The sequence below is a fragment of the Marinobacter sp. genome (assembly GCF_048266785.1).
Taxonomy (GTDB): domain Bacteria; phylum Pseudomonadota; class Gammaproteobacteria; order Pseudomonadales; family Oleiphilaceae; genus Marinobacter.
The window spans coordinates 283,374-339,405 of sequence record NZ_JBLWYX010000004.1 but is presented as its reverse complement, the minus strand read 5'-3'; the positions used below and the strand labels follow the sequence as shown (position 1 = coordinate 339,405).

The 56,032-nt window shown below is 55.3% G+C and carries 58 protein-coding genes and 1 pseudogene (2 of these 59 only partly in view); 37 read left to right on the top strand and 22 right to left on the bottom strand.

Annotated features, from left to right (window positions below; all coding sequences use genetic code 11):
- The 6 genes from ACN0V1_RS09065 to ACN0V1_RS09040 form a co-directional block, all read right to left on the bottom strand.
- On the bottom strand, positions 1-91 hold the 5' portion of the coding sequence (locus ACN0V1_RS09065) for a NahK/ErcS family hybrid sensor histidine kinase/response regulator (RefSeq protein WP_417544675.1). Its footprint begins 3,446 nt before the window's first position; only the first 91 of its 3,537 coding nucleotides appear in the window; the start codon lies at positions 89-91; its stop codon lies off the left edge, out of view.
- Positions 92-143: 52 nt separating this feature from the next.
- The gene (locus ACN0V1_RS09060; protein ID WP_417544674.1) at positions 144-650 is read right to left on the bottom strand and encodes a hypothetical protein; all 507 of its coding nucleotides are present in this window, start codon (positions 648-650) and stop codon (positions 144-146) included.
- Positions 651-747: 97 nt separating this feature from the next.
- Positions 748-2,514, bottom strand: a complete 1,767-nt coding sequence (locus tag ACN0V1_RS09055; RefSeq protein ID WP_417544673.1) for a sodium:solute symporter family protein — start codon at positions 2,512-2,514, stop codon at positions 748-750.
- Positions 2,515-2,518: 4 nt separating this feature from the next.
- Complete coding sequence (locus tag ACN0V1_RS09050) at positions 2,519-2,782, bottom strand: DUF4212 domain-containing protein (protein ID WP_144780362.1); 264 nt, start codon at positions 2,780-2,782, stop codon at positions 2,519-2,521.
- 211 nt (positions 2,783-2,993) lie between these two features.
- The gene (locus tag ACN0V1_RS09045; protein WP_417544672.1) at positions 2,994-3,701 is read right to left on the bottom strand and encodes a PolC-type DNA polymerase III; all 708 of its coding nucleotides are present in this window, start codon (positions 3,699-3,701) and stop codon (positions 2,994-2,996) included.
- A gap of 17 nt (positions 3,702-3,718) precedes the next feature.
- Positions 3,719-5,635: a putative nucleotidyltransferase substrate binding domain-containing protein gene (locus tag ACN0V1_RS09040; RefSeq protein ID WP_417544671.1), complete on the bottom strand. Its 1,917-nt coding sequence runs from the start codon at positions 5,633-5,635 to the stop codon at positions 3,719-3,721.
- Between the two features lie 183 nt (positions 5,636-5,818).
- Between ACN0V1_RS09040 and smrA the strand changes: the two genes are divergently transcribed.
- The 10 genes and pseudogenes from smrA (at position 5,819) to ACN0V1_RS08990 (ending at position 12,323) form a co-directional block, all read left to right on the top strand.
- Positions 5,819-6,400 carry a DNA endonuclease SmrA gene (gene smrA / locus ACN0V1_RS09035; protein WP_417544670.1) on the top strand — a complete coding sequence of 194 codons (582 nt, stop codon included), beginning with the start codon at positions 5,819-5,821 and terminating at the stop codon, positions 6,398-6,400.
- A gap of 66 nt (positions 6,401-6,466) precedes the next feature.
- The gene (locus ACN0V1_RS09030) at positions 6,467-6,658 is read left to right on the top strand and encodes a membrane lipoprotein lipid attachment site-containing protein (RefSeq protein WP_417544669.1); all 192 of its coding nucleotides are present in this window, start codon (positions 6,467-6,469) and stop codon (positions 6,656-6,658) included.
- Positions 6,659-6,751: 93 nt separating this feature from the next.
- Positions 6,752-7,260 (top strand): annotated as a pseudogene (locus ACN0V1_RS09025) ((2Fe-2S)-binding protein).
- A gap of 1 nt (position 7,261) precedes the next feature.
- Positions 7,262-8,815, top strand: coding sequence for a molybdopterin cofactor-binding domain-containing protein (locus ACN0V1_RS09020; protein WP_417544668.1), 1,554 nt, complete (start codon positions 7,262-7,264; stop codon positions 8,813-8,815).
- Entirely contained in the window at positions 8,806-8,946 is a 141-nt protein-coding gene (locus ACN0V1_RS09015) for a hypothetical protein (RefSeq protein ID WP_417544690.1), read from the top strand. The genes ACN0V1_RS09020 and ACN0V1_RS09015 overlap by 10 nt, the downstream gene beginning before the upstream one ends.
- Entirely contained in the window at positions 8,885-9,352 is a 468-nt protein-coding gene (locus tag ACN0V1_RS09010) for an XdhC family protein (protein WP_417544667.1), read from the top strand. Before ACN0V1_RS09015 ends, ACN0V1_RS09010 begins: the two co-directional genes overlap by 62 nt.
- 3 nt (positions 9,353-9,355) lie before the next feature.
- Positions 9,356-9,982 carry a methylthioribulose 1-phosphate dehydratase gene (locus ACN0V1_RS09005; RefSeq protein ID WP_417544666.1) on the top strand — a complete coding sequence of 209 codons (627 nt, stop codon included), beginning with the start codon at positions 9,356-9,358 and terminating at the stop codon, positions 9,980-9,982.
- Positions 9,979-10,539 (top strand): 1,2-dihydroxy-3-keto-5-methylthiopentene dioxygenase, encoded by a 561-nt coding sequence (locus tag ACN0V1_RS09000; RefSeq protein WP_417544665.1) that lies wholly within the window; start codon positions 9,979-9,981, stop codon positions 10,537-10,539. Before ACN0V1_RS09005 ends, ACN0V1_RS09000 begins: the two co-directional genes overlap by 4 nt.
- The gene (gene mtnC, locus ACN0V1_RS08995) at positions 10,536-11,228 is read left to right on the top strand and encodes an acireductone synthase (protein ID WP_417544664.1); all 693 of its coding nucleotides are present in this window, start codon (positions 10,536-10,538) and stop codon (positions 11,226-11,228) included. Before ACN0V1_RS09000 ends, mtnC begins: the two co-directional genes overlap by 4 nt.
- 39 nt (positions 11,229-11,267) lie before the next feature.
- Entirely contained in the window at positions 11,268-12,323 is a 1,056-nt protein-coding gene (locus ACN0V1_RS08990) for a DUF3080 domain-containing protein (protein ID WP_417544663.1), read from the top strand.
- A gap of 53 nt (positions 12,324-12,376) precedes the next feature.
- Here the strand turns inward: ACN0V1_RS08990 and ACN0V1_RS08985 are convergent, their stop codons facing one another.
- Genes ACN0V1_RS08985 through arsC form a run of 4 tightly spaced genes read right to left on the bottom strand, consistent with a single transcriptional unit; the run spans position 12,377 to position 15,641 of the window.
- A complete protein-coding gene (locus ACN0V1_RS08985) occupies positions 12,377-14,206 on the bottom strand; it encodes a GspE/PulE family protein (RefSeq protein WP_417544662.1) in 1,830 nt (609 codons plus the stop codon).
- A gap of 29 nt (positions 14,207-14,235) precedes the next feature.
- On the bottom strand, positions 14,236-14,595 hold the full coding sequence (locus ACN0V1_RS08980) for a DUF2069 domain-containing protein (protein ID WP_417544661.1): 360 nt from the start codon (positions 14,593-14,595) through the stop codon (positions 14,236-14,238).
- A gap of 56 nt (positions 14,596-14,651) precedes the next feature.
- The gene (gene wrbA / locus ACN0V1_RS08975; protein ID WP_417544660.1) at positions 14,652-15,257 is read right to left on the bottom strand and encodes an NAD(P)H:quinone oxidoreductase; all 606 of its coding nucleotides are present in this window, start codon (positions 15,255-15,257) and stop codon (positions 14,652-14,654) included.
- A 30-nt stretch (positions 15,258-15,287) separates the two neighbouring features.
- The gene (gene arsC, locus ACN0V1_RS08970; RefSeq protein WP_417544659.1) at positions 15,288-15,641 is read right to left on the bottom strand and encodes an arsenate reductase (glutaredoxin); all 354 of its coding nucleotides are present in this window, start codon (positions 15,639-15,641) and stop codon (positions 15,288-15,290) included.
- Between the two features lie 89 nt (positions 15,642-15,730).
- Here arsC and ACN0V1_RS08965 point away from each other — a divergent pair, with 89 nt between their 5' ends.
- The 17 genes from ACN0V1_RS08965 to ACN0V1_RS08885 all read left to right on the top strand — a co-directional run bounded on the left by ACN0V1_RS08965 (position 15,731) and on the right by ACN0V1_RS08885 (position 34,580).
- A complete protein-coding gene (locus ACN0V1_RS08965) occupies positions 15,731-16,183 on the top strand; it encodes a TlpA family protein disulfide reductase (RefSeq protein ID WP_417544689.1) in 453 nt (150 codons plus the stop codon).
- A 57-nt stretch (positions 16,184-16,240) separates the two neighbouring features.
- On the top strand, positions 16,241-19,723 hold the full coding sequence (dnaE, locus tag ACN0V1_RS08960) for a DNA polymerase III subunit alpha (RefSeq protein ID WP_417544658.1): 3,483 nt from the start codon (positions 16,241-16,243) through the stop codon (positions 19,721-19,723).
- 156 nt (positions 19,724-19,879) lie between these two features.
- Positions 19,880-20,833 (top strand): acetyl-CoA carboxylase carboxyl transferase subunit alpha, encoded by a 954-nt coding sequence (gene accA / locus ACN0V1_RS08955; protein WP_417544657.1) that lies wholly within the window; start codon positions 19,880-19,882, stop codon positions 20,831-20,833.
- A complete protein-coding gene (tilS, locus tag ACN0V1_RS08950; RefSeq protein ID WP_417544656.1) occupies positions 20,817-22,145 on the top strand; it encodes a tRNA lysidine(34) synthetase TilS in 1,329 nt (442 codons plus the stop codon). The genes accA and tilS overlap by 17 nt, the downstream gene beginning before the upstream one ends.
- Before the next feature lie 87 nt (positions 22,146-22,232).
- Positions 22,233-23,861 carry a CTP synthase gene (locus ACN0V1_RS08945; RefSeq protein ID WP_417544655.1) on the top strand — a complete coding sequence of 543 codons (1,629 nt, stop codon included), beginning with the start codon at positions 22,233-22,235 and terminating at the stop codon, positions 23,859-23,861.
- A 2-nt stretch (positions 23,862-23,863) separates the two neighbouring features.
- Positions 23,864-24,709: a 3-deoxy-8-phosphooctulonate synthase gene (kdsA, locus tag ACN0V1_RS08940; RefSeq protein WP_417544654.1), complete on the top strand. Its 846-nt coding sequence runs from the start codon at positions 23,864-23,866 to the stop codon at positions 24,707-24,709.
- Between the two features lie 183 nt (positions 24,710-24,892).
- A complete protein-coding gene (gene eno / locus ACN0V1_RS08935; protein ID WP_417544653.1) occupies positions 24,893-26,188 on the top strand; it encodes a phosphopyruvate hydratase in 1,296 nt (431 codons plus the stop codon).
- A gap of 205 nt (positions 26,189-26,393) precedes the next feature.
- Positions 26,394-26,666: a septum formation initiator family protein gene (locus ACN0V1_RS08930; RefSeq protein WP_417544652.1), complete on the top strand. Its 273-nt coding sequence runs from the start codon at positions 26,394-26,396 to the stop codon at positions 26,664-26,666.
- A gap of 150 nt (positions 26,667-26,816) precedes the next feature.
- Positions 26,817-27,518 carry a 2-C-methyl-D-erythritol 4-phosphate cytidylyltransferase gene (gene ispD, locus ACN0V1_RS08925; protein ID WP_417544651.1) on the top strand — a complete coding sequence of 234 codons (702 nt, stop codon included), beginning with the start codon at positions 26,817-26,819 and terminating at the stop codon, positions 27,516-27,518.
- A gap of 27 nt (positions 27,519-27,545) precedes the next feature.
- The gene (ispF, locus tag ACN0V1_RS08920; protein WP_417544650.1) at positions 27,546-28,025 is read left to right on the top strand and encodes a 2-C-methyl-D-erythritol 2,4-cyclodiphosphate synthase; all 480 of its coding nucleotides are present in this window, start codon (positions 27,546-27,548) and stop codon (positions 28,023-28,025) included.
- Positions 28,022-29,116, top strand: a complete 1,095-nt coding sequence (truD, locus tag ACN0V1_RS08915; protein ID WP_417544649.1) for a tRNA pseudouridine(13) synthase TruD — start codon at positions 28,022-28,024, stop codon at positions 29,114-29,116. The genes ispF and truD overlap by 4 nt, the downstream gene beginning before the upstream one ends.
- Before the next feature lie 33 nt (positions 29,117-29,149).
- Entirely contained in the window at positions 29,150-29,920 is a 771-nt protein-coding gene (gene surE, locus ACN0V1_RS08910) for a 5'/3'-nucleotidase SurE (protein WP_417544648.1), read from the top strand.
- Between the two features lie 23 nt (positions 29,921-29,943).
- Positions 29,944-30,573, top strand: coding sequence for a protein-L-isoaspartate(D-aspartate) O-methyltransferase (locus ACN0V1_RS08905; protein ID WP_417544688.1), 630 nt, complete (start codon positions 29,944-29,946; stop codon positions 30,571-30,573).
- 74 nt (positions 30,574-30,647) lie between these two features.
- A complete protein-coding gene (locus ACN0V1_RS08900) occupies positions 30,648-31,544 on the top strand; it encodes a DUF368 domain-containing protein (RefSeq protein WP_417544687.1) in 897 nt (298 codons plus the stop codon).
- Positions 31,545-31,910: 366 nt separating this feature from the next.
- Positions 31,911-32,672 carry a peptidoglycan DD-metalloendopeptidase family protein gene (locus tag ACN0V1_RS08895; RefSeq protein WP_417544686.1) on the top strand — a complete coding sequence of 254 codons (762 nt, stop codon included), beginning with the start codon at positions 31,911-31,913 and terminating at the stop codon, positions 32,670-32,672.
- A gap of 155 nt (positions 32,673-32,827) precedes the next feature.
- Positions 32,828-33,874 (top strand): RNA polymerase sigma factor RpoS, encoded by a 1,047-nt coding sequence (gene rpoS / locus ACN0V1_RS08890; RefSeq protein ID WP_417544647.1) that lies wholly within the window; start codon positions 32,828-32,830, stop codon positions 33,872-33,874.
- A 232-nt stretch (positions 33,875-34,106) separates the two neighbouring features.
- Positions 34,107-34,580, top strand: a complete 474-nt coding sequence (locus ACN0V1_RS08885; protein WP_417544646.1) for a chalcone isomerase family protein — start codon at positions 34,107-34,109, stop codon at positions 34,578-34,580.
- Between the two features lie 67 nt (positions 34,581-34,647).
- Here ACN0V1_RS08885 and nth read toward each other — a convergent pair whose 3' ends face one another.
- Genes nth through metG form a run of 8 tightly spaced genes read right to left on the bottom strand, consistent with a single transcriptional unit; the run spans position 34,648 to position 42,897 of the window.
- Positions 34,648-35,286 (bottom strand): endonuclease III, encoded by a 639-nt coding sequence (nth, locus tag ACN0V1_RS08880; protein WP_417544645.1) that lies wholly within the window; start codon positions 35,284-35,286, stop codon positions 34,648-34,650.
- Between the two features lie 28 nt (positions 35,287-35,314).
- Positions 35,315-36,028 carry an electron transport complex subunit E gene (locus ACN0V1_RS08875; RefSeq protein WP_417544644.1) on the bottom strand — a complete coding sequence of 238 codons (714 nt, stop codon included), beginning with the start codon at positions 36,026-36,028 and terminating at the stop codon, positions 35,315-35,317.
- Between the two features lie 2 nt (positions 36,029-36,030).
- Positions 36,031-36,732, bottom strand: a complete 702-nt coding sequence (rsxG, locus tag ACN0V1_RS08870) for an electron transport complex subunit RsxG (RefSeq protein WP_144780394.1) — start codon at positions 36,730-36,732, stop codon at positions 36,031-36,033.
- 2 nt (positions 36,733-36,734) lie between these two features.
- Complete coding sequence (rsxD, locus tag ACN0V1_RS08865; protein WP_417544643.1) at positions 36,735-37,787, bottom strand: electron transport complex subunit RsxD; 1,053 nt, start codon at positions 37,785-37,787, stop codon at positions 36,735-36,737.
- Between the two features lie 21 nt (positions 37,788-37,808).
- A complete protein-coding gene (gene rsxC / locus ACN0V1_RS08860; protein ID WP_417544642.1) occupies positions 37,809-39,638 on the bottom strand; it encodes an electron transport complex subunit RsxC in 1,830 nt (609 codons plus the stop codon).
- Positions 39,638-40,216: an electron transport complex subunit RsxB gene (gene rsxB, locus ACN0V1_RS08855; RefSeq protein ID WP_417544641.1), complete on the bottom strand. Its 579-nt coding sequence runs from the start codon at positions 40,214-40,216 to the stop codon at positions 39,638-39,640. Before rsxB ends, rsxC begins: the two co-directional genes overlap by 1 nt.
- 15 nt (positions 40,217-40,231) lie before the next feature.
- On the bottom strand, positions 40,232-40,813 hold the full coding sequence (gene rsxA / locus ACN0V1_RS08850; protein ID WP_417544685.1) for an electron transport complex subunit RsxA: 582 nt from the start codon (positions 40,811-40,813) through the stop codon (positions 40,232-40,234).
- A 50-nt stretch (positions 40,814-40,863) separates the two neighbouring features.
- Positions 40,864-42,897 carry a methionine--tRNA ligase gene (gene metG / locus ACN0V1_RS08845; protein WP_417544640.1) on the bottom strand — a complete coding sequence of 678 codons (2,034 nt, stop codon included), beginning with the start codon at positions 42,895-42,897 and terminating at the stop codon, positions 40,864-40,866.
- Between the two features lie 139 nt (positions 42,898-43,036).
- Between metG and apbC the strand changes: the two genes are divergently transcribed.
- From apbC to ACN0V1_RS08825, 4 genes are all read left to right on the top strand, one after another.
- The gene (gene apbC, locus ACN0V1_RS08840; protein WP_417544639.1) at positions 43,037-44,137 is read left to right on the top strand and encodes an iron-sulfur cluster carrier protein ApbC; all 1,101 of its coding nucleotides are present in this window, start codon (positions 43,037-43,039) and stop codon (positions 44,135-44,137) included.
- Between the two features lie 336 nt (positions 44,138-44,473).
- Positions 44,474-45,040 (top strand): dCTP deaminase, encoded by a 567-nt coding sequence (gene dcd, locus ACN0V1_RS08835; protein ID WP_417544638.1) that lies wholly within the window; start codon positions 44,474-44,476, stop codon positions 45,038-45,040.
- On the top strand, positions 45,037-45,636 hold the full coding sequence (locus tag ACN0V1_RS08830; RefSeq protein ID WP_417544637.1) for a YjaG family protein: 600 nt from the start codon (positions 45,037-45,039) through the stop codon (positions 45,634-45,636). Before dcd ends, ACN0V1_RS08830 begins: the two co-directional genes overlap by 4 nt.
- A gap of 29 nt (positions 45,637-45,665) precedes the next feature.
- Positions 45,666-46,943: a valine--pyruvate transaminase gene (locus ACN0V1_RS08825; protein ID WP_417544636.1), complete on the top strand. Its 1,278-nt coding sequence runs from the start codon at positions 45,666-45,668 to the stop codon at positions 46,941-46,943.
- On the opposite strand, the gene ACN0V1_RS08820 is transcribed toward ACN0V1_RS08825, so the two are convergent.
- From ACN0V1_RS08820 to purM, 3 genes are all read right to left on the bottom strand, one after another.
- A complete protein-coding gene (locus ACN0V1_RS08820; RefSeq protein WP_417544635.1) occupies positions 46,940-47,689 on the bottom strand; it encodes a DUF3108 domain-containing protein in 750 nt (249 codons plus the stop codon). The genes ACN0V1_RS08825 and ACN0V1_RS08820 overlap by 4 nt on opposite strands.
- 84 nt (positions 47,690-47,773) lie before the next feature.
- A complete protein-coding gene (gene purN, locus ACN0V1_RS08815; RefSeq protein WP_417544634.1) occupies positions 47,774-48,436 on the bottom strand; it encodes a phosphoribosylglycinamide formyltransferase in 663 nt (220 codons plus the stop codon).
- Positions 48,433-49,497, bottom strand: a complete 1,065-nt coding sequence (gene purM / locus ACN0V1_RS08810) for a phosphoribosylformylglycinamidine cyclo-ligase (protein ID WP_417544633.1) — start codon at positions 49,495-49,497, stop codon at positions 48,433-48,435. Before purM ends, purN begins: the two co-directional genes overlap by 4 nt.
- Before the next feature lie 211 nt (positions 49,498-49,708).
- Here purM and ACN0V1_RS08805 point away from each other — a divergent pair, with 211 nt between their 5' ends.
- The 5 genes from ACN0V1_RS08805 to ACN0V1_RS08785 all read left to right on the top strand — a co-directional run bounded on the left by ACN0V1_RS08805 (position 49,709) and on the right by ACN0V1_RS08785 (position 53,522).
- Positions 49,709-51,028, top strand: coding sequence for a DUF2066 domain-containing protein (locus tag ACN0V1_RS08805; protein WP_417544632.1), 1,320 nt, complete (start codon positions 49,709-49,711; stop codon positions 51,026-51,028).
- Between the two features lie 24 nt (positions 51,029-51,052).
- Positions 51,053-51,613, top strand: a complete 561-nt coding sequence (locus tag ACN0V1_RS08800; protein WP_417544631.1) for a CDP-alcohol phosphatidyltransferase family protein — start codon at positions 51,053-51,055, stop codon at positions 51,611-51,613.
- Positions 51,610-52,308, top strand: a complete 699-nt coding sequence (gene hda / locus ACN0V1_RS08795) for a DnaA regulatory inactivator Hda (protein ID WP_417544630.1) — start codon at positions 51,610-51,612, stop codon at positions 52,306-52,308. The genes ACN0V1_RS08800 and hda overlap by 4 nt, the downstream gene beginning before the upstream one ends.
- A 69-nt stretch (positions 52,309-52,377) precedes the next feature.
- A complete protein-coding gene (locus tag ACN0V1_RS08790; RefSeq protein ID WP_417544629.1) occupies positions 52,378-53,175 on the top strand; it encodes a ParA family protein in 798 nt (265 codons plus the stop codon).
- Positions 53,176-53,186: 11 nt separating this feature from the next.
- Positions 53,187-53,522, top strand: a complete 336-nt coding sequence (locus ACN0V1_RS08785) for a YqcC family protein (protein ID WP_417544628.1) — start codon at positions 53,187-53,189, stop codon at positions 53,520-53,522.
- A 1-nt stretch (position 53,523) separates the two neighbouring features.
- On the opposite strand, the gene nadC is transcribed toward ACN0V1_RS08785, so the two are convergent.
- On the bottom strand, positions 53,524-54,363 hold the full coding sequence (nadC, locus tag ACN0V1_RS08780) for a carboxylating nicotinate-nucleotide diphosphorylase (protein WP_417544627.1): 840 nt from the start codon (positions 54,361-54,363) through the stop codon (positions 53,524-53,526).
- A 234-nt stretch (positions 54,364-54,597) separates the two neighbouring features.
- Here nadC and ACN0V1_RS08775 point away from each other — a divergent pair, with 234 nt between their 5' ends.
- On the top strand, positions 54,598-56,032 hold the 5' portion of the coding sequence (locus tag ACN0V1_RS08775) for a DUF1631 domain-containing protein (protein WP_417544626.1). Its footprint extends 914 nt past the window's final position; the window shows 1,435 of its 2,349 coding nt (coding positions 1-1,435); the start codon lies at positions 54,598-54,600; the stop codon falls past the right edge of the window.

Genomic DNA, 56,032 nt, shown 5'->3' with positions numbered 1-56,032 from the left:
GCCCGGGGTGTTTATCACCTGACCAGGCGATGATAAACAGGATCGAAATGTAGGTGATGGAAATTAAAACCAGCAGCCAGACACTAATCATATTTATACATTTCCGTCAGGTGGGCGATTTACCTGGCGCCGTTACTGAAACATCAGCCGGCGCATACAGCTGAGAACAGTGGGTCGCTTCGGTTCAGAACTTTGAGGTTATCGATCCGGGGTGTTCCATCAGAGCCGATAGGGACGATCTCACGGGTTGTGCAGTTAATAATGTGAACCCTGTGCGAAACTGTGTCTGTCAGCTTCTGTTCAAACCGGTAGAGCGTGAACCGGATGATATTCGGGTTGTCGGTGTCCTGTGCGATGCTGTCCATATCCACCGTGGAAAATGCGGTTACGTATGGCTGAACCAATGACCAGGGACGCCAGAATATACCTCTGCTCTCTGTGCTCACGACCACAGCCTCATCTGGCAGGCGTGACTGCTTATGGTCAAACCAGATGTACTCGCCGTAGATCAGGTAGCCAAGCATACCTGCACCAGCAAATACTGGAATAATCCATTTAGGCGCCATATTGCGAGTAGCGGCGCGGATTGCCAGAGCGATACCGGCAGCGCCCAGTCCACAAAATACGGTGGCGACAAGAGTCCAGAACATAAATGCGTTTCCTTAAAAAAGAACGGGCTTCCTCAAAGAGGAAGCCCGTTCAGTATCAGCCTGTCAACTCAATGAGCGAACCAGGCCGGGTTGTTGCTTAGTGGTCTTGGGCTTGTGCCGCACCGCGAGGGTAACGAACGCTTTCAACCAGTTCCTGAATCTCAACGGGCGGCTCTTCAGTTGCATTGGATACAGCGAAGGCTACCGCAAAGTTGACCAAGGCGCCAATCGCACCGATCGACAGCGGAGAGATGCCGAATACCCAGTTCGCCGGAGTGTCTGCAAGGTTCGCAGTGCCCGGAATAAAGAGCCAGCCCTTGTACACGAAGATGTACGTCAGAGTGAACGCCAAGCCGCACAACATACCTGCAATGGCGCCGGTATTGTTAACACGCTTGGAGAAGATACCCATCATCAGAGTCGGGAACAGTGATGCCGCTGCAATACCGAAGGCCAGAGCAACCACCTGCGCTGCGAACCCCGGAGGATTGGCACCAAGGTATGTCGCCACAACAATTGTAATGGCCATGGAGATACGGGCTGCCAGCAACTCGCCTTTCTCCGTAATACCCGGATTGATTGAACCTTTGATCAAATCGTGGCTGATTGCCGAGGATATAGCCAGCAACAGGCCTGCTGCGGTCGATAGTGCAGCCGCCAGACCACCTGCGGCTATCAGCCCGATAACCCAGCCGGGAAGGTTGGCAATTTCCGGGTTGGCCAGTACCAGGATGTCACGGTTTACGTCCAGCTCATTGCCTTTCCAGCCGCGAGCATCGGCTTCAGCCTGAAAGGATGGAGCATCGTTGTAAAGCTGAATGCGACCGTCTTCGTTCTTGTCAACGAACTTGATCAAACCCGTGACTTCCCACTCCTTAACCCACTGTGGACGATTGTCGTATTCAATCGGCTCAGCAGCGGTGCCATCCGGATAGATGGTTGTCATCAGGTTCAGTCGAGCCATGGACGCAACAGCCGGGGCCGTAAGGTACAGCAGCGCGATGAACACCAGGGCCCAGCCAGCTGACCAGCGAGCGTCAGCAACCTTGGGAACGGTGAAGAAGCGGATGATAACGTGAGGAAGACCAGCGGTACCGATCATCAGCGTCAGAGTAAACAGCACCATATTCAGCTTGTTATCGATGTCCGCAGTGTACTCGTTAAAGCCAACGTCAGTAATTATCTGGTTCAGCTTATCGAGAATCGGCATTCCGGAATCGATGTGCGTGGAGAACAAACCCAGCGCCGGAATCGGGTTGCCGGTCAGTTGCATTGAGATAAACACAGCTGGGATGGTGTAGGCAATGATTAGCACGCAGTACTGGGCAACCTGTGTATAGGTGATACCTTTCATGCCGCCAAGCACGGAGTAGATGAAGATTACGACAGCGGCGATTATCAGGCCTGTTGTTGAATCAACCTCCAGGAAGCGGGAGAAGGCTACACCGGCACCGGCCATCTGGCCGATAACGTAAGTCAAAGATGCAACAATCAGGCAGATAACCGCAACCAGGCGGGCGTTCTTGCTGTAGAAACGGTCACCGATAAACTCCGGAACCGTAAACTTGCCGAATTTACGCAGGTATGGCGCCAGAAGCATGGCCAGCAGAACGTAGCCGCCAGTCCACCCCATAAGGTAGGTTGAGGCTCCATAGCCACTGGCAGCAATAAGACCCGCCATGGAGATAAAGGATGCCGCAGACATCCAGTCAGCACCAATCGCCATACCGTTGGTGATCGGGTGTACGCCGCCGCCGGCAACGTAGAAGTCCTTCGTGCTTCCGGCCCTGGCCCAGATAGCAATGAGAATGTAGATCAGGAAAGACCCGCCCACAAACATGATATTGATTCCAAATTGGCTCATACGCTTATTCCTCGTCCACGCCGAATTGTTTATCGAGCCTGTTCATGCGCCACGCGTAGTGGAAGATCAACCCAATGAACGTAAGAATGGAGCCCTGTTGCGCGAACCAGAAGCCCAGGTCCGTGCCGCCGATGGGAATACCGGCAAGCATGGGGCGCAAAATGATTGCAAAACCGTAAGAAACCAGGGCCCAGACAATCAGGCTCCCGAATATAAGGCGAAGATTCGCCTTCCAGTACTTTTCAGCGTCGTAACTATGCCCTGACATAGGATTACTCCTGTCTTGTTGTTGTTGATCTATCGTGGTGTTTTGGTGAGCTGAGCGAGACAGAGAATTTATTATTCATATTGGTACTTCCCCTACTTGTCCTCTTTTATGACTTTACCTGTCAATCGATTTATAGATATTGGCAAAAAGTCTAATTCTTGGGGATTTGCTGTGACAGGCGTCTGTTTTTCAGGGGTTTCTGATACTTGGACTACATGCGATGTATGTCTTTCAGGCGACGCTGGTACCGCAGTTTGTCGTGCAGTTCCCTGAGGGTTTTAAGGCCGTTTTTGTGAGCTTTGTTCATGGCAATGAGGGTCAGTTCTGCGGTAGCCAGAGCATCTGAAGCTGCGTGGTGTCTTGCGCTGACCTCCAGGCCAAAATGGTCAGCCCAATTATCCAGGCCTTTGCCGTCGGTAAGGGCGTCCGGGAAAAACGCGGGCAAGATGTCTGCTACGTCCATCCAGGTATGGTTTTGGGTGTAGCCAAGCTCAGCCTTCAGGGTTTTTTCCAGAAACTTCTGGTCGAACGCCGAGTGGTAAGCAAGTACCGGGTCGCCATTCATCCACTCCAGAAGAAAAAGCAGGGCATCTTCGGTCTCATGCCCCTGGGTAAGCGCTTCCGTCCCTATACCGTGAATCAGTACCGTTTTGGTGATATCCAGTTCGGGGCGCCGAAGAACCAGGTCAAACTGATCGCTGAGGTCAATTGCGCCGCCGTTGATCGCGACTGCGCCAACAGCTATGACTTCATCCTTGTTCGGATGCAATCCTGTGGTTTCAAGGTCCAGAACAATCAAGCGGCATTCAGACAGCAACTGATCACCCGGGCTTATGGGGTTGGGCATATTCTCTGGCGCCATTTTCCCGGTCAGGCCCGTACGGCGACGTTCAATCCACTGTCTGATCTGTTCCAACATGGGGCGGCAGCCTGGATTCAGAGTTGGTAGGTAACTTCGAGTTTCTGTTGCAGGCGCTGAGCCTGGCGGAACGACTCACGGAGAATGCGCCTGTCCAGCGGGTTCAGGTCGTCCGGATCTATGTAGTTGGTGAGCTCTTCGCCCCGCTCGAGCATTTCCTGGTGTGATCGCATGCGAATGGCCTGAATCAGGCTGTAAGCATCTTTCCACGCTGCAGCATCTTTTGCATCAAAGACGTTTTTTTGGACAAGATCGTCCATCCTCTCAATCGTATTTGCACTTTTCACGCCGTTGGCTAGCGCGAAAACGCGTACTGCCTCAACAAAAGGTGCGAGGCCCTGACGCTTCAGATCGAGGCCGTGTTTCTTGCCTTCGGACACAAAGCGAAAGTTCCGGAACATAGTCAGCGCCGGTTTTCTCTGGAATGCGTTACTAGCCAGCATCTTCTGAAACAGAGCATTCTTGCGAACCCTTGTCGACACCCGGTCCAGAAGTTCGTCCAAGTGCTCCTTGGGTCCGAACACGGCGCGCATATCCAGGAAAATGGAGGAATAGACAAGATTCTGTGGTGTGGATGCGTCAATGAAGCGGATAAACCAGTCATCCCATTCCCGGTCGCTCAGGCACAGCTTGGGGTTACTGGCCATAATGTTTCCCTTGCACAGGGTGAAGCCGCATTCTGCAAGTTCGTCGTTGACTACACGGGCGAATGGCAACAGCTTTTCCCGGACCTGGTCTTCGGTCATGCCTTCCGGCGTCTGGAAAAGTATGCCGTTGTCCTGATCAGTCAGAAGAGTTTGCTCCTGCCGTCCTTCGCTGCCAAACGTCAGCCAGGTGAAGGGGATGCCGGGATCGTTTTTCTTGATGTTCAGCTCAAGTACCCGTCGCACAGTGACGTCATTGAGCGTAGTAATGATTTTTACAACCTGGCCGGAGTCTGCACCGTGAGCCATCATGGCATCAACCAGCCTGGAGACGTCGGTGCGCAGGCTGACCAGAGTTCGTAGATGCGTTGCGGTGCCGATGGTGCGTGCGAGATTAACCAGATCGACTCGCTGCAGAGAAAACAGATCCCGCTCCGACACTATTCCTATCAGGCGGTTGTCTTCATCGACCACGCAAATGTGTGCGAAGTGGTACTCGGCCATCAGCATGGCTGCATCGAAGGCATCCGCCTGTGCTGTCAGGCAGCAGGGATCTTTCGTCATTATCTGTCGAACCGGCGAGTCCAGGGTACAAGCCTCTTCTGCAATCATGGTACGCAGGTCGCGAAGGGTAAAAATACCGGTTGGGTGCCGGCTGTCATCGGTGATGACGATGCTACCAACGTTGTTTTCGTGCATGCGGGCAACGGCTTTACGCACCGGCAGATCCGGAGAGCATACAATGGGATTACGATGAGCGTAGCGTTCGAGGGGCGTGCTCAGGGAAATGCTGGACCCCATGGATGCCATGGCGCCGGTCTGTATGCGCTGGTTAACCTGGTCCAGCAGGCTGCTGACACCGCGCAAGCAGAAATCACGGAATGGCTCGCTTTCGGAAATCAGGGTAACAAAGGTGTTCTGCTCTATGCTGAGGCAGAAGGTATCGCCGGCGGCACGGTGCAGTGTACGGGTGGGGCGTTCGCCTATGATGGCCGCTAGCGGAAAACACTCACCCTGGCTGATCTCAAACGTGGTTTCTGTTTTTTCAGCTTTCTCGTTATGACGCTCACCACGGATCCGTCCCTGCTTAACAACGTAAAACCTGTGAACGATACCGTCTTCAGCAGAGAGAACGACATCGCCGTCTGCATAAAAGCGTAATGTGGCGTGCTCAGCAAAGTGGGCGAGATGGTCGTCGTCCATGTTGGAGAAGGGCGCGTGCGCCTGCAGGAAACCCATGATGGATCGGGTATTCTGGGGGCGAGTAGTGTCCTGATTTGCTGCTGCCATAGCCGGTTCCACTTGGTCGTTATTATTGTCAAATAACAGTGTAGTTCAGGGGTGCGGGTGTTCACTCTACGATTTTGGTCGCACAGTGATAGTCATAACCTCGTACGATACTCCCGGTTTCTTTATGGAGAGCGTGCCGGGTGGTAAAGTTCTTCCATTCAACAGGTTATTGAAAGCACGGCCATGACTACCAAAAATGATCGCCTCAGTTTTCTTGAAGAAATGAAGGATGTCCGGCGCATCCGAAAACCCAATCGCGCCGAGATAACCACACCCCGTGAACTGACGCCTGGCCACCTGGAGCGTCAGCGTGCTGCTGTGGAAAAGCCGCTCAGAGATGCTAACCCGCTCACCTCTGACATTGTCGACCCCTTAACGGCGCACGATATACTGTGCTGGCAACGCGCGGGTATTCAGCATGGGGTTTTTCGCAAATTCAGGTTGGGGCAATACCCTATCGAAGCAAGGCTGGATCTGCATCGCATGACTGTCGAGCAGGCACGCAGGGACGTATTCAGGTTTATTGGTGATTGTGTCCGGTATGGCTTGCGTACAGTCATCATTCTACACGGAAAGGGAGAGCGCAATCCTGACGGGGTGGCTCAGCTCAAGAGTTACCTCGCGAAATGGCTGCCGGAGCTTTCCGAAGTGCTTGCGATTCATTCCGCCCAAAAACACCATGGTGGAACCGGCGCCGTCTATGTCATGGTGCGCAAAAGTGAGCGGGAAAAGCAGCTAAACCGAGAGGCTCAAGAGGGGCGTTAGCGCTTTATAAAGCTGCCCGAAACGACAATATCGAGTTTCAAGTCATTACTTTCTAAGGAGTTTTTCATGAAAAAAACGGTATTAATGGTATTTGCGGTTCTGGTTCTGGCTGGCTGTCAGGATCGGGTAATCTGGGACGATAAAGGCAAAGTGGAAGGTGCGACAGAAAACCGGGAAATATGGGATACCAACGGGAAAATGAAAACCGGTGATCGCAAGATCTGGGAGAACAAAGACGGCGAGAAAGTTGTCAAGTGAGGCGTTCTCAGGAAGCTTGTGTGCAAGTTGAGAAACGGACAAAACAACAAGCCAGGTGAACAGAGCCAGGACGAATAGCGGGGGAGAGCAGGCATGGCATTGAGCCTTACAGTTAACGGCGATCAACACTCGCTGGATATTGAGGGTGACACCCCTCTTTTGTGGGTATTGCGTGACGAACTGGGGCTCAAGGGCACCAAATTTGGTTGTGGTGTTGGCCTCTGTGGCGCCTGTACGGTGCACCTGAATGGGCTGCCGGTACGTTCCTGCTCAACCCGGGTGGAGTCCGTAGCTGGTGGTGACGTGACCACCATCGAGGCCTGGCAAATGGTAATCAGTTGCACGCCCTGCAAGAAGCGTGGATTGCAGAGGGTGTGCCGCAGTGTGGCTACTGTCAGTCTGGGCAGATAATGAGCGCTGCCCACCTCCTGGCAAACAACCCGGCGCCTGCCCGGGACGAGATTGTGGCTGCTATGACTGGCAACCTTTGCCGGTGTGGTACCTACTCGCGAATCATTGCCGCGGTTGAGTCGGTGGCTGGAAGCTCTTCAATGGAAGGTTCTCTGGCATACGATGCAGCGGCCGTCGGGGAGGCAAACTGATATGGCGATGAACCGACGCGACTTTCTCAAAGTAAGTGCTGGTACATCCGGCTCCTTGATGCTGTCCCTATCACTCCCCGGCTGCTCCGGAATGCCAACCGGCTACGCGCGGGAAACCGGTAAGTGGAAGCCGGATGCCTGGCTTGAGATAACGACTAACGACGAGATTCACTATACTCTGGCCCGGGTTGAAATGGGGCAGGGAACCTATACCGGGCTCACCACCCTGATTGCAGAGGAACTGGAGGTTGATCCTGAGGCGATCACCACCAGGTTTGCGCCAGTAGCGCCGGAATACCGCAACCCCTTGTACAAACTGCAGCTCACCGGCGGCAGCACCAGTATTTCCTCCAGCTGGGAGCCACTGCGCACGGCGGGAGCTTCGGCGCGGCAAATGCTCATTTTGGCGGCTGCCAGAGTCTGGCAGGTCGATGCCACTGAGTGCTCCGCGCGCCAGGGCCGGGTGGTTCACCCCAATGGCCTGGATTCCATGCGCTATGGGCAGTTGGTGGAGTTGGCGTCGAAAGAGGTCATACGCGGCGACATCGCACTGAAGCCGGCCAGTGAATGGAAGTACATCGGTAAGCAACGGGGCAGACTTGACGCCCATGCCAAATCTACCGGCACAGCGGTTTACGGCATAGATGTTGAGCTTCCCGGAATGGTTTACGGTGTGGTAAGCCGCCCGCCCCGATACGGTGCGCGGCTCAAGGCTTTTAATGACAGCGAACTAAGAGCCATGCCGGGAGTTCTCGACGTATTTGAAATCGAGCGCGGTGTTGCGATCGTCGCCGACAAGTACTGGCGTGCCCGAAAGGCTCAGGATGCCTTGAAAGCAGAATGGGATGACGAGAACGCTCTGTCGCTTTCCACCGACGAGGTGTTTGCTTCATACAAACGCGCGGCAGATGAAGACTCCGGGGAGTCTGAACGTAGCGAAGGCGATTATGAGACTGCTGTTGGCAAAGCAGAAAAAGTACTTGAGGCGGAATACAGCCAGCCCTATTTAGCCCACTCGACTATGGAGCCCATGAATGCCACGGCCTGGTACCGCAATGACAGTATCGAAGTCTGGGCACCCACACAGGCTCCGGATCTTGGCCGTATTGCGGCAGCTCGGGTAACCGACCTTTCCCCGGATGATGTCACGATCAATACCACCTTTCTCGGTGGCGGGTTTGGTCGTCGCCTGACTCAGGACTATATCGAAGAAGCTGCGGCGGTTGCTTACCGGGTGAAGAAGCCGGTGAAAATGATCTGGTCGCGGGAAGAAGATACGCAACACGACTTATATCGCCCAGCCATGCTGCACCGGATGCAGGCCGGGCTTGATGGCAATCAACCGACCGGTTGGCATCACCAGATCGTCGGACCTCAGCTATTGGACTGGTACGTGCGCAACGCTGCACCCGCTCAGTACCCATGGGCGCCCAAGTTCATGTACGACACCCTGGGTAAAGTTGGCTTGCTTGCTGAAGGCATCGCAACGCCCAGGGACATGTCGGCCATTGAAGGGGCTATAGAGTACCCCTACATGACAGAGCCGTGCGATTAGCCGGCTGGGATACGTCCGTTGCGGAAGGTCGCGGGCGCGGCATAGCGCTGTTCAAGAGCTTTGGAACCTTTGTTGCGCAGGTGGTGGAAGCCGGTTTGGAGAACGGAGCTATTTACCGTTATTCTCTGTGAACCGCGGGAAACGTTTGCATCTGGTTGGGGGCATCAGCACCTGCCACTTGACCGGCGCTTGCCAGACGACCTGATAGCAGAGTCCTTTGGCGACCCCTGGTGCGGCGTGCTGGCACTGGCCCACGATCCGCGAATAGACGACATGGGCTTGCTGGCGGCGCTGCAGTCCCCCGCGTTTTACGTGGGTGCTATGGGCTCAAAACAGACCTCTGAGTCCCGCCGGGAGCGCCTTGCGTCGCTGGGGCTTGATGAAGCTGCGCTGCGGCGGTTACGGGCGCCGATTGGTATTAATCTTCCCAGTAAAACCCCCGCAGAAATTGCCATTTCTGTTGTTGCTGATCTGATTGAGGCCCGGCATCATTTGCGAACAACTCATGAGCAGTGCTCTTTACCTTTGGGAAGATAAACCGTGTTTGATGTAAGCCGATACGCTGTTGCTGCCGAATCCATAGTGGATGCCGGGCGCTTCCTTTACGGGCGTGGCTGGTCGCCGGCCACAAGCAGCAACTATTCCGCCCGTATAGATCACGAGCACATTGCCATTACCGTATCTGGCCGCCACAAGGGTCAGTTGGGAGCAGGTGATGTCATGGTGGTCGATCTCCAAGGTAGGCCGGTGCAGAGTGATTGCCGCGCCTCTGCAGAGACCTTGCTGCACACGGCTCTGTATAAGGTGTTTCCAAATGCCGGAGCAGTCCTGCATACACACTCTGTTAACGCGACCGTGCTGAGCCGGCTTGTGCCTGCGGGGGAACTTCTTACGTTTGAAGGCTACGAACTGCAAAAGGCCTTCGACGGCGTGGAGACCCATGAGTCAGCAGTGACAGTTCCGGTTTTCGAAAACACCCAGGACATTAACGCACTGGCCGATGAAACCCGGGAGTGGTTTCTGAGGCACCCTGAGCAGCCCGGCTATCTGATTCGCGGGCACGGGCTGTACACCTGGGGTAAAACCATGACGGATTGCCTGCGGCACGTGGAAGCTTTTGAATTTCTGTTTGAATGTGAACTTGCAACCATGAGGGTTCGCCCATGACGACTTTGAGTATATTTGACGCACATAATCCGGAAGCTGCTCCGACAGTAACCGATAACTCTGAAGAGATCGGCCAGTTGCTGCGCGGCAAAGGCATCCGTTTTGAGCGCTGGCCAACCCAGGATTTACCGGCTGAGGCAGCTCCGGAGCAGATTCTGGCAGCCTACAGCCGGGAGATTGCAAAGCTGAAGGCCGAGAGCGGTTTTCAAACCGCCGATGTGGTGAGCCTGAATCCGGATAATCCCCAGAAAGAGGCTTTCCGGACGAAGTTTCTGGATGAGCACACCCACAGCGAAGACGAGGTGCGTTTTTTCGTGCGAGGGCGGGGCATATTCTATCTGCACCTTGGCGATCAGGTGTTTGCGGTCCAGTGCCAGAAAAACGATCTGATCAGCGTGCCTGAAGGCACCCGGCACTGGTTTGATATGGGGCCCGAACCGGAGTTTACCTGTATTCGTCTGTTTACCAATCCTGAAGGCTGGGTCGCAGATTATACCGGCGAAGATATTGCCGGGCGCCTGCCACCCTTTGAGGAACTGGAAGGAGCAGCCCTATGATCCGGGTTATTCTTACGGATATTGAAGGCACAACCAGCTCGATCTCCTTTGTGCACGATGTGCTGTTCCCCTACGCCGCTGAGCACTTGCCGGGGTTTATCCGCGAACATTGGGATAAACCGGAAGTGTCGGCACAACTGGATGCGGTGGCAGAAGAGTCCGGAGCAGAACGTGAGGATGCCGAGGCATTGATCGAAACGCTGCAGGGGTGGATTCGCGAAGACCGCAAGGCTACATCGCTCAAAGCGATTCAGGGCATGGTCTGGGAACAGGGGTATCAACAGGGTGAGCTTAAAGGTCATATCTACGAAGATGCCGCCCAGTATCTGCAGCACTGGCATGATCGTGGTCTGCGTTTATACGTTTACTCGTCCGGTTCGGTAAAAGCCCAGAAGCTGATTTTTGGCTTTACTACGGTCGGCGATTTGACACTCTTTTTCTCCGGTTATTTCGATACCAGAATTGGCGGCAAGAAAGAACCGGAAGCCTATCGTAATATTCTCAGTGAACTTGGTGTAGAAGCCAGAACGGTTCTGTTCCTCTCGGATGTTGAGGCTGAACTCGAAGCCGCTGAGGCCGCTGGGATGAAAACCGTCTGGCTGATCCGGGATGGAGAATTACCGGAGACCAAGCGCTTTGCTGCCCGGAATTTCGCCGAAGTGGACGCTGCTCTGCTGCGAAAGCGGTAGCCGTTCGCTAGCCAATGCGGCTGGTGCCAGGAGGTAAACATGTCAGCAATCCGATCTGCCAGACTGCTTGCCTCCGCCCTGGTCGTGTTGCTGCTGGCGGGTTGCAACCCCTTCTCAGATGCCCGCCCGATGATGGATGAATATGTTGAACGGGTTGGCCGAGTGCTGGACGCTGAACCAGTGTTTTCTGAGATTCCCGCTGCACAGACAATGCCGAGACGTCGTAACCGTGTGCTGCCAATGCCTGAGCTGGAATTGGGTATGCTGGATTTTCTGTCACTATACGGTTGTGAGCTGCAATACGTGGTCGGCGAGAAAAACTCCGTTATGGGCAGGGTGATGCAGCCCCTTAATCGCCTGCGCTATGAGGTTCGCTTCATTCACACCGCCGGCGACTGCCTGGAAACGGTCGAGGATGAAGAGCTTCAGGGTGTTTTAAAACAGGCCATTTCCAGTAAGCGCAAAACACTGCCAATTGCCATCTGGAACGCAACCTGGGGTGTCGAGGAAGTGGAAACGTTATTCACGCTCGCCAAGGGCGAGTACCCGGTTGAGGCCAAAGACCCGCTTTCGGATCTTGCCCGGGACGCTCGCCAGTTGAATAAAGCATTGGCGGCGCTTCTGGATCAGAATCTTGATGTGGATCTGGGTTTCTGGGGTGAGGTGCATCAGCGCTGGCAGGCGGAATATCGGGCGGGCCAGTTGATCAACAGCGCCCGGTTGGTGACTGTGCGCCTCGGGGATGCAACGCGTGTTATGCGCCAGCGACTGGATAGCCGTCCCTTATGCCTTAATGGCAAGCCAAATAACCAGTCCGATGTCGTTCAGGGTATGTTTTTCAGCATCTATATAGGGAAAGTTCAGCCTTACCTCGCCGACCTGCGACGTGCCCGTACGGACCTGATAGAACCCTTATCCGAGTTGGCGGCCATGCAGGCTGATGTTATGCCTGAGCATTTTCAGAGGTGGTATCAGTCCACGCTGGCTCAGGGAGGCCGCGAAAGTGTGTGGGCGAACCTGGATGCTGCGGTGGAGAGTCATACCAAAGGCTGGCAGGCACTGCTGGAACAATGCGGGTTGAGGCCGGGGGCATAACCCAAAGTGCTCTTCACAGTATTCTCTAAAGCATTCTTCAAAGCATTCTGCGATCAGCGCTGGCTTTCTGGCGTTACCCTCAGTATTTCCTCGACGGTGGTCAGGCCGCTGGCAACTTTTTGTGCGCCGCTCAGGCGCAGTGATTTCATGCCCTCCCGGTAGGCGTCCAGTCGCAGCTGTTCCAGTTCGCACTGATCGGTGATCTGGCTTGTTAGTGCGCCTGAAAGAGTCATGATTTCATACACCCCCGCACGGCCAAGATAACCCGTATTGCGGCATTCCAGGCAGCCAACCGGCTTGTGGAACTGTTTTGGCGCGGGTGCTTTCCAGGGTCTTGTCAGAGTTTGCCACGCCTGAATGTCGACCGGGGTCGGCGCTTTGCAGTGGGGGCACAGAGTTCGAACAAGGCGCTGAGCCATAACTCCCAGCACGGTTGCGCGAATCAGATACGGCGGAATGCCCAGTTCCATCATTCGGGTCAAAGCGCTTGGTGCATCGTTTGTGTGCAGTGTGGAGAGCACAAGATGCCCGGTCAGTGCTGCCTGCACCGCCATTTCGGCGGTTTCAAGATCGCGGATTTCGCCAATCATGATTATGTCCGGATCCTGTCTCAGCAGGGCCCGTACACCGGTGGCAAAGGTCAGGTCGATATTGGTCTGGACCTGCATCTGGTTGAAAGCAGGCTCAACCATCTCGATGGGATCTTCAATGGTGCACACATTCAATTCGGCAGAGGCGATCTGTTTCAACGTGGAATAGAGGGTGGTGGTTTTGCCGGAACCCGTAGGGCCAGTTACCAACACAATCCCGTGGGGCTTTGAGGTTGCCTCCTGCCAGCGCTCGCGGTCTTCGCGGCTGAACCCCAGTTGTTCGTAGGATTTCAGTAGTACATCCGGGTCAAATATCCGCATCACCATTTTTTCCCCGAACGCCGTCGGCATGGTGGCCAAGCGCAGCTCCACTTCCTTGTTGTCGGGCTTGCGGGTTTTCAGGCGGCCATCCTGTGGCCGACGTTTTTCAGCGACGTTCAACCGCCCCAGAATCTTGAGCCGGCTGGTAATGGCCATGCCCACATGTTCGGGAAACTCGTAAACACTGTGCAGTACACCATCAATCCGGAAGCGGATGTGGGTCAGTGTGCGGCGTGGTTCAATGTGAATGTCGGATGCGCGCTGATCGAACGCATACTGCAGCAGCCAGTCGACAATGCGCACAACATGCTGGTCGTTGGCGTCTGCGCTTTCCGCGGCGCCCAGGTCCAGTAATTGCTCCAGATTCTGGTGGCCTGCGTTGTTGCCCGGTGCCTGGCCGCCGCTGGCTTTGTTGACAGAGTTCGCGAGCTGGTAGAACTCGATGGAGTAACGGCGGATGTCTTCCGGGTTCGCGACTACTCTGCGGATATCCTTGCGCAAGGCTTGGCGCAGGTTGCCTTCCCAGTCACTTTTGAAGGGTTCAGCACTGGCTACCAGGATTTCTTCCTGCCTGATCTCTACAGCCAGAATGCCGTGGCGTTGGGCGAATGCGTACGACATGACCCGGGCAATCGAAGGCGTGTCTATTTTCAATGGATCAATGTGGTAATAAGACTGGCCAGCCCAGTCTGCGAGCCATTGTGTCAATCCTTCGAGATCGAGAGTTTTGCCGCTTTTTTCACTGGTGAGAGCTGCGATCGCAACCAGTTCCAGGGGGTGGCGTTTTGCTGCCTGGTTGCTGGCGGCGCCGAGGTTGGCAGAAAGCACACGTTCTGCGCTGTCCTGGTTGATTTCGCCATCGGTGACCAGCGCCGTGCAGATATCCCGCAGAGTCAGAATGCTCCGTGGCGGCGCGGGCGGCCTTGATGGCTGCCCTGTTGACAGGTGCTCTGTATTAGTGGGGTTGGGCATAGGGTGTCCCTTTCCGGTATTGGAGCATGTCAGCCTGTAACCGGCCGGTTCACTTTCAAATGAACCATCGCCATGATGAACAACAGAAGGGTAAGGATCATGAGAGTGACCGGGCCAGGTGCGCCTTGGCTAAGCCAGGAGGAAACCACTGCTTGGGTGAAGTAAAAGATCACCACGAAGGCCAGCCAGATGTAACCCCGATTGTGGCCACGGAACACGGGGACGGCCAGTGCCAGTAGTGGGATCAGCTTGACAGAAAGAATCAGAGTTATGGAAACGCCTTCAACCGGGGCAGGGTAAAAGGTTGTTATCAAAAGGGTTGCCAGTACCGCCAAATAGAGAAACTGGGTTGCCTGCGAGGTATGCCGGGCTTTTGGGTTGTGGAGCATTGTTGGATTCCAGAAGAAAAGTATAGATAGCTTTACGCTGTGCGGCTGTGTTTGTGTCAGTCTGCCAGTTTGAGCGCCAGGTTTGCCAAGCGTTCACCAAAGAACTGGCAGAGCGCCTTTTCATGTTGGCTCAGGGGCTGCTGTTCGGCGGTTCCGGCCCAGTGTGAAGGGCCATAGGGCGTGCCCCCGGTTGTCGTTTCATTCAAATTTTTATCTGTATAGGGCAGGCCGCACAACAGCATACCGTGGTGAAGCAGTGGCATCATCATGGTCAATAGCGTGGTTTCCTGGCCCCCGTGCAGGCTTCCGGTTGAGGTAAATGCCCCTGCCGGTTTACCAACCAGCGCTCCGCCAAGCCAGAGATCACCGGTGGTGTCCAGAAAGTGCTTCAGGGGCGCTGCCATATTGCCAAATCGGGTCGGGCTGCCAATAGCCAGGCCGGCGCAGTTGGCCAGGTCTGACTTGCTTGCGTAGGGCGCACCCGCATCCGGAACCGAAGGCAGCGAGGCTTCTGTGTCCGGGGAAACCATTGGAACGGAGCGCAACTTTGCTTCGATGCCATTCACCCTTGCGACACCCCGGCTTATCTGGTTTGCCAGCTCCGCAGTCTGCCCGTTGCGGCTGTAATAGAGAATCAGAACATAGGGCAGTTGCTCGGGCATTTTAACGTCCTTCAGTCGACAGTCGTAAAATCAAAGAATCGTGAGAATGTTTTCCGGTGGCCGACCCACGGCGGCCTTGCCGTTGGCGAGTACAATTGGCCGTTCAATCAGTTTCGGGGTTGCTACCATAGCAGCAATCAGTTTTTCGCGGCTCAGATCCGGGTTGTCCAGGCCAAGCTCCTTGTATTCATTTTCTCCGGTGCGCATCAGTTCACGTGGCTGGCGGCCGAGTGCGTCAAGAATTTCTGAAAGCTCCTGTTCTGTTGGCGGCGTTTCCAGGTAGCGTATAATTTCAGGCTCAATGCCGCGCTCTGTCAGTAATTCAAGAGCCTGGCGGGATTTTGAACAGCGAGGGTTGTGGAAAATCCGGGTGGGTTCTGTCATCTTCGTGCCTGTTTGTTGAAATGGATGCTGCAACTGTGAATAGTGTGGCCCGCAGTCTAACAGGAGGTTTTCCCTTGCAGAACCCTGTCATCCCTCGGTTATCTCGTGGGGCAGCCATTGCAGGCGTATTGGTTTTGACGGCTTTACTGGCAGGTTGCCAGAAAATTGAACTGGAGCGCGCTGAAGGCCCGAAACTCCCTTGGGATGACCTGCGCGGTCAGTGGGTCCTCGTCAACTACTGGGCCGAATGGTGTAAGCCCTGTCTGGAAGAAATCCCGGAGCTGAACGATTTGGACAAGGCGCCGGATGTTACCGTGCTCGGCGTAAACTTTGATGATGTGAAGGGCGAAGCTCTGGTGGATCTCGGTAAGCGTATGGGCATTGAATACACCATGCTTGCGAAGGATCCGGGCCCGGAGTTTGATTGGAAATTCCCGGTTGCGTTGCCAGCTACGTTTGTCGTGAATCCTGAGGGGAAACTTCTGGAGGCCCGCTTTGGCCCGCAGACGGAAGAAGACATACGGGCATTGATTGGCGGCTGAATGCCGCCGGCTCTCTCACGCCATCCAACAATATACATGCAGGAACAACCTGACGTTATGTCGCAGACTTTTGTACACCTTCGCGTGCACTCCGAACACTCCATGGTGGACGGTCTTGTCCGTGTTAAACCGCTGGTCAAGCGCGTTGTGGAACTGGGCATGCCGGCTGTGGGCCTCACAGAGCAGTCCAACATGTGCTCGCTGGTCCGGTTTTACAAGACGACAACCGGCGCTGGTGTGAAGCCCATTATTGGCGCGGATCTCTGGCTGGAGAACCCGGACGAGCCGGAAAACCCCTTCCGTCTGACGCTGCTAGCCCGGGATAACAAGGGTTACCTCAACCTCACAGAGATTGTTTCCCTTGGGTATACTGAAGGGCAACGCCACGGCAAGCCGATCGTTCAGCGCAAATGGCTGGAGAGCAGGGCCGACGGCCTGATTGCCATGTCTGGCGCCAAAATGGGCGATGTATGCAAGGCTTTGCTGGCTGACAAGCCAGAACTGGCAAAAGCCCGGGCTGAGTACTGGATGAACCTGTACCCGGGCTCTTATTATCTGGAGCTTCAGCGAACGGGCCGGCCCGGCGATGAAGACTGCCTGCACATGAGTGTTGAGCTGGCCGAAAAGCTCGGGCTCCCCGTCGTTGCTACAAACGACGTACACTTTCTGGAGGCCGACGATTTTGAGGCCCATGAAGCCCGGGTCTGCATTGGTGAGAGCAGGGCGCTGGATGATCCGCGTCGCGACCGTCGTTTCAGCGATCAGCAATACCTTCGCAGCGCGGAGGAAATGATTGAGCTGTTCAGTGATATTCCTGAAGCCGTTGAGAACACGCTGGAAATAGCGCGGCGCTGTTCGGTGACCGTGCGTATGGGCGAGTACTTCCTGCCCAATTACCCGGTGCCCGAAGGCATGACCATGGACGACTACTTCCGCCAGGTGTCGGAAGAGGGCCTGGAGGATCGTCTTGCCAAAACCCTGCCGAAAGATGATCCGGATTACGACAGCAAGCGCCAGGCCTATTACGATCGCCTGAATTTCGAGCTGGATATCATCATCCAGATGGGATTCCCCGGCTACTTTCTGATCGTGATGGACTTCATCAAATGGGCCAAGAACAACGGCGTACCGGTGGGACCGGGTCGTGGTTCCGGTGCAGGCTCGTTGGTGGCCTATGCCCAGCTCATCACGGATCTGGATCCGCTGGAATACGATCTGCTGTTCGAGCGCTTCCTCAACCCTGAGCGGGTATCCATGCCCGACTTTGACGTCGACTTCTGTATGGAAGGGCGTGATCGCGTCATTGCTTACGTCGCTGAGAAGTACGGCCGGGAAGCGGTTTCACAGATCATTACCTTCGGAACCATGGCCGCCAAGGCGGTGGTTCGGGACGTTGCCCGCGTGCAGGGCAAGTCTTACGGTCTTGCAGATAAACTGTCCAAAATGATCCCGTTTGAAGTGGGAATGACATTGGACAAGGCCATTGAACAGGAGCCAACGCTGAAGGAGTTCCTGGAGCAGGATGAAGAAGCTCAGGAAATCTGGGAAATGGCCCTCAAACTTGAGGGTGTGTGCCGAAACGCCGGTAAACACGCTGGCGGGGTGGTGATTGCGCCCACCAAAATCACCGACTTCTCACCGCTGTATTGTGATGATGAAGGCGGTAGCCTGGTGACCCAGTTCGACAAGAACGATGTGGAAGAAGCCGGTCTGGTGAAGTTCGACTTTCTTGGCCTGCGAACGCTGACCATCATCGATTGGGCGCTGAAGATGATTAACCCACGGCGGGAAGGCCGTGGCCTGCCGCCTCTGGATATCAACGAAATTCCGCTGGCCGACCCGGCTTCGTTCGTGATGCTGAAAAAGGCCGAGACGACCGCCGTGTTCCAGTTGGAATCCCGCGGTATGAAAGACCTGATTCGCCGCCTGCAGCCGGACTCACTGGAAGATATGATCGCTCTGGTGGCGTTGTTCCGCCCGGGGCCGCTGCAATCGGGCATGGTTGATGACTTTATCGATCGTAAGCACGGCAAGCAGCCCATGTCGTTCCCGCATCCGGATTATCAATACGAAGGCCTGAAACCGGTTCTGGAGCCCACCTATGGGGTTATCCTTTACCAGGAGCAGGTCATGCAGATTGCTCAGGTGATGGCGGGCTACACCCTCGGCAACGCCGACATGTTGCGCCGTGCCATGGGTAAGAAAAAACCCGAAGAAATGGCCAAGCAGAAGCAATTCTTCCTGGATGGCTGCGAAAACAACGGCATCAACAAAACCCTTGCGGAAAACATTTTCGATCTGGTGGAGAAATTCGCCGGCTATGGCTTCAACAAATCCCACTCTGCCGCCTACGCACTGGTGTCGTACCAAACCCTGTGGTTGAAAGCCCACTACACTGCCGAGTTCATGGCTGCGGTGCTGACCGCCGATATGCAGAACACGGATAAAGTGGTCACGCTGGTAGAGGAGTGCCGCAATCTCAAACTGGACCTGGTGCTGCCGGACGTAAGTCGTTCGGAATACACCTTTACAGTGAATGATGAAGGCCAGGTTGTGTACGGGCTTGGCGCGATCAAGGGGTTAGGCGAAGGCCCGATTCAAGCCATTGTGGAAGGCCGTGCCAGCGGTGAGCCCTATCAGGATCTTTTCGACTTCTGTCGCAAGGTCGATCTCAAGAAAATAAATAAACGGGCCATGGAAGCTCTTATCCGCTCCGGCGCCATGGACAAACTCGGTGCCAGCCGGGCTCAGCTGATGGCCAGCATCCCGAAGGCGGTGCAGCAAGCGGATCAACAGTCGCGCAATGAATCCGTGGGCATGATGGATATGTTCGGCGAAATGCTGGAGGCCCGTGAAGGCGGTGACCCATACGCAGACGTCGCCGGGGTGCGGGAATGGCCGGAGAAACAACGCCTGAAAGGTGAAAAAGACACGCTGGGGCTGTATCTGACAGGCCATCCGTTCGATGAATACGAGCGGGAAGTCCGGCGCTTCGTACGTTCCTCCATTTCCGATCTCAAGCCCAATAAGTCACCACAACGAGTTGCCGGGCTGGTTGTTGCTCAGCGCACCATGAAAACCCGCACGGGTTCCACTATGTGTTTTATCACGCTGGACGATCGGAGCGCGCGGATTGAAGCCACGTTGTTTTCTGAAGCCTTCTTTGAGAACCGGGAGCTGCTGCAGTCAGACCAGGTGATTGTGGTTGAGGGGCAGGTGAGCCACGATGATTATTCCGGCCAGATGAAAATGCGCGTCAGCTCGGTAATGGATGTGCCCAGTGCCCGGAAACAGTTCAGTAAGGGCCTGAAGCTGAACCTGCATGCGGACCAACTGCAAAATGGCCTGCTGGACAAGATCGACAGCACGCTCAGGCCGTTTCGCTGTGATGGCAGCCCGGTCTGGATAGAATACAGTAGCCAGGAAGCCAGTACCCGGATTGAACTGGGGGAAGCCTGGCGGGTGCGGCCGGACGACAACCTGCTGCTGGAGCTGAGATACCTCATGGGCGACCAGTGCGTAGAACTGGTCTATGATTGAGTGAGCAAGGCAAAGTGCTGTCCGAAGATTAAATATTTGTCAGATTGTGGACTCATACCAATGTCCGCTTTAGACGTGAACCGGGCACTGCTATCTTTGTACCAAATTCTGTGTTGGCGGAGTGTTGTTCCGCCTGGCAACAAATGATGGAACATCATGAACCCTAATTATCTCGATTTCGAACAACCGATTGCTGACCTTGAAGCCAAGATTGAAGAGCTTCGTATGGTGGGCAACGACACCGACATCAATATTTCTGATGAAATTACCCGTTTGAAAAAGAAAAGCGTCAGCCTTACCGAGAACATATTCTCGGACCTGCACCCTTGGGATGTCGCCCGTCTCGCGCGGCACCCGCGCCGACCCTATACCCTGGATTATATCGAAATGATCTTTGATGATTTCGATGAGCTCCACGGCGACAGGCGTTATGCAGACGACCAGGCCATTGTGGGCGGCACAGCCAGGTTGAATGACAAGCCTGTGATGGTGATTGGCCATCAGAAGGGTCGGGAAGTGCGGGAGAAGGTCAAACGTAACTTTGGCATGCCGCGCCCGGAAGGTTATCGTAAAGCGCTGCGCCTGATGGAAATGGCCGAGCGCTTCAGAATGCCCATTCTTACGTTTATAGACACCCCGGGTGCCTATCCGGGCATCGGTGCTGAGGAGCGTGGTCAGAGTGAGGCGATTGCGTTCAACCTGGCTGTGATGTCTCGTCTCAAGACACCCATTATTTCTACCGTGATCGGTGAAGGTGGTTCCGGCGGAGCATTGGCCATCGGCGTGTGCGATCAGTTGAATATGCTGCAGTACGCTACTTATGCAGTTATATCGCCCGAAGGCTGCGCTTCCATTTTGTGGAAAAGCGCCGAGTACGCTTCCCTGGCAGCTGAAGCTATGGGCGTGACGGCGGATCGCCTGAGGGATCTAGGTCTGGCAGACAACGTCATCACGGAGCCCTTGGGTGGTGCTCACCGCAATCCTGAGAAAATGGCTGAAGCCCTGCGTGAAATACTCGCCAAGGGTATGGCTGAGCTCAGCCGCTTGCCTCTGGATGAGTTGGTCTCCCGGCGGTATGAGCGGTTGACCCGCTATGACACAGGGCGTTAAGCCCGAATCAGGGTTCGCGTTTTCGGAGGCTTTGATTGCGCCGGTAAAAGCTGTCTCTGGCTTCCGGCGCCTTTGGGTTGCCCTCAGCGGCGGCCTGGATTCCACGCTATTGCTGCACCTTGCCGCGCACTGCCATTCGGGCGTGCGCGCCATACATATAAATCACCAGCTTCAGACCAATGCCGGCGAAACGGAAGCCTTTTGTCGCGACTTGTGCGCCGGGCTTGATGTTCATCTCACCGTTCAACTCGTATCAGTCAAGCAGGGTTCAGGCCTTGAAGAAGCCGCTCGCAAGGTTCGTTATGAATCTTTTGAGGCACTTCTCGAGCCTGGTGATATTCTTCTGATGGCCCATCACAGTGATGATCAGGCCGAAACCGTTCTTTTTCGCATGTTTCGCGGCAGCGGTGTGGCCGGACTCGCCGGCATGCCCGGAAGTCGCCCGCTGGGGGCTGGCCATCTTGCCCGCCCGTTGCTGGGTGTTGAGCGATCGGAACTCGAGCGCCATGCTCGTCAGGCTGGTATTTCATGGATTGACGATCCGAGCAATACAGATCAACGGTTCGATCGCAACTTCCTGCGCCTCAGCATTCTCCCCCTGCTCAAAAAGCGCTGGCCGGGCCTGAATCAGCGCCTTCGGCACAGTGCGGGTGCTTGTTCGGAAAGCGATTTCCTGAATCAGCGGCTGGCGGAGTTGCAGTGGCAGTCACTGGGAGGACACCCACGCCGCCTCCCCGTAGCAAGGTTGAACGCGCTCTCTCTCGCGGAACAGAAAAACCTTCTGCGCTGGTGGATGCGGCGCGCCGGACACCGGTCTCCTTCAATCAGCGACTGGTCACAGGTATTGCACGACCTGTTGCATGCAGCTGAAGATCGGTCGCCCGAACTGCAGGCAGAAGGCTGCAGCCTGCGGCGTTTTCAGGGGGAGCTTTACCTTGTTTCCGAAATGGCGGATTTGCCGGATGAACCTGTACCCCTCGAGCCAGGGCAGCCAGTGCGCTGGGACGAGTTGACGATTCGGCTGATGCCGGTGGCTACTGCGGAAACCGATGCTCCGCCAATACGGATATGTACGAGGCAGGGCGGAGAGCGTATCCGTTTTCACGCGTTTGGCCCCTCAAGATCCTTGAAAAAATGGTTTCAGGAGCAGGCGATTCCGCCTTGGCAAAGGCGCCGTCTGCCCTTGGTTTTCAGGGGCATAAAGGAAGAGAGTGAGCTGATCGCTATCGGCGATTTATGGTGTTCTGAACAATACTGCGGAAGCGCCCCTGAAGCAGGCTGGCGGCTGATTGTGGAGCGGGATTGTGATTGAGTCGCTGAGGGCTTTCTGGTAGTCTGGCGTCCCATCTTGAGATGACAATCTCCCTCCTTCACAGAACCTGATAATCATGGAATCTGCATGACGCGTTATATTTTCGTCACCGGCGGTGTTGTGTCCTCACTGGGGAAAGGAATCGCATCGGCCTCTTTGGCTGCGATCCTTGAGGCACGTGGCCTGAAGGTTACTATCCTCAAGCTGGACCCATACATAAACGTGGACCCAGGTACCATGAGCCCGTTCCAGCACGGTGAAGTCTATGTCACCGAAGATGGTGCTGAAACCGACCTTGATCTTGGCCATTACGAGCGCTTTATCCGTACGCCGATGAGCCGTCGTAATAATTTCACGGCGGGCCGGGTTTACGAAGAGGTTATACGCAAAGAACGCCGCGGAGATTATCTTGGCGGCACTGTGCAGGTTATTCCCCACATCACCGACGAGATCAAGCGCCGCGTGGTAGAAGGCGCAGCCGGTGCGGATGTGGCTCTGGTTGAAGTGGGCGGTACCGTTGGCGACATTGAGTCCCTGCCGTTCCTTGAAGCCTGCCGTCAGTTGAAGGTTGAAGTGGGCTCCTCCCGTGCGCTGTTCATGCACCTGACACTGGTGCCTTACATTGCCACGGCTGGCGAAATTAAAACCAAACCGACCCAGCACTCCGTAAAGGAAATGCGTTCTATCGGTTTGCAGCCTGATATTCTGCTGTGCCGTTCCGAGCACGAAGTGGATGTCAGCTCCCGCCGGAAGATCGCGCTGTTTACCAACGTGGAAGAGCGTGCTGTTATTCCAATGCGTGACGCCAAATCCATTTATGCTATTCCCCGCATGCTTCATGAGCATGGTCTGGATGAACTGGTAATTGAGCGTTTCAATCTTGATGCACGTGAGGCGGACCTTAGTGATTGGGACGGTGTCGTCGAAGCACTGATGAACCCCGAGCACGAAGTGACCATTGCCATGGTCGGTAAGTACATGGAATTGCTGGAAGCCTACAAGTCGCTTATCGAATCTCTGCTGCATGCGGGCATCAAGACCCGGACCAAGGTAAAAATCAATTACATTGATTCTGAAGACATCGAACGCGACGGTACCAAGGTGCTTGAGAGTGCCGATGCTATTCTGGTTCCGGGCGGTTTTGGCGAGCGTGGTGTGGAGGGCAAGATCCGCACGGTACAGTACGCCCGTGAGAATAAGGTTCCTTATTTAGGTATTTGTCTGGGCATGCAGGTGGCGGTTATCGAATACGCCCGTAACAAAGCCGGCCTGGTTGATGCCCACAGCTCTGAATTCCGTGAGCACACTCCAGAGCCTGTAGTTGGCCTGATCACCGAGTGGCTGGATGCGACCGGTGAACGCGAAGAGCGCACCGACGATTCAGATCTTGGCGGCACCATGCGATTGGGTGCTCAGGATTGTGTACTGACCGAAGGCTCGAACATTGCCAACTGCTACGGCCGAAAAACCATTCGTGAGCGCCATCGTCACCGTTACGAGGTGAACAATTATTTCCTGCCGCAGTTGGAAGCATCAGGCCTCCTGGTTTCCGGGCGTTCCACCGATGGCAAGTTGGTGGAAGTGGTGGAAGTTGTCGATCACCCCTGGTTTGTTGCTTGTCAGTTCCACCCGGAATTCACCTCGACGCCCCGCGATGGTCACCCGCTGTTCAAGGGCTTTGTGGAAGCAGCGTTGGCAAACCGTAAGGAATCCTGATTATGGCCCAAAGTATCGTTACTGTTGCTGATATCGACATCGCCAACCACAAACCGTTTGTGTTGTTTGGCGGGATGAACGTGCTGGAATCCCGGGATCTGGCGTTCGAGGTTGCCGATAGCTACGTTGAGGTTTGCCGCAAGCTGGGTATTCCCTACGTGTTCAAAGCGTCCTTCGACAAGGCTAACCGGTCTTCGGTGCACTCGTTCCGCGGGCCGGGGCTGGATAAAGGCCTGCAGATACTGGCCGATCTCAAGAGCAAGTACGGTGTTCCGATTATTTCTGATGTCCATGAAGCGGCACAGGCGGCGCCAGCTGCTGAGGTTTGTGACATCATCCAACTGCCTGCTTTTTTGAGCCGCCAGACTGATCTGGTGGTTGCCATGGCGCAAACCGGCGCGGCGATCAACATCAAGAAAGCCCAGTTTCTTGCTCCGCAGGAGATGAAACACATCATCAGCAAGTGCGCAGAAGCCGGAAACGACAGGGTTATCTTGTGCGAGCGGGGCAGTAGTTTCGGGTACAACAACCTTGTGGTCGATATGCTCGGCTTTGGCATCATGAAATCCATGAACGTGCCGGTTATGTTTGATGTGACCCATTCACTGCAGATGCCGGGCGGTCGTGCAGATTCCGCCGGTGGTCGTCGTGCCCAGGTTACCGATCTGGCACTGGCTGGCATGTCTCAGGGATTGGCGGGGTTGTTTCTTGAGGCTCACCCGAACCCTGATGAGGCCAAGTGCGATGGCCCTTGCGCCCTGCGTCTCAGCCAGTTGGAGCCGTTTTTGCAGCGTGTGAAGGCTGTTGATGACCTTGTGAAGAGTTTTAAACCTATCGACACCGCCTGATTGGCGGTTTTCGCGTTATAGGTACAGGTTATGGGAGAGAGCGGGGCACGGCTTTACGAAAATGTGCGGAGCCATGGATGGCGGAGCCAAGCGCACATGGATGTGCTTGTAGCGTTTTTCGTAAAGCCGTGCCCCGCTCTCTCTTGCACCAGATTCTGTTTATAAACTTGGAGACCCTGAAGAATGACCAAGATTGCCAACATTAAAGCCCGTGAGGTTCTGGATTCCCGTGGTAACCCCACGGTAGAAGCGGACGTAATTCTGGAAGACGGTACTCTTGGCCGTGCCTGTGCACCGTCTGGCGCCTCTACAGGCTCCCGTGAAGCGCTGGAGCTGCGCGATGGTGATGTGTCCCGTTATCTGGGTAAAGGCGTATTGAAGGCAGTTGCGGCCATTAACGGCAAGATCTGTGATGCGCTGAAAGGTAAAGATGCTGCAGACCAGCGCGGGCTGGATAACATCATGCTGGAGCTGGATGGCACCGAGAACAAGGCCAATCTGGGTGCGAACGCTATCCTGGCGGTATCCCTGGCAGCGGCTAAAGCTGCTGCGGAGTCTTTGGGTAAGCCGCTTTACGAGCACATCGCTGACATCAACGGCACCTCCGGCAAGTTCAGCATGCCTGTACCGATGATGAACATTCTGAACGGCGGCGAGCACGCGGATAATAACGTAGATATCCAGGAATTCATGGTGCAACCGGTTGCTGCCAAGAGCTTTTCGGAAGCTCTGCGCATTGGTGCCGAAATCTTCCACAGTCTGAAAAAAGTGCTGCAGACTCAGGGCCTGAATACAGCGGTTGGCGATGAGGGTGGCTTTGCGCCTAACCTGCCGTCTAACGAAGCGGCTCTGGCGATTATCAAGGAAGCGGTTGAAAAAGCCGGTTACAAGCTTGGTACAGACATCACTCTGGCTTTGGACTGCGCGGCCTCAGAATTCTACAAGGACGGCCAGTATGTATTGGCTGGCGAAGGCAAGAGCTTTGACTCTGCTGGCTTTGCTGATTACCTGGCAGGCTTGGCTGAGCGCTATCCGATTGTGTCCATCGAAGATGGCATGGACGAGAGCGACTGGGACGGATGGAAAGTACTGACCGACAAGATCGGCGAAAAAGTACAGCTGGTGGGTGATGATCTTTTTGTCACTAACACCAGGATCCTCAAGCGTGGTATCGACACAGGTGTGGGCAACTCCATCCTGATCAAGTTCAACCAGATTGGTAGCTTGAGTGAAACCCTGGATGCCATCAAGATGGCGCAGGATGCCGGCTTTACGGCGGTTATTTCTCACCGCTCCGGTGAAACTGAAGACACAACCATTGCGGATCTTGCCGTTGCTACCTGTGCGGGTCAGATCAAGACAGGTTCTCTTTGCCGCTCCGACCGCGTTGCCAAGTACAACCAGTTGCTGCGCATTGAAGAGGCGCTGCAAGATAAGGCGCCCTATCGTGGCCTGAGCGAGATTAAAGGGCAGGGCTGAGACTAACAGCTTCCGTTTTGCTTTTAATCCTCCGGATTTCAGGTAACAAAATGTTAAGGCCGTCGTGCTCTGAATGAAAGTTCAGTCACGATGGCCTTTTTGTCCAATCAGTTAGAAGAATTTGTTACTAATCTACTCTAAGGTCTATACTTGGCATCCGGTGTTTGATTTTTGATCGTTTAACTCATGTACGGAATCGGTATTAATGAAGTTGCTCTGGGCTTTCATGGTTGTTCTCATTCTCCTGCTGCAGGTGCGCCTGTGGATTGGGGAAGGCAGCTTTGCGCAGGTCTGGACGCTGGAGCAGTCGATTGCCGAGCAGCGTGAGGAGAATGCTGAGTTGGCTACCCGCAATGAGCGCCTGTATGCGGAGGTGCGTAACCTTCGCAATGAGCAAGGGGCTGTTGAAGAGCGGGCCCGGATGAACCTTGGGTTGATTCGTGACGATGAGACGTTTTTTCTTGTTGTTGAGCAGTAATTTTCGGGTTTGGAGTTCAGAGCGTCGGGTAGATCTTTTCCGGGAAACGCTACGAGCACATCCATGTGCGCTTGACGGTGGCCATCCTTGGCCACCGACGTTCCCGGAAAAGATCTACCCGACGCTCTCCAGGCCCTATGCGACAGCTCTATGACTTCTCCTAAACTCTGGTTGATTGTTCCCGCCGCCGGCATTGGTCAGCGCATGCAGGCCGAGTGTCCCAAGCAATACCTTCGTATTAATAACCGCTTTATTCTGGATATCACGCTTTCGCGATTGCTGGATTCCCGCCTCTTTGCCGGTTGTATGGTTCCACTGAATTTAGCGGATCATTGGTGGCCAGAGTCTGACGCCAGCAACGATGATCGAATTCAGACCTGCAGCGGTGGCGCAGAGCGGGCGAATTCTGTTCTCTCGGCACTACACGCACTGGAAGAGCAGGTTGCAGCCGATGACTGGGTGCTGGTTCACGATGCGGCACGCCCTTGCGTTCATCCAGCCGATCTTGCGAACCTGGTTTCAACGCTGATGGATCATCCGGTGGGTGGCCTGCTGGCTGCTCCGGTTGCGGATACGCTTAAAAAGGCCGAACCTGGCCGTTTGCCTGACGTTATTGGAACGGTCGATCGCAGCCAGCTTTGGCGTGCGCTGACGCCTCAGATGTTCCGTTATTCCATGCTGGTTTCGGCGTTGGAAACGGCTCTGAACGAAAAACAGCCGGTTACGGATGAGTCCTCTGCCATGGAGTTTTGCGGTAATATGCCCGTTCTGGTTGAAGGGCGGTCGGATAATGTCAAGATTACCGTACCCGCCGACCTGGATCTTGCTGGCTTTATTCTCAGCCGGTTCTGAATTGTCTGGATTCCCCCGGAGTTGATTATGCGAATTGGTCAGGGCTTTGATGTTCATGCCTTCGGCGCAGGCGATGCCGTTATTCTTGGCGGTGTTTCCATACCTTACAGCCAGGGGCTGAAAGCCCACTCCGATGGCGATGTATTGTTGCACGCTCTGGCGGACGCTCTTTTGGGCGCGGTTGCCTTGGGGGATATCGGTCATCTATTCCCCGATACCAGCGCCGAGTGGGCGGGTGCGGATAGCCGGGATTTGTTGCGTAGGGTAATGGCTCGGGTGGCGGAGGAGGGCTTCGGTGTTCTCAATGTCGACACGACGATCATCGCTCAGGCACCGAAAATGGCACTGCATATCGAGGCCATGCGCCTGAATATTGCGGAGGATCTCGGTATCCCGGCTAGCCATGTAAGCGTTAAAGCGACCACCAGTGAGAAGCTTGGATTTACCGGCCGTGGTGAGGGAATTGCCTGCCAGGCGGTGTGTCTGCTCGAGCCGGTGTCGTCGTGAGCGACGCAGAAATTGGTGCAGGGAACTGGCGACTGGATTGGCCGGTATCGAGTGGCACTCGGGTAGCCAGTACTTATTTGAAAACTGCGCCTGAGGACTTTCGGGTTAATGAGGTGATGGGGGAGTTCCCGGAACATGCGGATTCACCGGGTTTACTCAGCGTTACGGGTGAGGGTGAGCATCTGTGTCTGTACCTCGAAAAAATCGGGGATAATACGGAGTTTGTGGCGGGAGCGCTTGCTACCCTCACGGGCTGTCGATCTTTTGATGTGGGTTTTTGCGGGCTAAAAGATCGTCACGCGGTCACCCGTCAATGGTTCAGTCTTTATCGTCCCGGTATGATGGAAGACGATACAGCATTGATTGACCAGGTTTCGGAGCGCTGGCCGGTAAAATCGGCTCATCGCAGCGTGCGAAAATTGCGGCGTGGTGATCATCAGGGAAATCATTTTGTCATTACGCTCCGACATGTAAGCGCTTCGCGCGAGATGGTTGAAAGCGCGCTTGAACGTTTGAAAATACAGGGCGCACCTAATTATTTTGGCCCTCAGCGCTTTGGTTTTGGCGGTACGAACCTCGATCGTGCGGTTCACATTGATCCTTCGGCGCTGAATCGTCGCGGTGGGCATGGCAAACGCAGAGGTCGGGGTAAGCCAGGTGGTGGCAGAGATGACCGGAAAAACGTATTGTACTTTTCGGCTGCCCGCTCCTGGTTATTCAATGAAGTACTGGCGTCACGGGTGGCAGATGGCAGTTGGCGGGCGCCGCTACCGGGTGAGCCTGATGTGATTGCAACCGGCCCTTTATGGGGTGATGGCGGCACAAGTGCGAACGGTGAGGCTGGGCAGCGTGAGCGTGACACCGTCGCGCAGACTCCGGAGCTGGCTGCTTTGTTTATGACGACTCGAATGAAGCCTGAGCGTCGTCCTCTGGTTGTTATGCCGGAGGGCCTGAGTTGGCTATGGCTGGATGATGGTGGTTTGGAACTGGATTTTTTCCTCGCGCCGGGTCAGTACGCCACCACGGTTTTGGGTGATATTTTTGAGCTTGAGGACAAGAGCCTCAGCCAGCATAAAAAACAACACGACTAGCGGGTTTAGCCCGGCGACTTATTGGAGTGCACTGTGCGTATTCTGTTGTCAAACGATGACGGTGTTCATTCACCGGGACTGGTTGCCCTGTATGAAGGTCTCAAGGGCCTGGGCGATCTTGAAGTAGTAGCGCCAGACCGGGATCACAGCGGTGCAAGTAACGCTCTGACGCTCAACCGCCCCCTGACCGTTGAGCAGCATCCCGGTGGCTTCCGGTCTGTCGACGGTACGCCTACAGATTGTGTGCATCTTGCGGTTAACGGGCTGTTTCGGGAGCCGTTTGACCGCGTGGTTTCCGGCATTAATACCCACGCCAATCTGGGGGATGACATTATCTATTCCGGCACCGTAGCTGCGGCTACGGAAGGTCGTCATCTTGGTTTGCCGGCCATTGCTGTGTCTTTAGTAAGCGAAGGGCGCAATCATTTTGACACGGCCGCCAGAGTCGTTCGCATGCTCCTGGAAAGTACGCGGCCCTTTGTTTTGGGGCCTCACTCCATCCTGAATGTGAATGTGCCGGATCTGCCCTGGGAAGAGCTCGCCGGCTTCCGTGTTACCCGTCTGGGTGACCGGGAGCGCGCTGAAGGCGCTGTTCCAATGACCTGCCCGAGGGGCAAGGAGCGTTACTGGATTGGCGCTGCCGGGAAAGGCGGCGATGCCGGCCCGGGAACCGACTTTCATGCTGTTTCTCAAGGGTATGTTTCACTGACTCCGGTGCACATAGATATGACTCGTCATGAGTCGCTGGTGTCCCTCAGGTCGTGGGCAGACTCCCTCCAGGCCTCCATGGGGGACGGTGCGTGAGTGGTGAGCTTCAGGGTATCGGGATGACGTCCAGACGCACACGTATGCGCCTTGTGCAACGCCTTAAGGAATCGGGTATCGAGTCAGATCGCGTGCTGGAAGTGATGGGCCAGGTCCCTCGTCACATTTTTCTGGATGAAGCGCTTTCGCATCGTGCTTACGAAGACAGCTCGCTCCCCATCGGCTATGGCCAGACGCTGTCCCAGCCCTATATCGTCGCCAGAATGACGGAATTGCTGCTCAGGCATGAGCCCGCCAGGCTGCTGGAGCTGGGTACCGGATCAGGCTATCAGACGGCCGTTTTGTCACAACTCTTCGACCAGATTTACAGCGTTGAACGGATCAAGCCGCTGCAGGATCGGGCCCGGGACAGGCTGCGACAGCTCAATATCCGGAACGTAATGCTCAAGCATGCGGATGGTGGTATGGGGTGGCCAGAAAGAGGGCCATTTGACGGCATTATTGTTACCGCCGCTCCGATGGAAGTGCCATCCGAGTTGCTGGATCAGCTTGCCGATGGTGGCGTGCTGGTGGCACCGGTTGGTGAAGAGCACCAGGTGCTTGTTGAGGTGATTCGCAACGGTGACCGGTTTGAACGCCGTGAGCTGGAGCCGGTTCGGTTTGTGCCCCTTTTGGGTGGAGTTGTCCGTTGAGCGAGCAACCTCAGAAAGCTGACACGCAAGGCAGCACCCGCACACAACATCCTGCATCCGTATTTTTGCGGGGTATGGCGATGGGTGCAGCGGATATTGTCCCCGGTGTTTCTGGTGGCACCATCGCGTTTATAACCGGTATTTACTTTCGGCTTCTGGAGGCGATAAATGCAGCCCCGGGGGCCCTTTTCAAATATCTGTTCCGGGGGGATGTGAGGGCATTCTGGCAGGCCTGTGATGGCACTTTTCTCAGTGCGTTACTGGTGGGTATTCTCGTCAGCGTCGTAACCCTGGCCTCTGCGATCAGTTTTCTGCTTGCCGAATACCCGATTCTGATCTGGAGTTTCTTTTTCGGGCTGATTCTCGCCTCTGTCTGGCACGTCGGCCGTCAGGCACGACACTATCGCGTAACGCTGCTCATTCCTCTTTCGGTTGGCATTGCCGCCGCGTGGTGGATTACAACCCTGTCTGTAGGCCAGCTAAACCCTTCTGCTTTGACCTTTTTTGGCGCTGGCGCTGTCGCGATATGCGCGATGATCCTGCCTGGTATTTCCGGCAGTTTTATTCTGGTTATTGTTGGAATGTACGCGCCGGTTCTTGCCGCTATAAAATCTTTTGATATCGCCATGTTGCTGCTGTTTATGGCAGGCTGTGTGCTGGGCCTGTTGTCGGTTGCAAGACTGATTACATGGGCTTTCAAGGCCTATCACGACCTTGTGCTGGCCTTACTTACCGGCTTCATGATTGGTGCACTGAACAAGGTTTGGCCATGGAAGGAGACCCTGAGCTGGCGAACCAACAGTTCAGGCGAACAGGTGCCGTTGAGTGAGGTCAGTGTCAGCCCAGGAGCGTTTGCCGATCTCACTGGCCTTGATCCACAGATTGCTTCGGCTGCGGTAATGGTCTTCGCTGGCATTGTTCTTGTGCTGCTGATTGAGTGGCTTGGTGGGCGTTATCAGAAAGCGGAGTGACCGGCATCCGATAGCACCGGGTGGGCCCGTGTTACCTTTACAGGCACATAGTTGTTCCCGCCCGTAACAAAGACGGTGAAGGGTAACGGGGATGGGCAGTGAGTAACTTGGATTTGATTTCAAAATGTGCAATAAATTAGCGAGTTACTTTTGAAACTTCAGGATCTTCTTTGATTGGATTCTGAGCCAACGCAGATTACTCATAATCGGGCCGGTGTTATTCCTGTGAGATTATTACGTGGGTCAGCTCAAGCCGCTTTGCCGGCCTTCCCGCGGTTCCTCTTTGGTGCCCAACCGACTGCCTGTGCTTCTGAAACCGGCAAAGTCTGGTTCTTTCTGATTGCATTTCTTTTTCTTTCCGGCGCAATGAGCGGCTGCAATACCCAAGCGCTTCATCAGGATGATATTTACAACCCGCCGGTTTACTGGGGGCGCCACATTGTGCGCCAGGGCGAGACGCTGTACGGCATCGCCTGGACTTACGGCCGCGATTACCGGGAGCTGGGTAGCGCCAATGGAATTGGTCCACCCTGGACTATCCGGGCCGGCCAGGTACTCCGGCTGGACCTTCGCAGTAGTACCCAGGCCGGTAGTAGTCGTTCCGCAGCGCAGGCATCGAGACCTGCTGCGAATAACTCCGCCCGGACGCCACGTGCCAAACCTCCTGCACCAACTCCCACTAACACCCGGAAACCAGCCGTCACCCGAAAGCCCGACCAGTCTGCACCCCTGGCTGCACGTACGCAGACGGTGGCCAGTATCCCATGGCGTTGGCCGCACTCTGGCACCGTAATTGCAGGCTACTCAGCATCCGGAAAAGTCAACAAAGGCGTTGATATTGCCGGAAAAGCCGGGGATGCTGTAAGAGCTGCCGCAGATGGGAGTGTGGTCTACGCTGGCAACGGGTTGCTGGGTTATGGCAATTTGATTATTGTAAATCACAACGAGCACTATCTGAGTGCATACGCTCATAACCGGAAGATTCTGGTTACTGAAGGGGAGGGAGTAAAAGCCGGGCAGGTCATAGCAGAACTCGGTGGCAATGGTTCAGAGCGCCCCATGTTACATTTTGAGATCCGAAAAAATGGTAATCCGGTCGACCCAACCCATTATTTGCCACCACGCTAATGACAGATGCGGTGTTTAAAACAAGAAAAAATGATGGCAACAGCGCATAAGCTGGCCATTGATGAAGTCCTGAAGAGAAAAGAAATAAACAATGCCCGCAACAAAAAGAAGTATCGGGCGAAAATCCAGGATTGTTGAAAGGCGGGGCAAGAGATATGTCAGCAGAACAAGAAGATATGATTGTTGATCGTATATCAGACGTTGATGGCTCTACACACGTTGATGACTCCAGAAACGTTGACGACTCCAGAAACGTTGACGACTCTGAAGATCAGTTACTCGCAGAAGAAAAAACCGATAAGGGCGCTCCGGAGGCTGCCGAAGTCGAGAAAGGATTTCCCACCCAAGGGCGTTATTACACCAGTTCGAAGCAGCTGGACGCCACTCAGCTTTATCTCAATGAAATTGGTTTCTCACCACTTTTGACACCGGAAGAGGAAGTCTACTTTGCACGCCTCGCGCGTAAGGGTGAAGAGTCCGGTCGTAAACGAATGATTGAGAGTAATTTACGGCTGGTTGTAAAAATTGCACGCCGCTATGTGAACCGGGGGCTGACGCTGCTGGATCTGATCGAAGAGGGCAACCTCGGGCTGATCCGCGCGGTTGAAAAGTTTGATCCGGAACGGGGTTTCCGTTTCTCCACCTACGCAACATGGTGGATCCGCCAGACGATAGAGCGGGCCATTATGAACCAGACCCGCACCATCCGTTTGCCCATTCACGTGGTCAAGGAACTGAATCTTTACCTGCGGGCTGCTCGCGAACTGACGCAGAAGCTTGATCACGAGCCCTCTGCGGAAGAAATCGCAAGGAAAGTGGATAAGCCGGTTAATGATGTAAAGCGCATGCTGGGGCTCAATGAGCGCGTCGCTTCCATGGATACGCCTATTGGTGCCGGTGGTGAGAAGTCCCTGCTGGATACCGTGGCCGATGAGGGCGCCTCCGATCCTGCAGACGTACTGCAGGACAACAACATGTGTGCCTGCCTTGGGAAATGGATAGACCAGCTCAGCGACAAACAGCAGGAAGTTCTGTCCCGACGGTTCGGGCTCAGGGGCTATCCGGTCAGCACCCTGGAAGAAGTCGGGCAGGAAATCGGCCTGACCCGGGAACGGGTTCGTCAGATTCAGGTAGAAGCGCTACGGCGCTTGCGTGAAATTCTGGAAAAAGAAGGTCTGACTGGAAATCTGCTGTTCAAGTAGCTTTTCTGACGCAACATCCGAAACGCCGGCCATGTCTCATGGCTGGCGTTTTGTGGTTTAGTGGTTCTGCAAAAGTATCTCTGAAAGGTATCTCTGAAAAGTAACCATGCAAATGAGAACCAGGTGGTGATTTGCTCGTGCTGGTCATTGTTGGAATAGCAACGCCTTGGGCTGCTGATCGGCACCCGGTGACGAATGAATTCTCATAATAATGACTGAAAAGGAAAGGGCTATGGAAAATGCATTTTTAGCGGGCTTTGCATCCCTGATGCTGGCCGCCACACTCTCAGCTCCTGCTTTGGCATTAACCGTTGGCGGCGTATATGTGCCGGATACCTATACCGCAAACAGCACTGAGCTTCAGTTGAACGGTGCCGGTACTCGCTCCAAGTTTTTCATTGATCTGTACGTTGGAAGCCTTTACGTGCCAAAGGCGGAGCACGATGGAAATGCCGTGGTTGACGCTGATGAGCCCTCTATTCAGTCGGAAATTGATCAGTTCATGTCGGTGTTCAAAGAGGAAATCAAGGCAGGTGATGTATTTGATCTGGTCTACGTGCCTGGCGAAGGTGTAAAGGTATTCAAGAACAGCGAGCAAAAAGGCACAGTGGGAGACCTCAAGTTCAAGAAAGCCCTGTTTGGTATCTGGCTTTCAGACGAACCGGCGCAGAAGAGCCTGAAGAAGAAAATGCTGGGCCAAGGCTGACAGAGCGCCTGAGCCAGTTGCAAAAAAGCCGGCAAACGCCGGCTTTTTTGTGTTTGGACCGAGTCTCTTATTGATAGTCGCTTTTCTGTTTGAACTCGCAAAGATCCTCAATAATGCACGCACCACACCGGGGTTTGCGCGCTACGCAGGTGTAACGCCCGTGCAGGATAAGCCAGTGATGAGCATCCTGAAGAAACTCTTTCGGCACCAGCCGCATCAGGCGATTTTCTACTTCCACAACGTTCTTGCCCGGAGCGATGCCGGTGCGGTTGGATACCCGGAAAATATGAGTGTCCACCGCCATGGCGATGTGCCCGAACGCTGTGTTCAGGACCACGTTGGCGGTTTTGCGGCCGACCCCCGGGAGGGCTTCAAGGTCCTCTCGGTTATCAGGTACGATGCTGTTGTGTTTTTCAATCAGAATGCGGCAGGTCTTGATGACGTTCTCTGCCTTGCTGTTGAATAACCCGATGGTCTTGATGTAGTTCTTCAAGCCGTCCACGCCCAGTGCAAGTATGGTCTCGGGTGTGTTAGCTACCGGATAGAGCTTGTCTGTTGCCTTGTTGACGCCTACATCCGTGGCCTGCGCAGAGAGAATAACCGCAATGAGCAGTTCAAACGGACTGCTGTAGTTCAGCTCTGTTTCCGGGTTGGGGTTAGCTTCCCGAAAACGGGAGAAAATTTCGATACGCTTGGCTTTATTCATGGTGTTTTGTTACGACTCCAGCCGCAGATCATGAAACGTTTCCCGTGACGCGCACGCGTTTGCTACCGGGCGCTGCTGCGGGCTGAACTGCCTTCTGTCGCTCCTTGAGGTGGTTGTCGATGCTGTTTTTCAGAGCAATCAGCAGCCCGAGACCTACGAACGCGCCGGGCGGTAGTACCATGAACAGCATGTCCGGATAGTTGGCAAACGGCTCAATGACCCAGTCGGCAGCCATGGGGCCGAGCAGCAGGTGCATATCAACAAACAGGGTGCCCTGACCGATCAGTTCGCGCATGCCGCCGAGAATAATCAGCACTATCAGGAAGCCTGCGCCCATCATCGCACCATCCAGCAGTGCAGGGCCGGGAGCGTTACGTGAGGCAAACGCATCGGCACGGCCCAGAATGGCGCAATTGGTAACGATCAGAGGGATGAAAATACCGAGAATCTGGTAAAGCTCGTAAGTATACGCCTGCATCAATAGCTCGGCGCAGGTCACGAAAGAGGCAATGATCATCACGAACGCCGGCAAGCGCACGGATTCGCTGACAAAGTTGCGGATCAAAGAAACAGCCAGGTTAGAGCCCATCAACACCATCAGTGTTGCAAGACCGAGACCGATTGCGTTGACTATCGTGCTGGTGACCGCAAGAAGAGGGCACAACCCCAGCACCTGAACCAGTGCAGGGTTGTTATCCCAGAGGCCGTCGCGGATAATTTCACCGGAGGTTTTAGTCGCCATGATCAGGATTGCTCCGCATTCAGGGATTCGTCGGTCAGGTCCCCGGGGGTAACTTCAGGGCCTTGCCCCGACGGGGTTTTGTTCAGCTGAGCCCGGATTTCCCGCTGGTTCTGCCGGAAATAAATCAGCGATTTCTGTACCGCTTTTACCACAGCCCGAGGGGTGATGGTGGCGCCGGTAAACTGGTCAAATACGCCGCCGTTCTTTTTTACATTCCATTCCCGTGGCGGCGGACTGCCCAAAGAGCGTCCTTCGAAGCCTTTAACCCAGTCGGACTTCCGGGTTTCAATCCGGTCGCCCAGCCCCGGTGTTTCCTTGTGGCCAATAACTCTTACACCGAGAACAGTACCTTCAAGGTCAATGCCCACAAGCAACTTTATATTGCCTGAATATCCGTCAGGCGCAATGGCTGGCATGATCATGCCGACCGGTCGTCCGTCTTGCCGTGCGACCCATACCGTCACTGGCCCACCGGTTGCCAGTCGATCGCTCGCAGGCAGAATTAATGTGTCTCTGAGCATGTCGTTGTTGTGTGCGCTTTCGGGGATGATCTCAAACAGAGCTTTGGCCTCGGCTCTGGCAGCCTGTTCTGCGATGCGTTCGTCGGTCAGTGCCTGGGTTACTGCAATGGTGCCGCCGGTAATAACTGCAAACAGTCCAAGCCCTATGGCACTGCGGCGGATGGATTGAGTCATGGTCGCCATGGTTAACTCCTGCCCCGGCCGGGCTGCCCTCGGCGAGCTTTGTGATGGCCGTAGGTTCTTGGTGGCGTGTAGTGATCGATAAAGGGTACGGCAAAGTTCATAAGCAAAACGCTGAATGCCACGGCATCCGGATAGTTACCCCAGCTTCGGATCAGGTAGATGAGCACGCCAATACCCGCGCCGTAAATCAGTTTGCCTTGATGGCTGGTGGCGGCAGATACCGGATCGGTTGCGATAAAAAACGCGCCGAGCATGGTGCCACCTGCCAGAAGGTGTAACGACAGCGGAGCGTATTGATCCGCGTTGCTGCCAAAGGCCAGACTCATGGCAATCAGAGCCCCCAGAAAAGCGGCTGGAATATGCCAGGTGATGATCTTCAGGCCGATCAGTACAAGCCCGCCGATCAGGAAGGCCGCGTTGACCCACTCCCAGCCTTTGGCAAAGCCCTCACCAAACGTCGGGTGGGCAAGCACTTCGGCTGCTGTATGGGTAGAGATTTTGTGTTTGTATTCATCCAGTGGTGTGGCCATGGTCCAGCCATCAATGGCTGTTTGTTGCCCCGAAGCAATGGTTACCAGAGTGTCTCCAAACCCGGGGGCTCTGTCCCAGAGCAGCGCCGGCTCGGCCCAGTTGGTGGTCATGGCGACCGGGAATGAAATCAGTACCAGCGCGTAACCTACCATGGCCGGGTTGAAGGGGTTGGAGCCCAGCCCGCCATAAAGCTGCTTGGCAATCACAATCGCTGAAATGACCGCTACTGCCGATACCCACCAGGGGGCAAACTGTGGCAGGGACAGCCCGAGCAACAGCCCGGTTACAGCCGCGGTATTGTCCTTGAGAAAAAACGCTATCGGCTTGCTGCGCAATTTGAGGATGGCCGCTTCCGAAGCCAGGGCAATGGCGATGCACCAGACAACGTTTATGAGATTGCCCCAACCAAAAAACAGCGTCTGTGCCAGCAAGCCAGGCAATGCTGCGAGTATGACCCAGAGCATCACCTTCGACGTCGGGCGCGCACTGTGAGCGTGGGGTGAGGACTGCTGAACAAACGCCATGAAGGTCGGGCCTGATTCGGGTTATTCGATGGATTGGGATTCGGTCTGAGTCGCCAGCGTTTTGCGAGCGTCCGTCAGGGCTTCTTCTGCCCGTTTCACCCTGTCATGATTCTTGGTGACCGCACGTTCCAGTTTTTCGACGTTGTCTGCTTGCTGCGCTTTCGCGTCTTCGAGCATGGTCTGCATGGTTTCCAGTTTGGACTGTGCCTGAACAAACTGCTTCTCAAGCAATTCGATGTCGGGTTTTTCCGGTGCCGCGTCCGCTGGTATTGGGGCCTGCGCTTGTGCGGCTTTGTTACTGGCCTTTTTACGTGCCAGAGCCTGCTCTACCAGGGCGGAACTTGCAGCTCGCTCGTCCACGGCCTCTCCGCTGGCTGCGGCTTTTTCAGCTTCGACTTTCTTTTTGGACTGAGCCTCTGCGGCGGCTTTGGCTCGCTCCTTGCGCCGCAGTTCCTTATCTTGCTGTTCTCGGTCAAGTCTTTCCTGGCGCGCCTCAAAGCGTTCTCGTGCACGATCCGCCTTGAGTTGTTCTGCCCGTTGGACGCGAATCTCGCCCTTGGCATAGCGATAGTACTGTACGAGCGGAATCGAGCTTGGGCACACGTATGAACAGGCACCGCATTCGATGCAGTCAAACAGATTCAGATGCTCGGCTTTTTCAAATTCCGTCGCCTTTGCGTGCCAGAACAACTGCTGCGGCAGCAATTCCATAGGGCAAACCTCCGCGCACTGCCCACAGCGGATGCAGGCCTGCTCAGGCGGTGGCGCCGGCAGTTCGCTGGCGGTCGCCGCAATAATGCAGTTGCTGGTTTTGATCACCGGTACTGCCGTGGTGGTCAGCGTATAACCCATCATGGGCCCACCAAGAATCAGGCGGTTGGCGCGCTCTGGCTGAAGGCCGGCCTGTTCCAGAAGGTAGTCCAAGGGGGTGCCCAGCAAAACATCAAAATTGCCGGGCTTTTCCAATGCTTCCCCGGTAAGAGTCACAACGCGACTGACCAGCGGCGTGTCTTCAAAAACCGCCCGGGCAACCGCGACGGCGGTTCCGACATTCTGGCACATGACCCCTATATCGGCCGGAATACCGCCACTGGGTACCTCCATGCCGGTGAGAATCTGGATCAGCTGTTTTTCGCCTCCGGAAGGGTATTTGGTCGGGATAACAGCGATTTCAATTTGTGTGCCCTGTATAGCTTCACGCAGCGCTGTTGCAGCTTCCGGTTTGTTGTCTTCAATGCCGATCACGCAGCGCTCAGGGCGCAGAATCCAGGCCATTACTTTTAGCCCGGAAACAACCTCGTCGGCCCGCTCACGCATGGTCATGTCGTCAGCGGTGATGTAGGGCTCACATTCGGCGCCGTTAAGAATCAGTGTGTCGACCTTGCGATCCCGGCTTGGTTTCAGTTTGATGTGCGTCGGAAAACCAGCGCCACCCATGCCGGAGATACCGGCCGAGCGAATGATATCCAGAACCTGATTCCGGTCGAGCTTGCGATAGTCGCTGACCGGGTAACGCTCGCACCACTCATCCTTGCCGTCCGGTTTCAAAACGATGCATTTGTCTGCCATGCCGGAAGGATGTGGCACCGGGTAGTCGCCGATGCTTTCAATTACGCCGGATGTCGGGGCGTGAACCGGAACGCCCATACCATGGCTGACGTCGGCTATTTTCTGGCCCTTCAGCACAGAGTCGCCAATGGCCACTATGGGTTCCGCGGGCTCACCAATATGCTGTTGCAGTGGCAACACCAGTTGTCCGGGAATGCCTGCGGCTTGAATGGATCGGCTGGTTGAAAGCTGCTTGTGCTCTGCGGGATGAACGCCGCCGCTGAAATCCCAAAGTTGAGGCATCAGGAGCTGATCTCCTGTCGGTCTGTTGCGATAATCGTGGCCGCAGGCGGTGTCCAGGTCCAGGCACGTATGTCAGGTTCAATGGTGATCATGTCAATACAGTCTACAGGACAGGGCTCCACGCAAAGATCACAGCCGGTGCATTCACTTTCGATAACGGTGTGCATGTGTTTTGCGGCACCCAGAATGGCGTCCACCGGGCAGGCCTGAATGCACTTGGTGCAGCCGATGCATTCGTCTTCCCGGATAACGGCAACGCGTTTGGCTTGTTCCACACCGTGCTCTGCATCCAGCGGCTGAGGCTCTACATCAAGGAGATCGGCCAGTGCTTTGATGGTGGACTCTCCACCGGGAGGGCATTTATTGATGGCGCCACCATCAGCGATGGATTCGGCGTAGGGGCGGCAGCCGGGAAACCCGCACTGGCCACATTGGGTCTGTGGCAGCACGGCGTCGATCTGTTCCACCAGCGGGTTACCTTCAACCCGGAACCGCTCGGAGGCAAAGCCCAGCAAAGCGCCGAACACCAGGGAGAGGCCAAGCAGAACCAGAACGGCGATAAGAATGCCTGTCCACATAAAAACGTGTCTCCGTTAAACGCTGACCAGGCCGGTAAAGCCCAGAAACGCCAGTGACATCAACCCTGCGGTGACCATGCCAATGGCCGCACCCCGGAAGGACAGGGGGACATCGGCCACGGCAATGCGTTCGCGCATTGCGGCGAACAGCACCAACACCAGCGAAAAGCCAGCGGCAGCGCCAAAACCGTAGAGTACTGATTCAACGAAGTTGTTGTTTTTATTCAGGTTAAGAAGTGCCACGCCAAGCACGGCGCAGTTGGTGGTAATCAGGGGCAGAAAGATTCCCAATACGCGATAGAGCAGGGGGCTGGTTTTACGCACCACCATCTCTGTGAACTGAACCACCACCGCAATAACCAGAATGAAGGTGATGGTTTTCAGAAAGGCCAGGTTCAGAGGCGCCAGCAGGTAGGTGTAGGCAAGATAACTGCACACCGATGACAGGGTCAGCACAAAGGTTGTAGCCAGGGACATACCCATGGCGGTTTCCAGCTTGCCAGAAACCCCCATGAAGGGGCACAGGCCAAGAAACTGAACCAACACGAAGTTATTCACCAGGATGGTGCTGACCAATATCAGCAAGTAGTCTGTCATCATTGCGTCGTCATCATTTCGCCATCGGGGCGCCTTGCCTCAATCTTTGTTTACATCACCCGCATGCCGGGGGTTGCGCCTGAATCCGGAGACAGGATAAAGATATCCTTGCCCCCCGGGCCAGCCGCCAGAACCATGCCTTCAGACATGCCGAACTTCATTTTTCTTGGCTTGAGGTTGGCGACCATAACGGTAAGGCGGCCCTCAAGATCCTCAGGATTGTAGGCAGACTTGATACCAGCAAACACGTTGCGTTCGCCATGCCCCAGGTCAAGCGTCAGGCGAAGAAGCTTGTCTGCCCCTTCCACATGCTCGGCTTTGATTATTTTAACGACTCGAAGATCCACTTTCGCGAAATCATCAAATTCTATTTCACTCGCAATCGCTTCCGGGTTTACGGGTTCTGCTGGTTTGCCGATTGCAGCCGGCATTTCCTCTTTGGACGCATCCAGCATTTTTTCGATCTGCGCCATGTCCACCCGGCTCATCAAAGGCGTGAACTTGTTGATGCTGTGGTTCTCCAGCCGCTCACTGCGGTTGTTCCAATCCAGCTTCGCGTTCAGGAAGTCTTCGGACGCCTTGGCCGTCTCCGGCAATACCGGGGCGAGGTACGTCATCAGCAGATGGAACATGTTCAGGGCATTGGTACAGATGGCCTGCAGCTTTTCGTCCTGACCTTCCTGCTTGGCAATCACCCAAGGCTGCTCATCGTTTACGTACTGATTGGCGATGTCAGCCAGTTCCATGATGCGGCGCATGGCTCGGCCAAATTCCCGAGCCTCGTAGAAGGATTCGAGCTCCTGGCCGGCATCAATGAACTCTTTCAGCTTGTCGTGCTCGGTCACTTCGCCAAGCTTTCCGTCAAAACGCTTGGTAATGAAACCGGCACTGCGGCTGGCGATGTTGACCACCTTGCCAACCAGGTCCGAATTCACCCTGGCGGCAAAATCGTCCAGATTAAGATCCATGTCGTCCACGCTACCGGTAAGCTTTGCAGCGAAGTAATAGCGCAGGTATTCCGGGTTCAGGTGGTCAAGATAGGTGCGGGCCATAATGAAAGTGCCCCGGGACTTGGACATCTTCTTGCCATTGACTGTCACAAATCCGTGCGCCCAGACCGCTGTTGGCGTACGGAAGCCGGCGTCGTATAGCATTGCCGGCCAGAACAGGGCGTGGAAGTTGATGATGTCCTTGCCGATAAAGTGATAAACCTCGGCGGTGGAATCTACCTTCCAGAAATGTTCAAAATCGATGTTTTCCCGGTTACACAGGTTTTTGAAGCTTGCGAGGTAACCAATCGGAGCATCCAGCCACACATAGAAAAACTTGCCGGGCGCATCCGGGATTTCAAAACCGAAATAGGGCGCGTCGCGGCTGATATCCCACTCCTGAAGACCGGCATCGAGCCACTCAGCCAGTTTGTTGGCTACTTGTGGCTGCAACGCCCCGCTGCGCGTCCACTGGGTCAGGAAGTCGGTAAACTCCGGCAGTTTGAAGAAGTAGTGCTCCGACTCCTTCTCAATGGGCGTGGCGCCAGAAACAGCAGAGCGCGGGTTGATCAGCTCGGCCGGCGTGTAGGTTGCGCCGCAGGCCTCGCAGTTGTCGCCATACTGATCATCGGTTTTACACTTTGGGCAGGTGCCTTTGATAAACCGGTCCGCGAGAAACATGTTCTTCTCAGGATCAAACGACTGGGTGATCATGCGGGTCGCGATGTTGCCGTTGTTCTGCAACTGACGGTAGATGTATTCGGAAAAATACCGATTCTCTTCAGAATGGGTGGTGTAATAGTTATCAAAGCGGATGTGAAAGCCGCTGAAATCCTGCTGGTGCTCCTCACGGATCCGGTCGATCAACTGCTCGGGCGTTATACCCTCGCGCTCGGCCCGAAGCATGATGGCCGTGCCGTGGGCGTCATCCGCGCAAACGTAGTAGCAAATGTGGCCTCGCATGTTCTGATAGCGCACCCAGATATCGGTCTGAATGTATTCCAGCAGATGACCCAGGTGAATGGGGCCATTGGCGTAGGGCAGGGCGCTGGTAACCAGAATATCGCGCTGTTGCTTTGAACTCGCTTGCGTCATGGTGTTGTCCGAACCTTTCATCAGATAAGGGTTGTATGGTCAGAAACGGGCCCAGATGATACCTTTTGAGCAGATAATTTTCACCCGAAACACCTGTTTTCATGCTGAAAACCCGCATGATCTTATTACGGAGAGCCAGATGACACAGATTTCAGAGCAGGCCTTGCAGGCGGCGGTTCGTGAATACCGAGACCCGTACCTGGAAAAGGATCTTTACGACGTGGGCGCCGTAAAGTCACTGGTGGCTGACGAAGCAGGCAAAGTGACGCTGATGGTAGAGCTGCCATACCCGTCAAAAGGCATCGCGGGCGGCCTGAAACAACTGGTTGCCAACGCGCTTGAAAACGTCGATGGCGTCGAAATCGCCGACGTTCATGTGGCCCAGAAAATCCACTCCTACAAAGTCCAGAAAGACCTGCCGTCCGTTCCCGGCGTCAAAAACATCATAGCCGTTGCCTCCGGCAAAGGCGGCGTCGGCAAATCCACCACCGCCGTTAACCTTGCCTTGGCACTGCAAGCTGAAGGTGCACGCGTCGGCATCCTCGATGCCGACATCTACGGCCCCAGCATCGGCATGATGCTCGGGGTGCCCGAAAACAAGCGCCCGGGCGTGCGGGAAGAAAAATACTTCCTGCCCATGGAAGCCCACGGCCTCCAGGCCATGTCCATGGCCTTCGTGACCACCGACAAAACCCCCATGGTCTGGCGCGGCCCCATGGTCAGCGGCGCCGTCATGCAGCTTTTGCAGCAAACCCTGTGGGATGAACTCGACTACCTCATCGTCGACATGCCCCCAGGCACCGGTGACATCCAGCTCACCCTGGCCCAGAAAGTCCCGGTCACCGGCGCAGTCATCGTCACAACCCCCCAGGACATTGCCTTACTTGACGGTAAACGCGGCATAGAAATGTTCCGCAAAGTCGAAATCCCGGTGCTTGGCGTTGTGGAAAACATGAGCGTACACATCTGCAGCAACTGCGGCCATGAAGAGCACCTCTTCGGCGAAGGCGGCGGTGAACGCATTGCCGATGAATACGAAACAACTCTGCTTGGCCAACTGCCCTTGCATATGACCATCCGCGAACAGACCGACAGCGGCCAGCCTACTGTTGTTGCAGAGCCAGACTCCGAAGTAGCCCGCCGTTACCGCGATATCGCCCGCCGGGTTGGGGCAGAGCTTTCGACCCGTGAGCGTAACCTTAGTGGCTCTATCTCAAGCGTGTCGGTTAAGTCGCACTAAGCATTCACACGCCTCCCGTGGCGGATTGCACTCAGGTTTGCTCGCGGGCACAGCAGGCACCAATAAAAGTAGTGTGGCAGACAACTCATAGACCCGATCGCGGGCGCAGGAAAGGCGCTCCAAAAATGTCGTAGGCCAAGGAGGGCCGGAGACAAGCGCACATGGATGTGCTCGTAGCGGTTTTTGGAGCGCCTTTCCTGTGATCGCAGCCACCGAACATTCTGCCCCTGCAGCCCCAAGTCTAAAAGACTTCAGGCCGCACAGCGAAGCTTCGACAGAACCCAACCGAACAGGTAAACTACGCCCCAATTTTCCCACTGCACACGAGACTTCGCCATGAGCATCAAAGCCGACAAGTGGATTCGCCGGATGTCAGAACAGCACCGCATGATCGAACCCTTCGAAAGTGGTCAGGTTCGTGAAACTGAAAAAGGCCGGATCATCTCCTATGGCACTTCCAGTTACGGCTACGACGTACGTTGCAGCAACGAATTCAAAATCTTCACCAACGTACACTCCGTCACCGTCGACCCCAAAAACTTCGACGAAAAAAGCTTCGTGGACTTCACCGGCGACGTCTGCATCATCCCACCGAACTCCTTTGCCCTTGCGCGCACCGTAGAATACTTTCGCATCCCCCGCAGTGTACTCACCATCTGCCTGGGCAAATCCACCTACGCACGCTGCGGCATCATCGTAAACGTCACCCCGCTGGAACCCGAGTGGGAAGGCCATGTAACCCTGGAGTTTTCCAACACCACCAACCTCCCGGCGAAAATCTACGCTCATGAAGGCATTGCCCAGATGCTTTTCTTCGAATCTGACGAAATCTGCGAAACCAGCTACAAAGATCGCGGCGGTAAATATTTTGGCCAGACCGGCGTGACCCTCCCACGAACATGAACGCCAACCAGTTTCTCAAAGCTGTTTCGCAGCTGCAGGGATGGCGTGAATGCGCCTTCCTGCTGGCGCTTGCCGAGCGCTCATTTCCCAATTATGCCCTGTTCGCCGAAGCGGTAGGGCTGAAGACCGGCGGCAAAATGCACCAGATTCTGGACCTTGCCTGGGGCACGCTACAGGAAGACGCAACAGAAACCGCTATTCCGCAACTGCTGGCAAAACTGGAAGCTTTGTCCCCGGACGTGGAAGCTTACGACGCCTATGGTGTATGCCCGGCTTTCGATTTTTGCCAATTGCTCGAGCAGGCACTGCTTAACCGCCTGAACCCCTCAAAACACCGGGCCACAGACGCTTCGCAACTGGCAACTGGCACTGTGATGAGTTTTATCGAACTGTCCGAAGGCGAGGACCTGGAAGAAGACGAGCTGGTGCGCTTGCTGGATTCTCACCCCCTGATGAAAGAAGACAAAACCTTCCAGCGCGACCTCGTACTGACCCTCAAGCGCCAGCGCACGCCACTGGAAAAATTCATCACAGACATTCGGGAAGACGCAGCAAACGAAGGCGTCAGCAATCTTGGCATCTCGCTGGGAGATTGAAGCTTCATTGATCAGATGGATATAACCCCATGAAACTTTCTACTTTTGGTCGTAAGTTTACCGCTGACGCAGGTATAACCTCGTTAATGGATGACCTGGGAAATGCCATGGCGTCTGGCGACGACATGATCATGATGGGAGGCGGCAACCCGGGGCACATTCCTGAGATACAGAAGCGGGTACAGGAAATTCTCGGAGACATGAGCCGGAGTGAAAGCGACGTCCGCCGGCTGGTCGGTATTTACGATCCGCCCCAGGGCGAAAAACAGTTTATTGCCTCGCTTGCAGACCTGCTTAGCCGTGAATACGGCTGGGATCTGAAGCCTGAAAATATCGCGCTCACCAATGGCAGTCAGGCTGCCTTCTTCATGTTATTCAACATGTTCGGCGGCGATTACGGTGAAGGCCAGCGTAAGCACATATTGCTGCCACTGGCGCCTGAGTATATCGGTTATGCGGATGCCGGCATCGAGCCGGGTCTGTTTCACGCCGTGCAGCCCGATATTTCATTCACCGACGCCCACGAATTCAAATACCGTGTGGATTTTGATGCAGTAGAGGTAACCGGGGAAACGGGCGCCATCTGCGTGTCCCGGCCAACCAACCCAACCGGGAACGTGGTTACTGACGAAGAGATGGCCCGGCTTGAAGATATGGCGCGCCAGCATGATGTGCCGCTGATCGTCGACGGAGCCTACGGTACGCCTTTCCCGAGCCTGCTGTTTGTAGATGCCAAGCCCACCTGGAACGAACAGATTATTCTGTGCCTGAGCCTGTCCAAGCTTGGCTTGCCGGCCGCCCGCACAGGCATCGTGATTGCCGCCGGGCCGGTGATCAAGGCGTTGTCTGGCATCAATGCCATCATGAACCTGGCGACAGGCAGTTTTGGTGCCATGCTCGCCGAGCCGCTGGTGCGTTCAGGAGAGATCCTGTCCTTGAGTCGGGATGTGGTCTGTCCGTTTTACAAGAGAAAGATGGAGCGCGCAGTGACGGCGTTCCGCGAGGCGATGGGCGAGGACAGTTGCCGCTGGTATGTGCACAAGCCAGAAGGCGCAATGTTCCTGTGGTTGTGGTTCCCGGATTTGCCCATTACGAGCCTGGAGCTCTACCAGCGACTAAAAGCCCGCGGGGTACTTGTGGTGTCTGGCCATTATTTCTTCCCGGGATTACCGGAAGATGACTGGCAACATCGCCATGAGTGCCTACGGGTGACCTATTCCCAGGATGATGAACGGGTGGCCCAGGGGTTGCGTATTATTGCGGACGAGGTCAAGGCCGTGTGGGCCGAGGCAGGCCGGGAGGTTTAATCTCCCAGGTCTACAGCCTTGAGGGATAGCTGGTAGCGGCTGCCGTCAGGCTCAACCTGAAGCAGGCGCACCAGCAGATATTGATTGTCCGGATCAAACCACATCAAGGTTTGTCGCCTGGAGCTTTCGCGGATTTTCTCGGCTTTCAGATAGGACGCCTGGTCACCGGAATTATTGGCGTCGCCGCTGACGACGGCAAAGCGCTCGCTATCAATATTGCCGCGATCCAGAACCTGATACTCCATCTCCCGCTTGCCGTTGCGGATGTCCTGGTGCAGCTGGATCTGAAAGCCAAGGGGGTCGAGGACGCCTTCCTCCAGCTTTACCCGAAAGGGCGTTCCCCGGTATTCCCCGCTAGCAACGCCAGCCTTCCAGTCAAAATCGATTGACTGCTTTCTGTCCTTGATCAGAAACCCCGACAGACGATAGCGGTACCTGAGCGGAATCACCCGGCCATTCTCCCATTTCAGAATCAGGGATTCGTCAATGTTGGCCATGAAAGAGTTGACGTCGGTGCGATACAGCCAAATATCGTTGCCTTGGGACGTGAGAATACGCTTGGCGCTGCCATTGAGCGACAACCCCTTTTCCATGGCTGCGTCGTAGCTTACTTCAAAGGGAAACAAACCGGGATTGGATTCAGCGTTTGCGGTGGCGCCCAGGAGCAAGGCGAGCAGGGCCAGCATAGGCGTCAGAGCACTTCGGGCTCTTGTCAGTGGTGCTTTGAACGTTCTGGCTGAATACATCTGGTTGACCTCGAAGCTCTCATGAATGTTGAAAGTTTAGCGGGTCAGCAGCCGTCGCGTGGTGACGGTCTGTTAAGGAGCGTTTCAATTGTCCGGGAGGCGCATGGGCGCTTCGACAACCTGGCCGTCAAACAGTACGTGATCACCGCCGAGCTGAATCCGGCCTTCACAGAACCAGCGCACTACAATCGGGTACAGCAGGTGCTCTTTTTTCTGAACCTTTTCGGCGAGAGTCTCGGCGGTGTCCTCCGGTGTCACTGCCACCTCGGCTTGGGCTATCACTGGCCCGCCGTCGAGTTCTTCTGTCACGAAGTGTATGGACACTCCGTGGGTGTGATCGCCGGCATCGAGCGCTCGCTGGTGAGTGTTCAGACCCGTATATCGCGGCAGTAGCGAAGGATGAATGTTTATCAGTTTGCCGCGAAACGCACGAACGAAATCGGTTGTCAGAATTCGCATGAAGCCGGCAAGGACGATGAGATCCGGGTTGTGGCGGAGGATATGCGCCATAAGCGCAGCATCGAACTCGTCCCGGGAGCTGAAATCCCTATGATTAACCACAAAGGTCTCAATGTTTGCCTGGGCGGCCCGCTCAAGTGCGAAGGCTTTGGGCTGATTGCAGCCCAAAGCCATGATCTGGCCAGGGAAATCCCGTTCCCGGCTGGCGTCGATAAGGGCCTGAAAATTGGTTCCACTGCCGGAGGCCAGCACCAGAATTCTGGGCAGAGTCGGTTGGTCCGCTTTCATTCTGAAAGAAGCCCCGGGGCGTAACGCACCACTGCATCTTTCTCAGTATCTTCCGCAAGTTCCACCAGACCCACCTGCCAAGCCTTCTCGCCCAGAGCTTTCAGAGTATCCAGGGCCAGATCTTTCTGGTTTTCCGGCACGCAGACAATCATGCCGATGCCGCAGTTAAATGTACGATACATTTCTTCGCTGGCCACACCGCCAGCTTCCTTGAGCCACTGAAACACAGGGGGTAGCTCCCAGCTTGTGGTGTCGATGGCCGCAACCATACCCTTGGGCAGAACCCTGGGAATATTCTCTGGCAAGCCGCCGCCAGTGATGTGAGAAAGCGCGCGTACATCCACTTCACGAATCAGTTTTAGCAGATTTTTGACGTAAATCCGGGTCGGTGCCATCAGGGCGAGCGCCAACGTGGTATCACCGACCGGCTGATTGAGGTCGGCTTTGCTGACTTCAAGAATCTTCCGGATCAGTGAGTAGCCGTTAGAGTGCGGGCCTGAGGATTCGATGGCCAGCAGCGCATCGCCCGCTCGCACCTTGCTGCCATCAATGATTTCGCTGCGCTCCGCCACGCCCACGCAAAAACCTGCGAGGTCATAATCGTTGCCTTCGTACATGCCGGGCATTTCTGCGGTTTCGCCGCCCACCAGCGCACAACCGGCCTGTTCGCAGCCTTGGCCAATGCCTGCGACTACGTTTGCGGCTATATCGACATTGAGTTTGCCAGTAGCGTAGTAATCGAGGAAGAACAGGGGTTCGGCACCACCCACGATAAGATCGTTGACACACATGGCCACGAGATCAATGCCGATGCTGTCATGTTTGCCCAGCTGCATCGCCAGTCTCAGCTTGGTGCCGACGCCATCGGTGCCTGATATCAGAACCGGTTCTTTGTACCCGGCTGGGATCGCTACCATGGCACCGAAACCGCCAAGTCCTCCCAGAACCTCGGGCCGCCGGGTGCGTGCGGCGGTCTCCTTGATACGGTTGACAAGTTCGTTGCCGGCATCAATGTCTACGCCTGCGTCGCGGTAGGTCAGGGAAGGCTTCTTTTCGCTCATGGTGTTCTTAACCGTTGGCCAGTGGGTCAGGCGGCGGATTTTAGCAGGTGCGGTGTAGGGCTCCAAGTGCAATTGCCGCGAGCGCTCCCGGATTCCTGCAGCCAAGCGTCTCTGGGCGGTCAAGATTGCATTTCGGAAATCCGGGTCGGCTACTCAGGTTAAGGGGCATGGTGTATCCTATGCGCCATTCATGCAGATTGCAGGGTGTTTCATGTCAGTACCATACCAGACCTCGGTTTTCAGGCCTTTGCCAGCTTTATGGCTTGCCGCTGTTTTTGCACTCGTGCTGGCCATGGTGCCCGCTCCGGCGGCTGCCGTGACGGTATCCGGGCTTTATTCCGTTGAAGTGCCAGTGGCCGGCTCCGGGCCGAACGACTTGGCTCAAGGATACGCAGACGGTTTGGCCCGGGTATTCGTAAGGATTTCGGGCACCCGGGAGGTGCTCGCGCTGGACGGAGTGCAGGCGCTGCTCGCAAACGCGGAATCGTTGCTACTGTCCTACCAGGTACTTCGTGGGGCGAACGGCGACAGCCGCCTGAGCATGGCATTCGGCGCTGTGGGTGTGAACCGGGCTTTGGCCTCCGTTGATGCGCCGGTATGGGGTGCGAATCGCCCTCTGACCCTGGCGTGGGTAGCGGTAGAAGATCGCGGTGTTCGCGCGTTGGTTACAGGTAATAGTCGCGGTCAGGCTGATGAAGGTGAGAGTGGGGTCTGGTCTTCGGCCTTTGCCCGCGCTGCCCGGGAACGGGGGCTTCCGGTAGCGCTGCCACCCACAGAGTTCAGTGGAAACAGAGAGTTGCTGTCGGATATCTGGGGGCAGTTCACGGGGCGTGTGCGTAAAGCGTCTGAAGGAGTAGAGCACGACGTTCTTGCTCTGGTGCGAGTGAATCGCTCCGGCGGCCAGTGGCGTGCAGGCTGGGTGTTTGAAGGCGCAAAACTCAACAGCAGTGAAGAATCGGTCAGTGCCGATACCCGTGAAGCTCTGGCGAAAGCGCTGGTGAATCGCTGGGCGGAACTGTATGCAAATCGTTATGCGGTTGCGGCCGGTGATATTGGAGATTTGCCGCGGGTTGATATTGTGCTGCGAGGTGTAGCGTCGGTTGCGGATTATGGAAAAGCCAGCCAGGTACTTGAGGGCCTGACTCCGGTTGTAAGTGTGGGCGCGTCCCGGGTTAAAGGCGAGCAATTAACATTGAGAGTTGCATTTTCCGGCGAGCTCGACCAACTCAAAGAGTATATTGCGCTGGATTCGCGTTTTGTTCCCGTTGAGGGCGAGCCGGAAAATACGCGGCCAACCCGTTCGAAAGCACCGGCTGCCCCGGCGGAGCCCGTTCAGGCGCAGGCTGTCGGAAATCAACCGGCGACCGCTCCGGAAGGCGAGACAAGCGCCGGTTCGTCCGATCAGTCTACGTTTACCTACCAGCCATCTCCGGTGGATGAAGACGAGGCGGAGCAGGCGTTTGAATCCCTTTATCAGCTTCTCTATTACCGCTGGCAGCCTACGCCGGTTATTGTGAAAGATGGCGGGTAGTAAGCTGCCGTCGGAGGCAGGTCTGTGAATTCGCACGCCTGGCGCTGGATTCCCAACGCCTTGACGTGCGTTCGTATTTTGTTGATTGTCCCTTTCGCCAGTGCTTTGATGGTGCAGGAATATCGCTATGCACTGATGATTTTTGCTATCGCGTCAGTTACCGACGGGCTTGATGGTTTCCTCGCACGACGCTTCAACTGGCGTTCACGGTTTGGCGCCGTGGCGGACCCTCTAGCCGATAAAGCGCTGCTGATTACAGCGTACCTGATGCTTACGTACACCTCAGTGTTTCCCTTATGGCTTTTTGCTTTGGTGCTCGGGCGAGATCTTCTTATTGTTGGGGGAGCTCTTGTTTACCATTACTGTATCGGTCGTTTTGATATGGAGCCCAGCATGCCCGGCAAGTTAAATACCCTGGTTCAGATTTGTGTGGTTCTGGGTACTATTATCATCCTGGCCGGTCTGCCGGTGCAGCCGATGTGGCTGAACGTGGGAGTCTGGCTGGTTGCGGTATCGGCAGTTGTCAGCGGTGCCCACTATATTGTGATCTGGAGCGCGCGGGCATGGAGGGCTCGGGAGTCATGAGTCCGTCTCAATTGGTTCTTGGCGTCCGGCTTCGGGACGATGCACGTTTCGATAATTTTCATGGTGATCGCAACCGGGAAGCTGCATTACGCCTATTGTCGGTTTTCAGGCAACCCGCCGGGCTGCCAGTGGTGGTGGTGTGTGGTGATTCTGATACTGGCAAAAGCCATCTGCTTCAGGCCGCTTGCCACCATGCGGAGGCCGAGGGGAAAACGGCCGTGTGTCTGAGTATTGCCGAGTTGGAGCCTTTCGGGCCGGAAGCACTGGCGGGGCTCGACTCCATGGAGGTTGTTGCGCTTGATGATCTGGACCGGATTACCGGAAGGGCGGATTGGGAAGAGGCGGTTTTCCACCTGTATAATCGATTGCACGATGCCGGCCATATGTTGGTGGTAAGTCTCTCGGAGGTTCCGGGCACTCTGCCTTTTCTTTTGCCTGACCTGGTTTCCCGGTTACATCATGGGTTTACGGTTCAGCTTGGCAGATACCGTGACGATGACCGATTGAAAATTCTTATGGCTCGCGCCGAACAGCGAGGGCTGACAATGACGGATGATGTTGCAGGCTTTATCATGCGTCGCGCACCGAGGCGTCTTGGCGAGTTATTGGGTATTCTCGATGTCCTTGATGAAAATTCGTTGCAGGCTCAGCGCCGCCTCACCATTCCGTTTGTGAAAACGGTGATGCAGTGGTAGCTGGCCCAACACACAGATCCCGCATTCAAACGATAAAGCGCTGAATAAAGTGCCAGATGGAGAGACGACATGAGACGGGTAGTATTCAACCAGAAAGGTGGAGTAGGGAAGTCCAGTATTACCTGCAATCTGGCCGCGATCAGTGCAGCCCGGGGCAAGCGCACGCTCGTGGTTGATCTGGATCCCCAGGGCAACTCGACGCATTATCTTCTGGGCAAGCCAGCCAGTGAGCTCAAGGACACCGTGGCAGACATGCTGGAGCAGACGGTTGCGTTCAAGGTTTTTAACCGGCGCCCAGAGGAGTTCGTGCATGCCACGCCGTTCAAGAATCTTTTCGTTATGCCTTCCAGCCCGGAACTGGACTTTCTTGAGCGCAAGCTCGAAGCCAAACACAAAATCTACAAACTCCGGGAAGCGTTGAAAAAACTGGGCGAATCTTTTGATGCCATCTACATTGACACGGCTCCTGCGCTGAATTTTTATACCCGTTCGGCCCTCATCGCAGCCCAGCGCTGCCTGATTCCGTTTGACTGTGACGACTTTTCCCGCCAGGCGCTTTACAATATTCTTAATGAAATCCGTGATCTGCAGGAAGATCATAACGACGAGCTTGTTGTGGAAGGTATTGTTGCCAACCAGTTTCAACCACGGGCTACCCTGCCCAAGCAACTGGTCAAAGAGTTGATAGAGGAGGGTCTTCCGGTAATGCCGGTGCGTCTTTCCAGCTCGGTAAAAATGAAAGAATCTCACCAGTGCCGGCAACCGCTTATTCACATGGCGCCAAAGCACCCGCTCACCCGTCAGTTTGAAGACCTTTACCGCGTATTGCATGGCGAAGCGGTAGAGCTTGAGCCTCTGGCAGATTGAGACAGGTTTTTATGATAGATTCTGGTGGCATTACTGGGCAGGTCGCTGATCGTCTTCTGGGCATTGAGATGGCGTTGCGCCAGCTCGGGATGTGGGAGACGGAGCGCCCGCCTGTGGAAGCGTTCAGCAGTTCAGAGCCGTTCTGCCTGGATACGCTGACCTTTAGCCAGTGGGTCCAGTTCGTGTTTCTGGACCGCATGAAGCTGATTATTGAAAATGACCACCCCTTGCCAGCGGTTTCAGGCATTGCTCCCATGGCGGAGGAGTACTTCCGTGGGCGTCCCGAATCAGGGCAAAGCCTGATCCGGGAGCTGGAAGCTTTTGATAAGTTGCTGTCGGCCGGCTGAATCAGTCCAGGCGCATGGAAAGGTCCACGGCTCTGACGTCCTTGGTCAGTGCGCCAATAGAAATATAATCAACGCCGGTTTCCGCAATGGGCACCAGTGTGTTGGCGTTGATGCCCCCGGATGCTTCCAGCTTTGCCCGTCCTTCGTTCATTGCGACCGCAGCGTGCAGGTCTTCCATGGAGAATTCATCCAGCATAATGATGTCGGCTCCTGCGCTGAGTGCCTGCTCCAGTTCCGTCAGACTCTCGGTCTCCACTTCTACAGGTCTGCCCGGTGCGATTCTGCGAGCCTCACCGATTGCACCGGCAATCGATCCGCAGGCAGAGATATGGTTCTCCTTGATGAGAAAAGCATCCCACAGGCCGATTCGATGGTTGTGGCAGCCGCCGCAGGTCACCGCGTACTTCTGGGCGAGCCGCAGCCCGGGCAGGGTTTTTCGGGTGTCCAGAAGGCGCACGCCCGTGTGAGCAACCCGCGCTGCATAACCGGCGCAGTTTGTTGCAACTCCGGAAAGGGTTTGCAGCCAGTTCAACGCAGCCCTTTCGGCAGTCAGCAGGCTTCTGGCGGTACCTTCCATACGGAACAGGATCTGGTCTGGGGCAACGGTCTGGCCATCCTCAACCAGCCACTCCAGCGACACTGAAATGTCCACCTGACGGAACACTTCGTTTACCCACTCGCGCCCCGCTATGGTTGCCTGCTCCCGCGTAATTACGCGTCCGGCCGCTTGTTTTTGCGCCGGAATAAGCTGGGCTGTTATATCGCCATCTCCGATATCTTCGCGCAGGCTGAGCGCGACGGCTTCGATTCGTGACTGGCGTAGGCGTTCAGTGAAGTTCATGGTCATGCATCCACGTGTGTCGGGGCCAAGGGGTTCAGAAATATGCCGGGACACGATTCTATCGTTCGCCAGTGGTTTCGCCAAATTCTTAGGGAATTGTGACCTGAGTCCGGTCTACACAAAAGGTGACAAATTCTGACACAAGGTGACGCGGGTAACTCGTATGATGTGTGATCACCGTAGTTTCATATTTATGGCCAGCCGTTTCATTTTTTCTGTTCCGGAGTTGTTTTAATGAAGCAGGATAACAAGGTTGTCAGTTTTTCGGGTCAGAAGCCGTTTTCCCGGTTTGATCTGCCGCCGGCCCTTGTTCGTCTGCGTGATACCTCAGGGCGGTCTCTGAAAGGCGTTCTTGGGCGTTTTTTCGAGCGCGCTGACGATGCCCTGTTCGAACTCGCCGACCGTGCAGGCTCCAATAAGGATCAGGCGGTCTACTTTGATGCCATGCGCGAGCTCAGGCTGCGGCGTAAAGCTATGGCCGTCTCCGTACTGCAATACGTCAGTCAGGCGTTCAACGATATCGGCAAGTTTCGGCCCCGGCAATCCGGCGGCGCCCTGGATGAGGTCGATCAGGATTCACTGAGCCTTGTTGAGCATTCCGACCTTGAACAACAGATCGCAATTGACAACCTTATCAACAAGCTTCGCAATCGGTATCAGGGCGTAATTCAGCTTTTGTCGTTGCGGGTTAATCATCTGGTACCCGGAGTGGAGCTGGCGGATAACCAGATGCCACTCAGCCCGGAAGTCATCTGCGGGGGCCTCGCTGAGGCCTGTGCGGACCTCGATATCGATATCCGCGCAAAACTTGTGGTGTTGAAATTGTTTGATCGCTTGCTGGTAGACACCCTTGGTGATTTCTATCAGGAAGCGAACCGCACTCTGATTTCGGAAGGCATACTACCAGACGTCAAACGAGCACCGTCCTGCTCTGCAACGGGCGCTGCTCCCGGCACCAGAACGGCGACCTCGGCGCCGGTACCCCCAAGTTCTGTCCGGCATGGATCAGCCGAAGGCACGGGCGAACTGAATAACCGCCAAAACTATGGTTATGATCAGGTACAGGGGGGCGCCTCCCATGCAACCTTCACTGAATTGAGCGAACTTCTGCATCAGAGGAGCAACTTTCAGGCAGTTGTCGAGCCTGGCGCCGCAGGAGAGGTTTATCTCGATACGGACAGGCTGATGGCCCGTCTCAGCGAAGCGCAGGCAGGCAATGGCCAGTGGGGCGGTGTTGAAGTTCCTACTCTCGATCAGCAGTTACAGTCTGTTCTCAAGGCCGCCGATGGCCAGACAGCCAGTATCGGCCAGGTGGACAACGATGTTATCAACCTGGTGTCCATGCTGTTCGACTTTATTCTGGAAGACCGGCAACTGCACCCGGTGATGAAGGCGCTCATTGGCAGGTTGCAGATACCGGTGTTAAAAGTTGCATTGAGCGACAAGAATTTTTTTAACCGCGGCGGCCATCCTGTTCGCAAGTTGCTGAATGAACTGGCGCTTTCTGCTATTGGCTGGAGTGAGAAGCGTCCTGGTCAGCGCGATCCACTGCGTGAAAAAATTGAGTCGGTCGTGGACCGGGTGCTGAGCGAGTTCACGAATAATGTGTCTTTGTTCGATGAGCTCCTGAAAGACTTCAGTCATTTTACGGATCTTGATCGCCGTCGGC

Excerpts from the sequence above, each read along its gene's own strand:
- ACN0V1_RS09060 (WP_417544674.1), bottom strand. The coding sequence starts at position 650 with ATGTTCTGGACTCTTGTCGCCACCGTATTTTGTGGACTGGGCGCTGCC.
- ACN0V1_RS09055 (WP_417544673.1), bottom strand. The coding sequence starts at position 2,514 with ATGAGCCAATTTGGAATCAATATCATGTTTGTGGGCGGGTCTTTCCTG.
- ACN0V1_RS09050 (WP_144780362.1), bottom strand. The coding sequence starts at position 2,782 with ATGTCAGGGCATAGTTACGACGCTGAAAAGTACTGGAAGGCGAATCTT.
- ACN0V1_RS09045 (WP_417544672.1), bottom strand. The coding sequence starts at position 3,701 with ATGTTGGAACAGATCAGACAGTGGATTGAACGTCGCCGTACGGGCCTG.
- ACN0V1_RS09040 (WP_417544671.1), bottom strand. The coding sequence starts at position 5,635 with ATGGCAGCAGCAAATCAGGACACTACTCGCCCCCAGAATACCCGATCC.
- smrA (WP_417544670.1), top strand. The coding sequence starts at position 5,819 with ATGACTACCAAAAATGATCGCCTCAGTTTTCTTGAAGAAATGAAGGAT.
- ACN0V1_RS09030 (WP_417544669.1), top strand. The coding sequence starts at position 6,467 with ATGAAAAAAACGGTATTAATGGTATTTGCGGTTCTGGTTCTGGCTGGC.
- ACN0V1_RS09020 (WP_417544668.1), top strand. The coding sequence starts at position 7,262 with ATGGCGATGAACCGACGCGACTTTCTCAAAGTAAGTGCTGGTACATCC.
- ACN0V1_RS09000 (WP_417544665.1), top strand. The coding sequence starts at position 9,979 with ATGACGACTTTGAGTATATTTGACGCACATAATCCGGAAGCTGCTCCG.
- mtnC (WP_417544664.1), top strand. The coding sequence starts at position 10,536 with ATGATCCGGGTTATTCTTACGGATATTGAAGGCACAACCAGCTCGATC.
- ACN0V1_RS08990 (WP_417544663.1), top strand. The coding sequence starts at position 11,268 with ATGTCAGCAATCCGATCTGCCAGACTGCTTGCCTCCGCCCTGGTCGTG.
- ACN0V1_RS08985 (WP_417544662.1), bottom strand. The coding sequence starts at position 14,206 with ATGCCCAACCCCACTAATACAGAGCACCTGTCAACAGGGCAGCCATCA.
- ACN0V1_RS08980 (WP_417544661.1), bottom strand. The coding sequence starts at position 14,595 with ATGCTCCACAACCCAAAAGCCCGGCATACCTCGCAGGCAACCCAGTTT.
- wrbA (WP_417544660.1), bottom strand. The coding sequence starts at position 15,257 with ATGCCCGAGCAACTGCCCTATGTTCTGATTCTCTATTACAGCCGCAAC.
- arsC (WP_417544659.1), bottom strand. The coding sequence starts at position 15,641 with ATGACAGAACCCACCCGGATTTTCCACAACCCTCGCTGTTCAAAATCC.
- dnaE (WP_417544658.1), top strand. The coding sequence starts at position 16,241 with ATGTCGCAGACTTTTGTACACCTTCGCGTGCACTCCGAACACTCCATG.
- accA (WP_417544657.1), top strand. The coding sequence starts at position 19,880 with ATGAACCCTAATTATCTCGATTTCGAACAACCGATTGCTGACCTTGAA.
- tilS (WP_417544656.1), top strand. The coding sequence starts at position 20,817 with ATGACACAGGGCGTTAAGCCCGAATCAGGGTTCGCGTTTTCGGAGGCT.
- ACN0V1_RS08945 (WP_417544655.1), top strand. The coding sequence starts at position 22,233 with ATGACGCGTTATATTTTCGTCACCGGCGGTGTTGTGTCCTCACTGGGG.
- kdsA (WP_417544654.1), top strand. The coding sequence starts at position 23,864 with ATGGCCCAAAGTATCGTTACTGTTGCTGATATCGACATCGCCAACCAC.
- eno (WP_417544653.1), top strand. The coding sequence starts at position 24,893 with ATGACCAAGATTGCCAACATTAAAGCCCGTGAGGTTCTGGATTCCCGT.
- ACN0V1_RS08930 (WP_417544652.1), top strand. The coding sequence starts at position 26,394 with ATGAAGTTGCTCTGGGCTTTCATGGTTGTTCTCATTCTCCTGCTGCAG.
- ispD (WP_417544651.1), top strand. The coding sequence starts at position 26,817 with ATGACTTCTCCTAAACTCTGGTTGATTGTTCCCGCCGCCGGCATTGGT.
- ispF (WP_417544650.1), top strand. The coding sequence starts at position 27,546 with ATGCGAATTGGTCAGGGCTTTGATGTTCATGCCTTCGGCGCAGGCGAT.
- ACN0V1_RS08905 (WP_417544688.1), top strand. The coding sequence starts at position 29,944 with ATGACGTCCAGACGCACACGTATGCGCCTTGTGCAACGCCTTAAGGAA.
- ACN0V1_RS08900 (WP_417544687.1), top strand. The coding sequence starts at position 30,648 with ATGGCGATGGGTGCAGCGGATATTGTCCCCGGTGTTTCTGGTGGCACC.
- ACN0V1_RS08895 (WP_417544686.1), top strand. The coding sequence starts at position 31,911 with ATGAGCGGCTGCAATACCCAAGCGCTTCATCAGGATGATATTTACAAC.
- rpoS (WP_417544647.1), top strand. The coding sequence starts at position 32,828 with ATGTCAGCAGAACAAGAAGATATGATTGTTGATCGTATATCAGACGTT.
- ACN0V1_RS08885 (WP_417544646.1), top strand. The coding sequence starts at position 34,107 with ATGGAAAATGCATTTTTAGCGGGCTTTGCATCCCTGATGCTGGCCGCC.
- nth (WP_417544645.1), bottom strand. The coding sequence starts at position 35,286 with ATGAATAAAGCCAAGCGTATCGAAATTTTCTCCCGTTTTCGGGAAGCT.
- ACN0V1_RS08875 (WP_417544644.1), bottom strand. The coding sequence starts at position 36,028 with ATGGCGACTAAAACCTCCGGTGAAATTATCCGCGACGGCCTCTGGGAT.
- rsxG (WP_144780394.1), bottom strand. The coding sequence starts at position 36,732 with ATGGCGACCATGACTCAATCCATCCGCCGCAGTGCCATAGGGCTTGGA.
- rsxD (WP_417544643.1), bottom strand. The coding sequence starts at position 37,787 with ATGGCGTTTGTTCAGCAGTCCTCACCCCACGCTCACAGTGCGCGCCCG.
- rsxC (WP_417544642.1), bottom strand. The coding sequence starts at position 39,638 with ATGCCTCAACTTTGGGATTTCAGCGGCGGCGTTCATCCCGCAGAGCAC.
- rsxB (WP_417544641.1), bottom strand. The coding sequence starts at position 40,216 with ATGTGGACAGGCATTCTTATCGCCGTTCTGGTTCTGCTTGGCCTCTCC.
- rsxA (WP_417544685.1), bottom strand. The coding sequence starts at position 40,813 with ATGACAGACTACTTGCTGATATTGGTCAGCACCATCCTGGTGAATAAC.
- metG (WP_417544640.1), bottom strand. The coding sequence starts at position 42,897 with ATGACGCAAGCGAGTTCAAAGCAACAGCGCGATATTCTGGTTACCAGC.
- apbC (WP_417544639.1), top strand. The coding sequence starts at position 43,037 with ATGACACAGATTTCAGAGCAGGCCTTGCAGGCGGCGGTTCGTGAATAC.
- dcd (WP_417544638.1), top strand. The coding sequence starts at position 44,474 with ATGAGCATCAAAGCCGACAAGTGGATTCGCCGGATGTCAGAACAGCAC.
- ACN0V1_RS08830 (WP_417544637.1), top strand. The coding sequence starts at position 45,037 with ATGAACGCCAACCAGTTTCTCAAAGCTGTTTCGCAGCTGCAGGGATGG.
- ACN0V1_RS08825 (WP_417544636.1), top strand. The coding sequence starts at position 45,666 with ATGAAACTTTCTACTTTTGGTCGTAAGTTTACCGCTGACGCAGGTATA.
- ACN0V1_RS08820 (WP_417544635.1), bottom strand. The coding sequence starts at position 47,689 with ATGTATTCAGCCAGAACGTTCAAAGCACCACTGACAAGAGCCCGAAGT.
- purN (WP_417544634.1), bottom strand. The coding sequence starts at position 48,436 with ATGAAAGCGGACCAACCGACTCTGCCCAGAATTCTGGTGCTGGCCTCC.
- purM (WP_417544633.1), bottom strand. The coding sequence starts at position 49,497 with ATGAGCGAAAAGAAGCCTTCCCTGACCTACCGCGACGCAGGCGTAGAC.
- ACN0V1_RS08805 (WP_417544632.1), top strand. The coding sequence starts at position 49,709 with ATGTCAGTACCATACCAGACCTCGGTTTTCAGGCCTTTGCCAGCTTTA.
- hda (WP_417544630.1), top strand. The coding sequence starts at position 51,610 with ATGAGTCCGTCTCAATTGGTTCTTGGCGTCCGGCTTCGGGACGATGCA.
- ACN0V1_RS08790 (WP_417544629.1), top strand. The coding sequence starts at position 52,378 with ATGAGACGGGTAGTATTCAACCAGAAAGGTGGAGTAGGGAAGTCCAGT.
- ACN0V1_RS08785 (WP_417544628.1), top strand. The coding sequence starts at position 53,187 with ATGATAGATTCTGGTGGCATTACTGGGCAGGTCGCTGATCGTCTTCTG.
- nadC (WP_417544627.1), bottom strand. The coding sequence starts at position 54,363 with ATGAACTTCACTGAACGCCTACGCCAGTCACGAATCGAAGCCGTCGCG.